The sequence below is a fragment of the Microbispora sitophila genome (assembly GCF_014892245.1).
GTDB lineage: Bacteria > Actinomycetota > Actinomycetes > Streptosporangiales > Streptosporangiaceae > Microbispora > Microbispora siamensis.
Genome location: NZ_JADBGC010000011.1, coordinates 1 through 57,671, shown reverse-complemented (window position 1 = coordinate 57,671; position 57,671 = coordinate 1). Strand labels below are relative to the sequence as shown.

The window sequence follows — 57,671 nt, the reverse complement described above, 5'->3', positions numbered from 1 at the left end:
TTGCGCCAGGGATAGGCCCCGGGCTTGATCGTGACGAACCGGTAGCGGCCCTCGTCGTCGGTCAGGCACCGGCCCGCGCCCGTGAAGTTGGGGTCGAGCGGCGCCGGGTGCCGGTCGCGCTGGTGGGCGTACCGACCGGCGGAGTTGGCCTGCCAGATCTCCACCAGCGTGTTCGGCACCGGCCGGCCCGACGCGTCGAGGATCCGCCCGGTGACGATGATGCGCTCGCCGAGCGGCTCGCCCGCGTGGCCCGCGGTCAGGTCGGCGTCGAGCGGGTCCACCTCGTCGCGGCCGAAGACCGGGCCGGTCAGCTCGGCCGCCTCCGGGTCCTCCTTCATCTCCAGCGGCGGCCGGGACGGCGCCCGCAGCACCGTGCTGGCGTAGTCCGGGTAGAGGTAGGGCGGGTGCGTCACGATGTCTCCCCTTCGTATGGCAGGCCCACGTAGTTCTCCGCCAGCGTCGTCCCGGCCGCCTCTGAGGACGTCACGTAGTCGAGGTAGGAGGTCTGCAGCCGTCGGGCGTAGGCGTCGTCGGACTCGAACGTGTGCAGCAGCGTCGTCATCCACCACGAGAAGTGCTGCGCCCGCCACACCCGGGGCAGGCAGGCCCGCGAGTAGCCGTCCAGCGCCTCCGTCGAGCCGTCGGCGAAGAAGCGGGCGAGCGCCTCGGTCAGCACCCGCACGTCGGCCACCGCCAGGTTGAGCCCCTTCGCGCCGGTCGGCGGCACGATGTGGGCCGCGTCCCCGGCCAGGAACAGCCGGCCGTGCTGCATGGGCTCGGCCACGAAGCCGCGCATCGGCGTGATCCCTTTTTCGACGATGTCGCCGGTCGCGAGGGTGAAGCCGGGCACGGTCTCCAGCCGGGCCCGCAGCTCGGCCCAGATGCGCTCGTCGGGCCACGCGGCGAGGTCCTCGTCGGGCGCCACCTGGAGGTAGAAGCGGCTGATCTCGGGGGAGCGCATGCTGTGCAGCGCGAAGCCGCGCTCGGTCCGCGCGTAGATCAGCTCTTCCGACGACGGCTTCACCCGGGCCAGGATGCCGAGCCAGGCGAAGGGGTAGTCGCGGTGATACTCGGTCAGCACGCCCTCGGGGATCGACGCCCGGGACACGCCGTGGAAGCCGTCGCACCCCGCGATCACGTCGCAGTCCAGCCGCTCGCCCCCGAAGGTGAGGTACGGCCGGTCGGTGTCGATGTCGTGCAGGGCCACGTCGTCCACCTCGAAGCGGACGTCGCCGCCGGCCGCAAGCCGGGCGGCGATCAGGTCCTTGACCACCTCCTGCTGGCCGTACACGGTTATGGACCGGCCGGGCACCAGCCGCTCGAAGGCGATCCGGTGGCCCGCTCCGCCGTACCGCAGCTCGATGCCGTGGTGGGGCAGGCCCTCCCGCTTCAGACGCTCGCCCACGCCCGCCTCGACGAGCGTGTCCACCGTGCCCTGTTCGAGCACCCCCGCCCGCACCCGCCGCTCGACGTACTCCCTGCTGCGGCGTTCGAGCACGACGGACTCGATCCCGCGCAGATGGAGCAGATGGGAGAGCAGCAGGCCGGCCGGTCCGGCCCCGATGATCCCGACCTGAGTTCGCATGGCTCAAGCATCGGGAGCATCCGCCGTCCCGCGTAGGCTTTGCTTCTACTGAGTGGAAGAAGGAGTCACATGGCCGGCGGCGCGCGCGATCTGGGGCGTTCCGTGACGTCCCGGGTGCTGGCCATCCTCGGCGCCTTCGACGCCCACCACCCGCGGCTCACGCTGACGGAGATCGCCGGGCGGACCGGCATGGCGCTGAGCACCGTCCACCGGCTCGTCGCGGAGCTGGAGGAGTGGCGCGCCCTGCGCCGCGGCGCCGACGGGCGCTACCAGATCGGCCGCCGCCTGTGGGAGCTGGGACAACTCGCCCCCGACCCGCTGCAGGAGGTGGCGCACCCCTGGCTGCAGGAGCTGTTCGGCGGCACCGGCGAGAACGTCCACCTGGCGGTGCGCGACGGGGTCGAGGTGCTCTACGTGGACAAGGTGTACGGCAAGCGGGCCGTGCCGATCGCGTCGCGGACCGGCTCGCGCCTGCCCATGCACCCGACCGGCGTCGGCAAGGCGCTGCTCGCCTTCGAGCCGGGCTGGTTCGTCACGTCCTATCTGTCCCGTCCGCTGGAGCGGCCGACTCCGCACACCATCACCGAGCCGGGCCGGCTGGCCCGCGAGCTGGCCCAGGTGCGCGCCCAGGGGTACGCCACGACCCACGAGGAGATGACGCTCGGCTCCTGCTCGGCGGCCGCGCCGGTGCTGGTCGGGGACCGGCCCGTCGCCGCCGTCGGCATCGTGGTGTCCTCGCGGCGGGTGCGCGAGCTGCCCCGCCTGGTCGATCCGCTGCTGGCGGTCGCGGCCCGCATCGCCGGCGACTACCGGGCGGCCGTGGCCGGTCCTCCGAAATCGATCAACGTTCGTTAAGATCGGCGGCGAACGTGAGAAAAGGGGATCGCGGGTGAGCCGGGATGAGGAAGCGCTGAAGGCCATCGACTTCTCCACGCCGAGTGTGGCGCGGATCTACGACTGGTGGCTGGGCGGCAAGGACAACTTCGCGGTGGACAGGGCCGCCGCCGAGAAACTGCTCGAACTGGTCGGCTCCGACGGCCGCCTGGTGATCAGGCAGAACCGTGAGTTCCTCGGCCGCGCCGTCCGCTTCCTCGGCGAGTCGGGCATCCGGCAGTTCCTCGACCTCGGCACCGGCATCCCCACGCAGGGCAACGTCCACGAGGTCGCCCACGAGGTCGATCCCGAGGCGACCGTCGTCTACGTCGACAACGACCCCGTCGTCGCCGCGCACGGCCGGGCGCTGCTCACCGGCAGCGGCCGTACGGGCGTGGTGCACGCCGACATGCGCGACCCGGACAAGATCGTCGAAAGCCCGATCACGAAGGAGCTGATCGACTTCAGCAAGCCGGTGGCCGTGCTGTTCGTCGCGGTGCTGCACTTCGTGGACGACGACGACGCCGAGCGGGTGGTGTCCTACTTCCGCGAGCGCATGGCCCCCGGCAGCTACCTCGTCATCTCCCACGGCACCCAGGGCCGCCTGAGCGAGGACACGATCACCGAGGCCCGGGCCGTGTACGACAAGTCCACGGCCGCGCTCCGCGACCGCACACCCGAGCACATCGCCCGGTTCTTCACGGGGTTCGAGCTGGTCGAGCCGGGGCTTGTCGATGTGGCCGACTGGCGCAACGACAGCGACTTCATCGAGCACAGCAAGGGCGGCTACGTCCTCGGCGGCGTCGGCCGGCTCCGCTGAGTCTCCCCCCGACGGGAGTACTGTAGGCGGGAGGGGCGAACGGGCGAGGGGGACGCCGTGGACGCCGTCGTGATCGAGTCTCTGGAACCCCTGGTCGCCGAGCTGCGGTCCCGGGGCTACGCCGTCGTGGGCCCGGTCGTGCGCGAGCGCGTCATCCGCTTCGAGGAGATCGCCTCGGCCGACCGGCTCGCCAGGGGCTGGACCGACGTCCAGGAGCCAGGCCGCTACCGCCTCGCAGAAGGCGCCGACGAGATGATCTTCTCGTTCGCGGCGAGCCCCGACTCCGCCAAGCGGTACACCCAGCCGCCCCGCCAGACGCTGTTCCGCATGCGCGGCGAACAGATCGAGGAGGCGGAGGAGGACGCCCCGCGGGTCGCCCTGCTCGGCGTGCGGGCCTGTGACCTGGCCGCGATCGCCGTGCAGGACCGGGTCTTCCTCGGCGGCAGGCACCCCGATCCCGCGTACCTGCGGCGGCGGCGGGCCCTGCTGCTGGTGGCGGTCAACTGCGCCGTGCCGGGCGGCACCTGCTTCTGCGTCTCCATGCACACAGGACCCCGGGCCACCACCGGGTTCGACCTCGCACTCACCGAGCTGGCCGCGCCGCACCGGTTCGTGGTGGAGACCGGCAGCGAGCAGGGCGAACGGATCGTCGCGGCGCTGCCGCACCGGCCCGCCTCGGCCGAGGACCTGGCGGCTTCCGCCGAGGTGTCCCGCGACGCCGCCGAGCACATGGGCCGCCACGTGGAGACCGAGGGCATCCAGGAGCGGCTGTCGGCGCACGACTCGCCCCGCTGGGCGCAGGTCGGCGCCCGCTGCCTCACCTGCACCAACTGCACGATGGTCTGCCCCACCTGCTTCTGCACCACGGTCGAGGACGCCACGTCGTTCACCGACGGCGCGGCCGAGCGGATCGAGCGCTGGGACTCCTGCTTCACGCTGGACTTCTCGGAGGTCAACGGGACGCCCGCGCGCGGCTCGAACGCCGGCCGCTACCGTCAGTGGCTCACCCACAAGTTCTCGACCTGGATCGACCAGTTCGGCATGTCGGGCTGCGTCGGCTGCGGGCGCTGCATCACCTGGTGTCCCGTCGGCATCGACGTCACCGAGGAGCTGGCGAACCTGCCATGATCGGCGGTCCGCACCCGATGACGCCGGCGCCGTACCGCGCGCGTTCCCGCCGTCCTGACCGGGTCGACACCGTGACGCTGACACTGGAGCCGCTGCGCGGAGAATGCCCGCCGTTCCACCCCGGCCAGTTCACCATGCTGTACGCCCCCGGCGTGGGGGAGATCGCCGTCTCGATCAGCGGGAGGGCCCGCTCCGGCGGCTACACGCAGACGATCAGGGCCGTGGGCGCGGTCAGCGCCGCCCTGTGCGGCAAGCGGCCCGGCGACGTCGTCGGCGTGCGCGGGCCGTACGGCCAGGGCTGGGGCCTGCGCGCCGCGGCGGGCCTCGACGTGGTGGTGGCCGCGGGCGGGCTGGGCCTCGCCCCGCTGCGGCCGCTCGTGCGGGCGCTGCTGCGCGACCGGCTCGGGTATGGCCGGATCAGCGTGATCGCCGGCAGCCGGGCGCCCGCCATGCTGATGTTTCCGCGGGACCTGGCCCGCTGGGCCCGGCAGGGCGCGGACGTCGGGGTGATCGTGGACCACCCCGACCACACCTGGCGGGGGCCGGTCGGGCTGGTCACCCGGCTGATCGACCGGATCGTTTTCGAGCCACGCCGCACGTACGCCTTCGTGTGCGGGCCTGAGGTGATGATGCGGGAGACGGCGGCGGAGCTGGTGCGGCGCGGCGTCGCCCCCGGCCGGGTGGAGCTGTCGCTGGAGCGGAACATGAAGTGCGCGGTGGCCCGCTGCGGCCACTGCCAGTTCGGCCCGCTGTTCGTGTGCGAGGACGGGCCGGTGCTGCGGTACGACCGTGCGGCGCCGATGCTCGCCGTCCCGGAGCTGTGAGGGGGGCGCGGCGGTGGACAGGGCGCCCCGGCTGGCCGTGTGGAAGTTCGCCTCGTGCGACGGGTGTCAGCTCACGTTCCTCGACTGCGAGGACGAGTTGCTCTCCGTGGCGGCCCGCGTGGAGATCGCCTACTTCCTCGAGGCGTCCAGCGCCCCCGGGCCGGGCCCGTACGACCTGTCGCTCGTGGAGGGGTCGATCACCACCCCGGAGGACCTGGAGCGCATCAGGCACGTACGGCGCGTGTCGGAACGGCTGGTCACGATCGGCGCGTGCGCCACCGCCGGGGGCATCCAGGCGCTGCGCGACTTCGCCGACGTCAAGGAGTTCGCCTCGGTCGTCTACGCCCGGCCCGACTACATCGCCACCCTGGACCGTTCGACGCCCATCGCCGCCCATGTGCCGGTCGACTTCGAGCTGCGCGGCTGCCCGCCGGACAAGCATCAACTGCTCGAAGTGATCTCGGCGTTCCTCGCCGGGCGGCGGCCGGTCGTGCCCGCGCACAGCGTGTGTGTCGAGTGCAAGGCCAGGGGCAACGCCTGCGTGATGGTCGCGCACGGCACCCCCTGCCTGGGACCGGTCACCCAGGCGGGCTGCGGGGCGCTGTGCCCGGCGTTCAACCGGGGCTGCTACGGCTGTTTCGGCCCGATGGAGAGCCCCAACCACGCCTCGCTGAACCACTGGATGCGCGATCTCGGGATGAGCACCCCCGAGCTGGTGCGGATCTACCGGACCTACCACGCCACCGCCGAGCCGTTCCGGAGGGCGGCGGAAGAGGCGCAGGAGTCCGGGAAGGTGGAGGAGTGACGCACAAGACGGTGCGGATCGGTGCCCTGACCCGGGTCGAGGGCGAGGGCGCGCTCGTGGTGCACGCCCGCGACGGCCGGATCACCGGCCTGGAGCTGCGGATCTACGAGCCGCCCCGGTTCTTCGAGGCGATGCTGCGGGGCCGGGGCCACACAGAACCGCCGGACATCACCGCCCGCATCTGCGGCATCTGTCCTGTGGCGTACCAGATGAGCGCCTGCCAGGCGATCGAGGCGGCCTGCGGGGCGGAGATCACCGGGCCGTTGCGCGACCTACGGCTGCTGCTGTACTACGGCGAGTGGATCGAGTCGCACACGCTGCACGTCTACCTGCTGCACGCGCCCGACTTCCTCGGCTACGACAGCGGCGTCGCGATGGCCGCCGACCGCCGCGACCTGGTGGAGCGCGGGCTCGAACTGAAGAAGGCGGGCAACGAGCTGATCACCGCGATCGGCGGGCGGCCCATCCACCCCGTCAACGTCAAAGTGGGCGGCTTCTACCGGGCGCCGACACGGCACGAGCTCGCCCCCGTCGCCGGACGGCTGCGCCGCGCCCGCGACCACGCCCTCGCCACCGTCGCCTGGGTCGCCGGATTCGACTTCCCCGACGTCGAGCACGACTACCGGTTCCTCGCGCTGCGCCACCCCGGCGAGTACGCCATCCTGTCCGGCACGGTCGTCACCGGCGACGGATACGGCCCGGTCTCCGGCTTCGAGGTGGCACGGTGGCCGGAGCACGTGATCGAGGAACAGGTGCCCCACTCCACCGCGCTGCACGCCCGGCTCGACGGCGAGACCGGTTACCTCACCGGCCCCCTGGCCCGCTACGCGCTCAACTCGGCGCGGCTGTCCCCGCTCGCCCGGGAGGCGGCCGCCGCCGCGGGTCTCGGCCCCGTCTGCCGCAACCCCTACCGTGGCATCGTCGTGCGGGCCGTGGAGATCGTGCACGCGTGCGACGAGGCACTGCGCCTCCTCGACGGGTACGCCGAGCCGGAGCGGCCGTGCGTGCCGGTCGAGCCCCGGCCGGGCGTCGGCCACGGCGCGTCGGAGGCCCCGCGAGGCACGCTCTACCACCGCTACCGGCTCGACGACGGCGGACTGGTCGCCGAGGCCGACATCGTGCCGCCCACCGCGCAGAACCAGGCGCGCATCGAGGCGGACCTGCGCGCCCTGCTGGCCCCGCGCCTCACCCTGCCCGAGGACGAGCTGGCCCTCCTGTGCGAGAAGGCGATACGCAACCACGACCCCTGCATCTCCTGCTCGGCCCACTTCCTCGACTTCCGGGTGAACCGTGACTCCTGGGTGAACCGTGGGTGAGAGCGTGGTCATCGGCCTCGGGAGCGATCTGCGCGGGGACGACGCGGCGGGTCTGGAGGTCGCCCGGCTGCTGCGGGGCACGCTGCCGCCGTCCGTCGCGGTCGTGGAGAGCTCCGGAGACCCGGCGGCGCTGGTGGAGGCATGGTCCGGCGCCGCTCTCGCGATCGTGGTCGACGCCGTCTCGTCCGGCGCTCCGCCCGGCACCGTGCACAGGTCCCTGCACACGCCCGTTCACCCGCCCGTGCGGGCCGGGTCTCACTCTCTCGGGCTGGCCGACGCCGTCGAGTTGGGACGCGCCCTCGGCCGCCTGCCGGACGAGCTGGTCGTCGCCGGCATCGAGGGCGGCGACTTCAGCCTTGGGGTTCCGATGACCCCGCCGGTCCTGGCCGCGGTCCGCCGTACGGCCGATGAGCTGCGGGAACGGCTGTCTCGGGGACGGCCTGGCGGACCTCGAACGTGACCTGCGGCGGCACCCGCAGCGTGGTGCAGACGGCGCAGTGCTCCAGGACCGACAGGAGCGAGGCGCGCAGCCCCGCGGGCAGGCCGGGGGCGTCCACCGACAGCTCGATGGAGTCGATCCGCCCCGGACAGACTCCCAGGCCGTACCGCGCGGTCACGCCCACCCCGGCGGGCAGCTGACGGTGGCGCAGGTAACGTTCCGCGCAGCAGGCGACGCCGGCGGCCACGCTGCCCACGAACAGCTCGGCCGGAGTGGGGCCGGTGTCGCTCCCGCCGACGTCCGCGGGCTGGTCGGCGCGGATCACGTGGCGCCCGATCCGGACGTCGAACCGGTCGGCTCCGTGCCAGGCGACCCGGATGACACCGTCACGCGGCTCATCACTCATGGCGCACCCCCGCGTCCGATTCGGCTCTATCCGAGTATGTCCGTGGCAGGCCGCGGGTGGGCGCATACGGACCGTAAGAAGCCGGTCGCGACCTGGCAAAGAGCAGGAGCCGGGAGTGCCCCGGTTTGCGACACTCCAACTGTGGGGGCCGACGGGGGAGCGGACCATGATCCCGCAGACGCACCTGGACGGGCTGCTGGCCGAGCTGCATACGAGGTTGCAGGCGGTCCTGTCGACGCGTGACCGGGTCCACGCGTTGCTTGAGGCGGTCGTCTCGGTGGGCGGGGACCTCGATCTGGAGACCGTGCTGCGCCGGATCGTCGAGACCGCCGCCACGCTGGTCGACGCCAGATACGGTGCACTCGGCGTGATCGGGGAGGACGACACCCTCGCCCGCTTCATCCCGGTGGGGCTGAGCGAGCAGGAGATCGCCGGCATCGAGCACTGGCCGCACGGCCTGGGCCTGCTCGGGCTGCTGATCAAGGAACCCCGGCCGCTGCGGCTGGCCCGCATCCGCGACCATCCCGAGTCGTACGGCTTCCCGCCCGGCCACCCCCCGATGGCAGGCTTCCTCGGCGTGCCCGTACGCGTCCGGGGTGAGCTGTTCGGCAACCTCTACCTGACCGACAAGCGCGGGGGAGGGGAGTTCGACGAGGACGACGAGGCGATCGTCGTGGCCCTCGCCAGCGCCGCCGGGGTGGCGATCGAGAACGCCCGCCTGTACGAGGACACCCGCCGCAGGGAGACCTGGCTGCAGGCGTCGGCCGAGATCACGAGAAGCCTGCTGTCCGGCGCCGAGACGCCGCGGGTGCTGACGCTGATCGCCCGCCGTGCGCGGCAGATGGCCGGCGCCGACGTGGTGGCGATCCTGCTGCCGGAGGACGGCGGCCGGACGCTGCGGGTCGCGATCGCGGACGGCGTTCCCGGTTCGGTCCGGGGGCGCCGGCTGCCCGTCGAGGGCTCGCTGGCCGGGCAGGCGTTCGTCCGCGCGGAGCCCCGCGTGGTCACCGACCTGGGCGACACCGACCTCCTCACGGCGGTCGGAGAGACGGGAGCGGTGTGCGCCGTGCCGCTGGGGGCCCCGGGGGCGGTGCGCGGCGTGCTGTCGCTGGGCAGGCGGCCCGGCCGCGTCCCGTTCAGCGGGCCGGAGGTGTGCATGGTCCACTCCTTCGCCGGGCACGCGGCCGTCGCGCTCGAACTGGACGAGGCGCGCAGGGACGCGGAGCGGCTCGGCCTGCTGGAGGACCGCGACCGCATCGCCAAGGACCTGCACGACGTGGTCATCCAGCGGCTGTTCGCGGTCGCGATGACGCTGACGGGCGCCGCGCGGCTGGTGGAGCACCCGGAGGCGGCCGCGCGGCTGCGGACCGCGATCGACGAACTCGACGGCACGATCCGGCAGATCCGCTCCACGATCTTCGCCCTGCGGGCCCCGGCCGGCGCCCCCGGGCTGCGTGCCCGGCTCGTCGAGCTGGTCGAGGGCGCGCGGGGGCCCCTTGGCTTCATGCCGTCCCTGCGCATGGACGGGCAGCTCGACACCCGGGTGCCCGCGCCGGTCCGGGAGCACCTGCTGGCCGTGGCGCGGGAGGCGATCTCCAACGTGGTGCGGCATGCCCACGCCACCCGCGCCACCGTCACCGTGTGCCTGGACAAGGACCGGCTGACCCTGCTCGTGGAGGACGACGGGGTCGGCATCCCGGCGCGGGGACGCCGTAGCGGCCTGCGCAACCTGTGCGACCGCGCGGAGAGCCTGGGCGGCACGTGCGCCGCCGAGGCCCGCGCCGCAGGGGGAACCCGCCTGTGCTGGAGCGTCCCGCTGTCGGCGGCACCGCCGACGGCGTGAGACGCCGTGAGGAGGCATCACGCCATGACCGAGCCGATCAGTGATTCCGTCGTCGATCCCGTCGTCGATCCGGTCGTCGTCGGCACCGACGGGTCCACCGGGGCGACCAGGGCGGTCGAGTGGGCGGCCGACCACGCCGGCCTGCGGGGCCTGCCCCTGCGGGTGGTCCACGCCGCCGAGCGCCTGCCGTACGACGTCCCGCGCTATCCGGTCCCCGACAGCTACGACAGGATGGCACCCTCCGGGTGGCAGATCCTCGACCACGCCGAGCGGGCCGCCCGGGACCGGCGTCCCGGCCTCGACGTGACGACGGAGCTGGTCGAGGGGCGTCCCGGCCGCGTCCTGCGCGAGCAGGCCGCCCGCGCCGCCGAAGTGGTGATGGGCAGCCACGGCGCCGGCGGTTTTCCCGGCATGCTGCTCGGGTCGGTGGGCAACCAGGTCGCCGGTCACGTCGCCGTGCCGGTCGTCGTCGTACGGCCGGCGCCCCCGGAGGCGGGGGCGGAGATCGCGGTGGGGTTCGACTGCTCGGAGGCGTCCGGGCCCGCCCTGGCGTACGCGTTCGAGGAGGCGCGGCTGCGCGGTCACCGGGTGCGGATCGTCTGCGCCTGGGAGCCGCCGGTGCCGTACGGGCCCGCGATCGCCATGGATCTGGACGAGATGCGGCAGGCCGCGGAGGACTACGCGCGCGGCGAGCTGCAGCCGTGGCAGGGCGGGTACGCCGACGTCAAGATCGAGCTGGACATGGTCCGCGCCCATCCGGTCTCCGCGCTCCTCGACGCGTCGTCCCGGGCCGCCCTGCTCGTCGTCGGCTCCCACGGCCGCAACGCCTTCACCGCGGCCGTGCTCGGCTCGGTGAGCCGCGCCGTGCTCGCCCACGCGCACTGCCCCGTGGCCGTGGTGAGGGGAGAACCGCGGCGGTGAGTCACCGGATGAGGCGGGCCGGCCGCACGCCAGGGACGGTCCGCGCCAGCAGGTCGGCCACGTGCCCGGGGCCCTGGCCCTCGGGGCCGAGCAGGTCGATCTCGCCGTCGCGCACGGTCACCTCCCAGGACGTCTCGGAGGGGTAGCGCTCGCGCAGGGCGGCCAGGACGGCCTCGCGCAGTTCGTCGTCCGACCTGGCCAGCAGCGCCATGAGGTCGCGGCGGCTGACCATGCCGACGACCCGCTCGTCGCGCAGCACGGGCACGCTCTTGATCCTTTTGGCGATCATCAGGTCCGTCAGCACCCGCGCGTCCGTGGTCTCCTCGACCGTGCTCACCTGGCGAGACATGACGTCTCCCACGGTGCGGGGCGCCGCATCGCCCGGCGCGAACGCGCCGCACAGCAGGTCGATCTCGCTGACCATCCCGACCAGTTCGCCGTGCTCCCCGAGCACGGGGGCGGCCGTGATGCCGTGGTCGTACAGCGTCCGGATCGCCCGCCGCACGGAGTCGTCGCGGCGCAATGTGATCGCCGGGCTGCTCATGACCTCACCGGCCAGCATGGCCCACCTCCCGCGTCCGTCGCCGTCGTGGTCGTCGCACGGTCATTCCACCGCCACCCGGGCCGTACGGGCAGGTGCCGGAGGTCCCCGGCCGTCGGGTCTTTGGGCCCGTGCGGCGCATGCGCCCGGGTGGTCGGATGGAACTGGCACAGTGCACGTGCGCAGTGCGGGGCGCGCCGCCCGCGGGGAGGAACGATGACCGTAGAAGCCATGACCGCCGCCGACGTGATGAGCAGGGTGCTCGTGACCGTGAAGCCGGACGAGTCTCCGCTCATGGCCTGGGAACTCATGCGCCGCGGGTCGATGCATCACCTGCCCGTGGTGGATGCGAATTCCCACATCATCGGCGTGCTCACGCGAGAGGACATCGCGGCCCACTGGTCGGGCGGACCGGCGGAGCAGTCGAGCAGCCAGGTGCGGCAGTTGTTGTCCGGGCGCAGGTGCCCGCACGTGCCGCCCGACACGTCGCTCCCCGCCGTGGCGGACGTCATGCTGGAGTCCGGGGTGGACGTCGTCCCGGTCATCGGGGCCTCCGGCACCCTGCAGGGTCTCGTCACCGTGACCGACGTGCTCGTGGCGGTCGCAGGCAGGCGGGGGGCCTCGCCCCGGCACGAGGAGGTGTCGGCCGGGATGTTCCGCCTTGAGCCGGTGCTGCCGCCCAAGCCCTCCCGCACCGCCGAGGACCAGCGGCAGGGACCGTGACCCCGGTCGTGACTCTTCGCGGACCGTGTGCAGAATAAGGGCATGTTCCGCGCGGTGGTGATCATCAAGTGAGTGCCCGTATCGACCATGCCGTCACGTCGGGCACCTTCAGCCTGGACGGCCAGACCTTCGACGTCGACAACAACGTGTGGGTGCTCGGCGACGACGCCGAGTGCGTGGTGTTCGACGCGCCCCACGACGTCAAGGCGATCACGGACGTGGTCGCGGGCCGGCGCGTCCTGGCCATCCTCGCCACCCACGCCCACGACGACCACGTGCGGGTCGCACCGGAACTGTCGGAGGCCACCGGGGCGCCCGTCCTGCTGCACCCGGCCGACCTGCCGGTCTGGCGGCTCACCCATCCCGATCGCGAGCCCGGCGGCACGCTGTCCGACGGACAGGTCATCGAGGTCGCCGGAACACGCCTCGAAGTGCTCCACACTCCCGGGCACGCTCCCGGCGCCTGCTGCTTCCACGCGCCCGACCTCGGCGTCGTGTTCACCGGCGACACCCTGTTCCAGGGCGGTCCGGGCGCCACCGGCCGCTCGTTCTCCGACTTCGGGGTGATCATCGACTCGATCCGCGACCGCCTGCTGGTCCTGCCGTCCGAGACCGTCGTCCACACCGGTCACGGCGACAGCACGACGATCGGCGCGGAGTCGCCGCACCTCGGCGAGTGGATCCGCCGGGGCCACTGACGCCGGGCCACTGACACCGGGGCCTCGCGCGAGGTCTTGACGATCAAACGCTCCGCGGTCGACACTCACGAGACCGACTCACCCGCCCCCGACCCCGCCGGGGGCGGCGTAGGTTTCCTGATGTTAGCGCTAACAATGCCGGTGGTCCCGGGTCGCCGGCCGGGAGAGACGATGTACAGCCGCACCACCCCCCCACCACGCCTCCCTCGCCTCCCTCGCCTCGCCCTCGCGGCCGTCGCCGCGCTGTCCATGGTGGCGGGCCCGCTCATGGCCCCGGCGCACGCGGACGGCCCGGCGGAGCCGTCCGGCCTGCTGCTGCGGTACACGTTCGACGAGACGGGCGGCAGCGTCGTCCACGACGCCTCGGGTCACGGCAACGACGGCAGCTACGAGCGGACGCCCGCCTTCGGCCAGGGCGTCGAGGGAGGCTCGTTCAAGATGGCCGGAGGGTCGTCCTCGTCCACGACCGCGCCGTACGTGAAGATCCCGAACGGCGTGCTGAAGGGCCGCGGCAGCGTCACCGTCGCCACGTACGTGAAGTGGAACGCCTCGACGACGGTGAACCAGTGGCTGTACGGCCTCGGCCCGGACAGCGGCAAATACCTGTTCACCTCGCCGTACAACGGCAGCAAGATCCTCTACTCGGGGATCACGGCGGGCAGCTGGCAGGCCGAGTCGAAGCTGTCCGGGGGGTCGGCCCTGCCGGGCGGCGCCTGGAAGCACGTCGCGGTGACCGTCGACGGCGACAGCAGGACGGCCGTCATGTATCTCGACGGCATCGAGGTGGCACGGGCGGCCGACGTGCCCGTCAAGCCCGCGGACCTGTACGACGCGACCAGGAACTACTCGGGATACATCGGGAAGTCGCTCTACTCGGCCGACCCCTACTTCGCCGGTGAGGTGGACGACTTCCGGATCTACGATCACGCGCTGTCGGCGGCCGAGGTGCTCCAGGTCTCCGGCAACACGGCGGCCGTCGGCGCGGCCACGCTGCCCGAGCTCAAGGTCCCGGCGATCGTGGACGGCACGAACGGCAGGGTCGTCCTGCCGGTGAAGGAGGGCACCGACCTCACCCGGCTCGCGCCCGAGTTCACCCTGGTGCCGGGGGCGAGCATCAGCCCGGCCTCCGGCACCGTGCGCGACCTGTCCGAGCCGGTCGCCTACACGGTCACCGGCTCCGACGGCGCCCGGCGCACGTGGACGGTCGAGGCGCGGGTGATGAGGAGCCCGGTGCTCCCCGGCCTGTACGCCGACCCGAACATCACGGTGTTCGGCGACACGTTCTACATGTATCCGACCACCGACGGCTTCGCCGGCTGGAGCGGCACGCAGTTTCACGCGTTCTCGTCCAAGGACCTGGTCCACTGGACCGACCACGGCGTCGTCCTCGACCTCGGCCCCGACGTGACCTGGGCCGACAACAGCGCCTGGGCGCCGACGATCGCCGAGCGGAACGGCACGTACTACTTCTACTTCAGCGGCGGCATGGCCACCGGCAACACCGCCAAGCACCTCGGCGTCGCCGTGTCCGGCTCGCCGACCGGGCCGTTCAGGGACGCCCTGGGCAAGCCGCTGGTGGCGGCGGGGACCTACGGCGGCCAGATGATCGACTCGGACGTGTTCGTCGACGACGGCCAGGCCTACCTCTACTGGGGCAACGGCAACTCCTACCAGGTGCCGCTGAACGACGACATGGTGTCGTTCGACCCCGCCAAGGTGAAGACGTACAAGCCGAGCGGCTACAACGAGGGCTCGTTCGTCTTCAAGCGCGGCGGCATCTACTACTTCATGTGGTCGGAGAACGACACGCGCGACGAGAACTACCAGGTCGCGTACGCCACCGGCGCCTCGCCGCTCGGCCCGTGGACCAAGCAGGGCGTGATCCTGCAGAAGGACCTGTCCCTCGGGATCAAGGGCACCGGCCACCACTCCGTCGTACGGGTGCCCGGCACCGACGACTGGTACATCGCCTATCACCGCTTCGCCATTCCCGGCGGTGACGGCACCCACCGGGAGACCACGATCGACCGGATGGAGTTCGACGAGAACGGCCTGATCAAGAAGGTCGTGCCGACGCTGGAGAGCGTCGATCCGGTGTCGGTGGCGAACGCCGGGCCGGACGCCTCGGGCACCGAGGGGTCCCCGATCCGGCTGACCGGGTCGGCCACCGGCGCGGCCAAGTGGAGCTACGCGCCGGGCGAGGGCGTCGACTCCGGCGCGACCTGCTCCTTCTCGGACCCCGGCGTCACCAAGACCGCCGTCACCTGCACTGACGAGGGGATCTACACGGTCACGCTGACCTCTGGTCGCAGCCGCGGCACCGCGAAGGTGACCGTCGCCAACGCCGCCCCCGAGGCCGGGGACGTCGTCACGCCCGCCGGCCCGGTCGAGGCAGGCACGCGTGTGACCCTCTCGGTCCCGGTCGGCGACCCGGGCGCGAACGACGAACTCACCTGCACGGTGGACTGGAAGGACGGGACGACCTCGCCCGGCGCGGTCGCCGCTGGGACGTGCACGGCTCGGCACACCTATGCGAATCCGGGCGTCCACGAGCCTGTCGTCACCGTCGCCGACGACGACGGCGCGACCACTACGGCGACCGGCCGTCCGGTGGTCGTGTACGACCGGGACGCGGGCTTCGTCACCGGCGGCGGCTGGATCGACTCGCCCGCGGGCGCCTACCGCGCCAACCCCGCGCTGACCGGCACGGCCGCCTTCGGGTTCGTGGTCAAGTACGTGAAGAACACCGCCGTTCCGATCGGGAGCACGACGTTCTCGTTCCAGGCCGGGCGCCTGAGCTTTCAGTCCACGGCGTATGACTGGCTCGTCGTGTCGGGCGGGGAGGTCCGCTACCGGGGCTCCGGTACGGTCGGCGGCACCGGGCGGTACGGCTTCGAGGTCGTCGCCCGCGACGGCGACACCGGCGACGGGGACGGCGTCGACCGCTTCGCCGTCCGGATCTGGGACGAGAAGACCGGCGACGTGATCTACCAGAACGGAGCCGGTGACGCGGCCCACGGCAGCGTCGCCGTCCACGCCGGGTAGACCTGCCGTGTGAACCTACTGCGCGACCCGGACGCCGGTGACGGTGAAGCGCTCGACCTCCGCCACGTGGCCGCCGGTGCTGGCGACGAGGGTCAGCGTCCGGCCCGGGGCCGCGCGGAAGGTCACGGTGGCGGACCAGGGGGCGTCATCCCCTCCGGCCGAGACACAGCAGCGCTCGCCGAGGGGGCCGGCGCTCCCGGTCGCGCGCACCCGCACCCGGATGCTCTCGTCCACTCCGGTGATCCTGCCGCCCACCTTGACGGGCGAGGACACGACGGCGCCGTACCGGGGGGTGGTGAGGGAGAAGGTGGTGTCGTCGGTGCCCACCACCTCCCACGGCGCGTCCGGCCCGGTGCCGAACCTGACCAGGTGGATGACGGCGGCGATGCCGGGCCGTCCGCCGCCCTCACCGCGGATGCCGACGGAGACGCGGGCGTCCGCGCCGGTCACCGTACGCTTGACCACCCGGTCGACGTCGGTGAAGCCCAGGAACCCCTGGGTGAAGGAGAGCGCGGTCCTTTCCGCGTCCAGGTGCCAGGGCTGGTGGCCGCCCGAGCGGTAGCTCTCCTGCCACTCCCGCACCTGCTCCTCGTCGGCGAACGGCCACAGCGGCTGGTAGCGGCCCGCCACGAGGGAACCCGCGGAGGAGGTTGAGGTGGTGGCCGCCGGGCTGCTCTGCCGGACGGTCACCGCGCCGGTCCCTGGGCCGCTCTGCTGGACGGTCTCCGGGCCGCTTCCGCACGCGCCCGCCAGCAGGCCGAGCGCGGCCAGCACGGCGGGCGCCCACCGGGCCCGGCCCGCCCGGCCGTTTGTCACGCCGCCAGTCACGATGCTCGCTCCCGCCCCGAGAGGTTCACTTGACTGAGAGCATGCCCGGCGGGATGTCGGACACTCCCTAGCGGCACTTGCCCCGCAGCCAGGCGCGGTATTCCTTGGGGTAGTTCGTCATGACGCTGCCCGGGGACTGGTTGAGCACGGCCTGCCACTGGGACACGTTGCCCTTCCACGAGGGCGCCGGCTCGGTCCAGTGGACGCTGTCGGTCCACCGGCCGGCCGATCCCTTCAGCAGGGTGGGATGGCGCTTGGCCAGCTCGCTCTGGATCCCGGGGTCGTTGGAGTAGACCATGATCCGCTGCTTTCCCTGGCGTTCCCTGATCGGGTCGGAGATCTCCTTCCACCCCTGCGCGGCGAACTTGGGATTCGTGAGGACGGGCCTGGTCTCGGGCTTGATCTCCAACAGCGCGACCAGTCCCAGGGACCGCGCGCGGTCCAGCCACTGCCGCAGCGAGTAGACGCGCTCGCCCTGGTACGGGCCGCGGATGATGCGGCGGCCGGCCAGGTTCCCCTGGCCGTACGTCCACCAGATGTCGGTGAGTTTCTGCTGCGTGCCGGTGAGCCCGTGAGTGGTGCTGTTGTGCCACATCACGGCCTTGGTCCCCTCCTTGGTGAGCTGGACGTCGGCCTCGACGCCGTCGGCTCCCCAGGACTTCTGGTCGTCGAGCCCCCGCATGGTGTTGGGCTGGCGCATCTGGTCCTTCGCCCAGCCGTTCGCACCCTCGGGATAACCCCCGTGCCCGAACACCAGCGGGCAGCGCGGCAGCGCGCTCACGCCGGACGCCGCGGCGGGCGCGGCGCCCACCGTCGCGCCCGTGGCGAACACGACACCCGCCGCGCACAGAGCAGTCGTGATCCTCATCGTCCAACCCCCGAGATCGCCTGTGTCGTCAGCGCGGCATCGTATTGGCATGGTCATCGGGAGATCAAGAAACGGCCGTACCGCGGTCAGCGGAGCGATCCGAGCGTGAGACCTCCCCTCCAGTAGCGCGCGCCGCCTGCTTGAGCTTCTCCACGACCTGCCGGTACTCGTCCCGGGTCGTGGGGATCGGCGGCGTGTATTCGTCGAAGACGCGGTACAGCACGGCCATCGGGCCGCCGGCCTTGAGCGCCGTCTTGAATTCACTGTACTGGTTCTGTTAGCGGTAACAGCAGGTGTGTCAACAGTCGAGTTTCCGGAGCGAGACCTTGACCGGAGACGATGCGAGCGCTAACAATCGGCGCGCGAGACCCGACGCCCGGTGAAGGAGATCCCCTCGTGCTCCAGGCACAGCTGACCATCGACCCCGCCCACCGGGTGGCCCCCGTTCGGCGCCGCACTTTCGGCACGTTCGTCGAGCACCTCGGCCGCTGCGTCTACACGGGCATCTACGAGCCTGGCCACCCCACCGCCGACGAGGAGGGGTTCCGCGGTGACGTGCTCGCGCTCACCCGCGAGCTCGGCGTGACCACCGTGCGCTACCCCGGCGGCAACTTCGTCTCCGGCTACCGCTGGGAGGACGGCGTCGGCCCGCGCGAGCGGCGCCCTCGGCGGCTCGACCTCGCCTGGCACAGCACCGAGACCAACGAGATCGGGCTCGACGAGTTCGTCCGGTGGAGCCGCCTGGCGGGCCTGGAGCCGATGATGGCGGTCAACCTCGGCACGCGCGGCGTCCAGGAGGCCGTGGACCTGCTCGAATACTGCAACATCCCGTCCGGCACCGCGCTGTCGGACCTGCGGGTCGCCAACGGCGCCAAGGAGCCGCACGACATCCGCATGTGGTGCCTGGGCAACGAGATGGACGGCCCCTGGCAGATCGGGCACAAGACCGCCCGTGAGTACGGCAGGCTCGCCGCCGAGACCGCCCGGGCCATGCGCATGGTCGACCCCGGTCTCGAACTGGTGGCCTGCGGCAGCTCCGGCTCCTCCATGCCGACCTTCGGCACCTGGGAGGCGACCGTCCTGGAGGAGACCTACGACCTGGTCGACCACATCTCCTGCCACGCCTACTACGAGGAGAAGGACGGCGACCTCGGCGGCTTCCTGGCCTGCGCCACCGACATGGAGCACTTCATCTCCACGGTCGTGTCCACCGCCGACCAGGTGGGGGCCAGGCTCGGCTCCCGCAGGAAGATCTCCGTCTCCTTCGACGAGTGGAACGTCTGGTACATGAGCCGCGTCCAGGCGGCGGCGCCCCGGCAGGACTGGCCGGTCGCGCCGCCGCTCCTGGAGGACCACTACCACCTCGCCGACGCCGTGGCCTTCGGCAGCCTGCTCATCACGCTGCTGCGGCACAGCGACCGGGTCGCGGCGGCCTGCCTGGCCCAGCTCGTGAACGTGATCGCGCCCATCATGACCGAGCCCGGCGGCCGGGCCTGGCGGCAGACCACCTTCCACCCGTTCGCGCAGGCGGCGCGGCACGCCAGGGGCGACGTCGTACGGGTCGAGCCCGTCTGCCCGACGTACGGGACGGCCGAGTTCGGCGCGGTGCCCGTGCTCCACGCGGTCGCCACCCAGGACGAGACGGACACGACGTTGTTCGTGGTGAACAGGTCGATGCGCGAACCCGTGGAGCTGGAGCTCGACGCGGGGCCGCTGGGCGCGGGTGGAGGCGCGGTGCGGATCGCCGAGGCGACCACGCTCACCCATGAGGACGTGTACGCCCGCAACACCGCCGACGATCCCGATCGGGTGGTGCCCCGCCCCAACACCGACCACCGGAGCGATCCGCTCCGGATCGTGCTGCCGCCGGTCTCCTGGAACGTGATCAGGCTGTCGAGGGCCTGATCGGCGACCGCCCTCCACTCGTTGGCTGTCCTGCGAGCTTCTACGGGGGTGGGGGCAGTGGTGCGGTTCCGGGTTCTCGGCCCCGTCGAGGTGCGCGGCGACGACGGATACCTCCTCGACCTGGCGGGACAGCGCCCCGCGCCGTCCTGGCCCGGCACCTGGCCGCGCGAGCCCCCCGGTCCCGGCCGCCCACGCCTTCGGGACCGCGCCGTGCACGCCTTCGGGACCGCGCCGTGCACGCCTTCGGGACCGCGCCGTGCACGTAGCTCCGCGCGCCGAACCGCTCGCGTCACGTGTTCACCCGCCGCTCCACGTGGGGGTGTCGTCCTCCTTCCACTGCAGTTCGTCCACGACGTCGACGACGCCGCTGACCCGGCGCGTCATCCGTACGGCGACCCGCGTGGCGCTGTGCCGGTCCATCTCACCGGTGAGCGTCACCACTCCCTGGTGGACGTGGACGCGCACTCTGGAGGTGTCGACCCACAGGCTCCGGCCGAGGATCTCCACGCGCACCTCGCGCTCGATCTCGCGGTCGGCGCGTACGAACGTCTTGAGCAGGTCGTGGCGGCTGACGATGCCCCGCAGCCGGCCCTCGGCGTCCACGACGGGCAGTCGCTTGACCCCGTGCTCGTCCATCAGGCGGGCCGCCGCGACCGTGGTCGTGCCTGCGGTGACCGTGACGGCGGGGGAGGTCATCAGGTCGGCGGCCGTCTCCCCGGCCGCCTTGGTCCGCGCCCCGCCCGCCTGTCCGAGGCGGGCGCGCAATCGCGCGCGAAGCGGCGGCCGGTAGCCCTCGTGGTAGTACTGCTCCCTGAACTCCTCCTTGCGCAGCAGGTCGGCCTCGGACACGACGCCGAGCACACGGCCGTCCCCGTCCACGACGGGGACGGCGCCCACGGCGCGGGCGATCAGCACTTCGGCGATGTCCCTGAACGGCGTGCCGGCGTGGACGGACGCGACGTCCGTGGTCATGACGTCCTGCACCTTCATGTGCATGACGGCCTCCCTTCAGGTCGCGGGGCGCCGCTTTTCCGCTGGGGGAGTGGCCCGATTTCCATCCCATCCCCGAGCCGGGCCCACGGGCAGGGCCGAAGGTCCTGCCGCCGTTCCGTCGTTAAGGGCCGGGCGGGCGGAAGTCCCTCCGCTTGAGGACTTTCGTCTGCTGTGCCGTGGGCAGCGGACACGGTGCGATGGTGGCCGGGAGCACCAACCCCCGCGCGTCCGCGAACCACTTCAGCACAGGAGGAGAAGTACATGGCCGGACAGATCGTCGTCGCCGTCGACGGATCGAAGCCAGCGACGGCGGCGCTGGAGTGGGCGGCGGATGACGCGCGGCGCCGGGGGGCCTCCCTGAGGATCGTCCACGTGCGAGAGCCGTGGGCGCACGAGTACCCGTTCCACGCCGTGGAGGGCTTCACCCAGTCCTACAGCGAGTTCTGCGAGGGCGTGCTCGCGGCGGCCGCCGCTCGCGCCCGCGAGATCGCCCCCGGACTGGAGGTGACCACGGAGCTCGCCGAGGGGACGGTCGTCGAGACCCTGCGCGCCGGGTCTGCCGGCGCCGACGCCCTCGTGGTCGGCAGCCGGGGGGTGGGCGGCTTCTCCGGCCTGGTCCTCGGGTCCGTCGGCCTCGGCCTTGCCGGTCATGCGGAAGTCCCGGTCGTGGTGGTGCGCAAACCGCACCGGGACGATTACCACGAGGTCGTCGTCGGCTTCGACGGGTCACCTCATTCGGAGGCGGCCCTGGAGTTCGCCTTCGAGGAGGCCCGGACGCGGCGTGGGCGGGTGCACGCCGTGTACGCCTGGGAGATGCCGATGTTCTCGCCCTTCGCCCTCGGCTACGGAACGGCGATCGAGGACATATTCGACAACGAGTGCCGGGCGGCGCGGCTGCGGCTCGCGCCGTGGCGCGACAAGCACCCGGACGTCCCGCTCGTCGAGTCGGCGGTCTGCGGCCACCCGGTCCCGGCGCTGGCCGACGCCTCGCTCGTCGCCGACCTCGTGGTCGTCGGGTCCCGGGGACTGGGCGGCGTGCGCGGTGCGCTGATCGGCTCGGTCAGTCACGCCGTGCTGCACCGCGCGCACTGCCCCGTCGCGGTCGTACGGCCCCGCGCCGGCGAGGGCTGAGGGCCCGGGCGGGGCCTTCAGCGATCGATTTCGGGCACGCGCCCGGCGGATCGGCGTTGCTCTACTGAGCATGGGAAAGACGCGGAGCCGGCCGGAGGAGAGCGCAACGGCGACGGTCTCGGTTGTATAACCGCAGCACAGGGCCGATGCATGAATATCCATTGTCTCCGCTATCGGGCGCCTGAAGTCCTGAATCTACAAAGTAAAGGCGCCTGGTCGGTCTTACCTCTGCGGCAGCACGCGAGCCAGGACACCGGCGGCGGCGCGCCCGGTGCCGCGAGCGGCGACCGTGTCAGTGATTGTGGGGCCGGTTCCGCTCGGGACAAGGCCCGGTCGTCGTGGGTGTTGGTGGGTTGTCCGCATAAGTCGGCGCAGGCGTTGGCGCTGACACCTTGCCGGAGGATGTGGACGCCTGTCTGGCTGAGGCTGAGGAGTTGATGTTCGCGCGGGATCGGATCACGTGTGCTCTTACTGATCGGGTGGGGCGGGTGCATCGTGCGGGGCGGGCCAAGGAGCATGGGCATGCCTCGACCCGCAGTCGGTTGCGCACCGTCGGGGGGATGACCGTGGCGGGGGCGGGCCGCCTGCTCACCCTGGGCGTGGAGTTGGCGCGTTTGCCGGGGGTGCGGGAGAGGTTCGCCGCCGGCGCCAGGAGCATCCCCTGGTGCGTCGCCGGGCGTGTCACTAGGGGTGTCACCAGGGTTGTTGCTGGCGACCGGGCAGATGCTGCCCGTCTCCGGCGTGCACCGCCTTGCCCGCACCAGCACTTTGGTGCGGCTGGTGATGGACGCCGACGGGCAGGTGCTCGACATGGGCCGCAAGGTCCGCCTGGCCACCCCCGCCCAACGCCGAGCCGTCTTCGCCCGCTACGCCACCTGCTGGATCGACGGCTGCCCCGTCCCGGCCACCATGTGCCAGATCGACCACGCCGACAACTGGAGCACCGGCGGCCTGACCGACCTGAAGCTGCTGGGACCGGCCTGCCAGTTCCACAACCGCGACCGCTACCGCCACCCCGACCGCTACACCCGACGCAAACTCGGCACCGAGCGCTGGGCCTTCACCTACCACCACCCCACCAAAGCCCGGCGACCACAGACCTACGGCCTGTCTGAAGTTGTGGTCATATGGCGGCGAAACGGGCTGGCCGGGACGACGATCGGGCTGGTAGCTTCCAGTCGACCGCGACACCGTCCGAGGGGGTGAGACCCATGAACGCTGTATCGATGTGGGTGCTCCCCCTTTCGTCACGGTCGGGCGATTGACGTAGGTGTCGCCGGGAGCGCCTCGACAACAAGGCACTCCCGAAAGGCAACACCCTTGCACTCTCTGCAGTTCACCGCCGAGTCGTCGTCGAACGACGTGATCGAACGTGACTTCACCGTGGGCGGCGTCCCCGGCGTCCTTTGGTCGCCAGCCTCGAACGCGGCCGATAGCGCACCCTTGATCCTGATGGCCCACGGCGGCGGCAACCACAAGAAGCACCCGGCGATGTCCGGCCGCGCCCGCCTGCTCGTTACCGGCTGCGGCTTCCACGTCGCCTGCATCGACGCGCCCGGTCACGGCGACAGGCCGCGCACAGCGCACGACGAGGCGGAAATCGCCGAGCTGTTTCGGGCGAGGTCGGCGGGCGAGCCGGAAGGCCCGATCGTCGTTCGCTACAACGAGCACCTGGCCAAGCTCGCCGTGCCCGAGTACCAGGCGACCCTGGACGCACTCCAGGAACTTCCCGAGATCGGCGCCAGCGGGCCGGTCGGCTTCTGGGGCATCAACATGGGCACCGCGATCGGCGTGCCGTTCGTGGCGATCGAACCCAGAATCACGGCCGCGGTCTTCGGTCAGCACTGGCCCGATGTCCTGGTCGAGAAGGCGAAGCGGATCACCATCCCGATCGAGTTCGACCTGCAGTGGGACGACGAGCACATCTCGCGCGAGGAGGGTCTCGCGCTGTTCGACGCCTTCGCCTCGAAGGAGAAGTCATTGCACGTGAACTCAGGCAAGCACAAGGAGCTGCCCCGCTTCGAGGCCGACAGCGCTGTCCGGTTCTTTGCCCGGCACTACGGCCGAGCGGTCACCTCGCCGGCCTGACGTGAGCGGTCGCGGTGTCCGGCGGACCGGCCGGGCGCCACTGCCGCGGGCCCGGGTTGAGGCTGCGCATCCAGATGATGGATCCGCGTAGTTGGAGCCCCGCCATGGAGCTCGCGGACGTCTTGTCGTAGCGTCCGGTCGGGGCCCTAGTGTCTGTTTCCAAGTCTGAAGGGCCCGTGAGAACGGTCAGGAGCCGCCGGTCAACGGAAATCCGCGCCCCCGCGCTCGTTCGAGGGCGATGCGGGTGAGCCAACCGAGGGCGGTGGTGAACAGCGGCGGCCACACGAGGTGTAGGCGACCAGCACCATGAGCGGGATCCATACGCGGTGCACAGCTTGGTAGAGCGCGCCAGGCGGACGAATCCCGACAACCCTGGGATTGAAGATCAGAGCGTGGCCGTCCCTGGATCTTTCGCGCGGCGACGAGACCCTTTCTCGTCGCCGATCGACGATCTCTCGGCTCCCCGGCCGCCCCATGTCACGGGGGCTCGGAGCATCAAAATCTACATCGTAAAGGCGTCTGGAAGATTGTCACCGCTCGACCGCGTCCAGCACAGGCTTGATATCGAGGACAGGAGTGCCGTCGATGGCCTCCAGCGGGTGCACGCGCAGGCCCCGGGCCGGGTCGGACTCCAGGACCGTGACCCGGTGCAGGCCGATCGGGTTGGGGCGGTCCGGGGAGCGGGTCGCGAACACGCCGGTCAACGGGTTGCTCGTCTCCCCGCGCGGGTGGACCCGCAGGGTTTCGCGGTCGGCCTGATGGAACCAGGTGAGGACGAGCACCTCGTCACCCGCCGTCATGCCGTCGAGGGCCTCCGCGACGGCCGGGTCGACCTCCAGCCAGGCGTCCGGCGCACCTTCGCGTCCCTGTCGGGGCGCCTCGGCGCGATCGGTCAGCACGGACCGTACGACGCCGACGGGCCGCACGGTGAACGTGGTGGGCTCACTCATGATCCTTCTCCTTTCGAGGGAATTGGATCACCACGATGTCATCTGGTGCCGACATCTCCGGCCCGTTCCGCGGGAATGCCCACGAAATGGACGTCGAGGCGGGCACGTACGCGTTGGGGCCGAGGTCCGGCCGGCTCCTGGTCCTCACCGGCCGCGCCGGGTTGGGCGCCAAGGCCGGGCACGATCTGACGATCGAGGTCACCCGGTGGCGGGGCGAGGCGGTGGTGACGCCGGACGACCCGGCGGGCTGCCGGGTGACGCTGGAGGCCGAGGTGGCCTCGATGCGGGTCAGGGAGGGCACGGGCGGGGTCAAGCCGCTCACCGACTCCGACCGCGTCGAGATCGAGAAGAACATGCGCGACAAGGTCCTCAAGGCGGATCAGCACCCTCTGGTCATGTTCCGGTCGACCCGGGTCGAGGGCGATCCCGAGGCGTTCCACGTCGAGGGCGACCTGACGATCGCGGGCGTCACACGGCCGGTCACGGTGGACGGCGCGATCGCGGACGGGCGGGCGCGCGGCCGGGCGACCGTCGTGCAGTCCCAGTGGGGCATTCGCCCCTACTCCGCGTTCTTCGGCGCGCTCAAACTGCGCGACGAGGTCGAGGTCATCTTCGACGTACGGCTGGGGGAGGGGCGGGGCTGACATGTGTGCTGCGTGGGGCACCATGGATGCGTGACTGTGGTGCGCGACGCGGGGACCGCCGAGCGGTGGGGCATGCTGGCCGATCTCCTGGCCGACGGCGAGGTGGTGATCCTCAGCGGGGCCGGCCTGTCGACCGAATCCGGGATCCCGGACTACCGAGGGGAGACCGGCCGCAGGCGCAAAGCCGAGCCGATGACCTACCACACCTTCGTGAGCAACGCCGCCGCCCGCAGGCGCTACTGGGCGCGCAGCCACCTGGGGTGGCGTCACATCGTGGACGCAGCGCCCAACGCCGGGCACCGCGCGGTCGCCGAACTGCAACGCCGTGGTCTGGTCGCCGGGATCATCACCCAGAACGTGGACGGCCTGCACCAGGCGGCGGGCGCGCACGGGGTCGTCGAACTGCACGGCAGCCTGCACCGGGTGCGTTGCCTCGCCTGCGGCCACCGCACCTCGCGGCACGCGCTCGACCGGCGCCTGCGCGCGGCCAATCCCGGCTGGCAGGCCCGCTCGGAGATGATCAACCCGGACGGTGACGCCGTCCTGGCCGTGGACGAGATCGAGACGTTCCGCACGGTGGACTGTGAGGGCTGCGGCGGCGTGCTCAAGCCCGACGTGGTGTTCTTCGGCGAGAACGTGCCGCCGTCACGGGTCGAGGAGTGCTACGCGCTGACCGAGCGGGCCGGTCTGCTGCTTGTGCTGGGGTCCTCACTGACCGTCATGTCCGGATACCGGTTCGTCCGGCGCGCCGCCGCCCGCTCGATCCCCGTCGCGATCATCAACCAGGGGCCGACCCGGGGCGACGGCGAGGCGCTGATGACCTTCGACGCCCCGCTCGGCGCGACCCTCACCGCGCTTGTGGACAGCATTCCCTAAACGTGCACGTGCGCCGGGTCGTCCGGATGGTGGTGCGGGTGCTGGGCGGCGCCCACCCGGTGCTCGTGGCCCGGCAGCGGCACCCGGTAGAGGCAGGTGTCGCAGTTCATGCGGATGTCGCCGCGCAGCGCCTCGTGGTAGCGCTCCAGCACCAGGCCGGCCAGGGCGGGCGCGGGTCCGATGACGTCGGCGCAGCGCACCTCGACCTCCGGATGCGCCGCGGCCCACGCACGCGCCTGCTCGGCCGTGCGGTCCGGTAGCACGCCGCTGAACAGGAAGTAGGGCAGGACGACGATCCGGCGGGCGCCGAGCAGCCGGGCCCGGTCCAGCGCGGCGGGCACGCCGGGGGCGGCCAGGCTGATGAACGCGGGCTCGACGGCGGCCAGGCCGCGTCCCTCCCACAGCAGCCGGGCCACCTTGACGTGCTCGGCGTTCGCGTCGGGGTCGGAGGAGCCGCGGCCGACGAGCACGACGGTCGTCTCCGGGCGCTCGGACGGGTCGAGCACCGCGTCCAGCCGCTCGTCGAGCAGTTGGAGCAGGGTGGGGTGCGGCCCGAGCGGCCTGCCGTACGCGTAGCCGAGGCCGGGGTGGCGCAGCGCCTCCCGGTGCAGCGCCGCGGGCACGTCGCCCTTGGCGTGCCCGGCCGCGACCAGCACGAGCGGGACCACGCCGAGCCTGGTGTGCCCGGCCCCGGTCAGCGTCGCCACCGCCTCACGCAGGGGCGGGCGGGACAGTTCGATGAACCCGCCGGCGACCGCGACGGGGGTCCGGGCGGCCACCTCCTCGACCAGAAGGTGGAAGTCGCGGACTCCGGCCGCGTCCCGCGTGCCGTGGCCGACGAGGAGCAGCGCCGGCGAGCCGGTCATGATGATGCCTCCTTGTTTTCCGGAGCGCCGTAAAGCAGCGCGTTGACGGCGGCGGCGGCGACCGCCGAGCCGCCCTTCTCGCCGCGGTTGCTGACCGCGGGCAGTCCCGACGCGCGCAGGGCCGCCTTGCTCTCCGCGGCGCCGACGAATCCGACCGGCAAACCGACGACGAGCGCGGGACGGACGCCGAGGCGCAGGATCTCCTCGAGTGCGGTGGGGGCGTTGCCCACGACCCACACCGCCCCCGGGCCCACCTCGTCGTACGCCAGGCGGACGGCGGCGGCGCTGCGGGTCAGGCCGTCCCGCGCGACGGCCCGGCGGACGTGGCAGACGGGAGTGACGGCGGTGATGCCCGCCGCGACCATCTCGACGTCGGTGACCACGGGGGTGCCCGCGCGCAGGGCGTCCGCGGCCCGACGCAGGTCCTCCTCCGCCGAGACCACCAGGTCGGTCAGGTAGTCGAGGTCGGCGCTCGCGTGGATCACCCGCTCGGTCACGGCCCGGGTCAGCGGCGGCAGCCCGGAGGTGTCCGCCCGGGAGCGCAGGATCTCGTACGACCGGGCCTCGATGGGATGGACCGCCCTTCTCACTCGGCGTACCTCCTGCCGAGCCCGGACAGCCGCCACACGACGGCGGCGCCCGCCCAGACGGCGGCGAACGCGCCGACGATGGCGTAGCCGAGCACCTCGAAGTGCTCGGAAAGCGACCCGTACGCCGCGAGCGGCCCGCCGAGAAGCCCGGCGAGATAGACGCTCGCGATGAAGGCGGCCACGACGACGGTCATCCCGGTCGTCGCCGCGTTGTAGTACAGCCGCCGGGCGGGGCTGCGGTGCGCCCAGGAGTAGGCGCGCGACATCAGCAGGCTGTCGGCGGTGTCGCAGGCGGTCATCCCGGCCGCGAACAGCAGGGGCAGCGTCAGCACGGCGAGGGCGGGCAGTCCGCCCTGCGCCGCCGTCCCGGCCGACAGCGCGAGCAGCGTGACCTCGCTGGCGGTCTCCAGGCCGAGCCCGAACAGGATGCCGACCGGGTACATGTGCCACGACGACCGGATCAGCCCGCGCGCCCTGTGCCCGAGCACCCGGTTGAGCAGGCCGCGGTTGAGCAGCAGCACCTCCAGCTCGTCCCGGTCGAGCGTGCCGCGCGCCATCCGCCGCCACAGGCCGATCACCCCGGCCAGGACAAGGGCGTTGAGCACGGCGACGAGCAGCAGGAACGACATGGCGACCACCTGGGACACCACGCCGCCGACGTGCCGGAACTCCTCGACGCCCTCCCCGGAGACCGTCGCTCCCGCGGCGGCCGCGACGACCATGGCGAGCACCAAGACGACCGTCGAGTGGCCCAGGGCGAAGAAGAAGCCGACGCCGACCGGGCGGCGGCCCCGCTGCATCATCAGCCGGGTCGTGTCGTCGATGGCGGCGATGTGGTCGGCGTCGAAGGCATGGCGGATGCCGAGGCTGTAGGCGAGCGTCCCGGCGCCCGCGAACGCCCCGGCCCCGGCCAGGCCGTCGGCGTAGTACAGGTAGAGGGCCCAGCCCGCGATGTGCAGGGCGGCGACGACGGCGACGATGCCGCCGATCCTGGCCCGTTCACGGGGCGTCCAGGCTCCGTACGTGTCGACACTCACGCCCGCACCTCCACTACGGCGTCGACGGGGCACACTTCGGCGCACTCGCCGCAGCGCGTGCACCGTTGGTCGAGCACGATGAGCGAAACCCGGGGTCCGGGCCGGATGGCGTGCTCGGGACAGGTCAGCAGGCAGGCGCCGCAGCCGGCGCAGGCCGAGGTCACTACGTAGGCGGTCACGTGGGCGAGGGCTGCCACGCGTACCCCCTCGGCGTCACGAAGCGGCCCGCCACGACCCTGCTGGACGTGGCGCCGACGATCACCAGGCTGCGCATGGTCACGGCGGACACGTCGAGCCCGCCGAGCGTGGTCAGCGCGATGCTCTCCCCGGGCCGGCTGGCGTCGGTCACCACGCCGACCGGGGTGCCGGGCCCGCGCCGCTCGGCGAGGATCTCCAGCGCCCGGGGAAGCTGCCAGTCGCGGCCGCGCGAGCGGGGGTTGTAGAAGGCCACCACGAGATCGGCGTCGGCCGCCGCCCGCACCCGCCGGTCGATCGCCTCCCACGGCGTGTGCAGGTCGGACAGGCTGATCGCGCAGTGGTCGTGGCCGAGCGGCGCGCCGAGCAGCGCACCGGCGGCGAGCATGGCCGTCACCCCCGGCACGCCGACCACGTCGAAGGTGTCGTCGGCGAACTCCAGAGCGGGCGCGGCCATCGCGTAGACGCCCGCGTCGCCGCTGCCGACGAGCGCGACCGCGTGGCCTTCGCGGGCCAGCCGTACGGCGGTGCGGGCGCGTTCCTCCTCCGCTCCGAGGCCCGACTCGATGACCCGCGTGCCGGGGCGCAGCAGGTCGCGGATCTGGTCGACGTACTGGTCGAGGCCGACCAGACAGCCGCAGCGGCGCACCTCGGCGACGGCGCGCGGGGTCATCAGGTCGCGGGAGCCGGGGCCGAGGCCGACGATCGCGAGCCTGCCGCGGGGCCGCAGCCGGGCGACGGCCGCGGTCGCCATGGCCGACCTGCGCTTGGGCACGAGAAGCTCGCCGCCGTCCGCGAGCGCGGCGGCCTCGGCCACGCTGGGGGTGCCGACCGCCCGGCGGACGACCTCGCTGGGGTGCGGCACCTCGACCCCGGCGAGCCGTTCGGCGGGGTGGGTGACGAGCGGCACGCCGAGCGCGCGGGCGGCCGCCACGATCCCGCCCTCGTCCGCCTTCACATCGGCGGTGGCCAGGCGGACGACCGAGCGGGGCGACAGCCCGGCCTCGGCCAGCGCGTCACGGATCAGCGCGAGGATCTCCTCGGCGGCGGCGCCCCGGCTCGCGCCGACGCCGACGACGAGGCTCGGCGGCCGGACGACGACGGCCGGGCGCGGCAGGTCCACGATCCGGTCCGTCACCACCACACAAGGGGGACGCGGCGTGTCGGACGCGGTGACGGGCAGCGGCGGCAGCGGCCAGGTGGCGTCGGCGGTGAGCGTCACCTCCTCGCCGTCGAGCATGGCCCGGGTCACGGCCGCCACGTCGCCCTCGACCGGTAGACCGAGCGCGTCGAGGGCGCCCGTCCCGGTGACGTCGGTCGCGGTGGTGACGACCGGTGTCGCGCCGAGCGCGCCGGCGACCTCGTGGGCGAGCCGGTTGGCGCCGCCGTCGTGGCCGCCGGTCAGGGCCACCGCGAAGCGGCCCGCCTCGTCCACGCAGACCACCCCCGGGTCGTCGTGCTTGTCCCGCAGCAGCGGCGCGAGCAGCCGTACGGCCGCGCCGACCGCGAGGAAGCACACGATGCGGTCGCACTCGCGCCAGGCCCGCACCAGGTCGGCCACCGGATACCACCTGGTGGCCGGCCACGCCTGCTCCAGACGCGCGGCGGCGGCCCGGCCGGCCTTGGTCGCGGTCACCAGACCTGTCACGCTCATCGATGCCCCCATACGAGGAAGACGGGATTGGCCGCGGCCAGCCGGGTGGCGCCGCCGGGCAGATCGGCGAACCTGCTCGCCGCCAGGGAAACCCCGCCCACGTCGTACGCCGCGGCGCGCAGCGTGTCGCGTACGGCGGGCACCCGGTCGACGGCGGCGAGCGCGGCGACGACGGTCCGCGCGCCGAGACGGACGACATGGCTCACCACGCCGGCGCCGCCCCCGCCCACGAACACGGAGTCCGGCCCGGGAAGCCCGGCGAGGCACCCGGGGGCCTCGCCGTGCACCACGCGCACCTCGACGCCGTACGCCGCGGCGTTGCGGCGCGTCCGGTCGCACTGGCCGGGGTCGCGGTCGACGGCGACGACGGCGGCGCCGAACCGGGCGGCCTCGACCGCCACGGAGCCGCTGCCGCAGCCCAGGTCCCAGACCAGGTCGCCCAGGCCGGGACCGAGGTGCGCGAGGGCGAGCGCCCGCACCTCCGCCTTGGTGATCATGCCGTCGCGGTGCTCGAAGCACTCCTCTGGCAGGCCCCACCGCTCCGGGGCCTGCCGGGGCGGCGCGGCCCAGCCGCGCGGAGACGGGCCGTCGACCAGCGACAGCACCACGTTCGGGTCGGCCCACCCCCGCCCGGCGGCCTCCTCGGGCGTGCACTCGGTGATCCGCTGGTCGGCGGAGCCGAGGCGTTCCGCGACCAGAAGCCGGCGTGGCCAGCCGCGCAGCGCCGCGCCGATCTCGGCCGGCCCCGCGCCGGGGGCGGTGAGCACGGCGACCTTCGCCAGCGCCCGGCAGGCGTTGACGGCCCGCCGCGGGTCGCGCCCGTGCGCGCTCACCACGACGGCGTCGTCCCAGTTCAGCCCGGCCAGGCCGAAGGCCGCCGCGACCGAGGAGACGGCCGGCGCGACCTCGACGTCCAGGTCGTGCTCGCGCAGCAGGCGGACGAGGCCGAAGAACCCGGGGTCTCCCGAGGCGAGCACCGTGGCGGTGCCGTCGTGGGCCTTCAGGGCCCGCACGCCCGCCGTCACGTCTCCCAGCACCACGCGCTCGGCCCGCTCGGGGACGGGAAGCGTGTCCAGGTGGCGGGCGGCGCCCACGACCAGCGTCGACTCGGCGAGCCGCGCGGCCGCCCAGGGGGCGAGTGGGCGTCCGTCGACGCCGATGACCGTCACCATCCGGCGGCCTTCCCACTGGAGGCGACCGGGGCGTGGCCGTCCGGATCGACCATGATCACCGAGGCGGTGAGCGCGCCGTCGCAGAACCGCTCCAGCACGTCCTTGACCCGCGCGCACAGCACGCGTCCGGCGGGTTCGAGCAGCCCGGCGGCCTCCCACAGCTCGTACGCGTGCCGGGCGGTGTTGGCCTCGGCGACCCGCCCGGCCAGGGCCTCGTCGCCGCCGGCCTCGCGGGTCACCCGGGCCAGCAGGTCCTTGTCGATCTTCGAGCGGGTGTAGTGGGTCATGAGCACGCCCGCCGCGAGCTTGGTCAGCTTCCCGGCCATGCCGACGAACAGCACGTCGGTCAGCCCCGCGTCGGCGGCCCGGCGCAGCGCGGCCCCGGTGAAGTCGCCGACCTCGACGAAGCACACGGCGGGCAGGTCGGGCCGCAGCCGCATGGCGGCCCTGTCGGTACGCCCGCCCGTGGACAGCACGAGCGTGCGCTCGCCCTGCGCCGCCATCACGTCGATCGCCTGGACGACTGAGGAGCGCCACGACTCGGTGGAGAACGGCCGCACGATCCCGGTCGTGCCGAGGATCGAGATGCCGCCGAGGATGCCGAGCCTGGCGTTGGTGGTCTTGCGGGCCATCCGCTCGCCCTCGGGCACGCTGATGATCACGCGGACGCCGCGCCGTCCCAGGTCCACCACCTCGCCGACGGCCTGGGTGATCTGCGCCCGGGGGACCGGGTTGATGGCCGGGCCGCCGACCTCCAAGCCGAGGCCCGGCCGGGTGACCACGCCCACGCCGACGCCGCCGTCCAGTTCGATCCCGGCCTCCGGCCGCCAGGACACGGTCGCGGTCAGGTGCGCGCCGTGGGTCACGTCGGGGTCGTCGCCCGCGTCCTTGACGACGACGGCGGTGGCCTTGGCGTCCGCCACCTCGTAGGAGTCGACCGGCAGCGTCACCCGGCCGCCGCCCGGCAGCGGCGTGTCCACCGTGGACGGGGTGTCGCCGTGCGCGAGCGCGATGCTGGCGGCCTTGGCGGCGGCGGCGCCGCAGGTGCCCGTCGTCCATCCGGTGCGCAGCGCCCGCTTGCGCACCCGCATCGTGCGCGGCAGGTCCGGCTCGCGCAGCTCCGGGCCCTCGCTCACCGGGATCCCTTCAGCTCGCGGCGGGCAGCGGGGTCGGAGCGGCGATGCCCGTGGAAATGGCCCGGGTGGTAGAGATGCGAGCGCGTCCCGTGGGCCTCCAGCGCGGGCCCGACCAGCACCAGCGTGTGCTTCCACAGCCGGTGGGCGCGCACCGACGCCGCCAGTTCGTCCAGGCGGCAGCGCAGCACCAGCTCGTCCTCCCACGTGACCCGGTAGCCGACCACGCAGGGCGTCTCGGGCGGGTATCCGCCCGCCAGCAGCTCCTCCTGCAACCGGCCCGCGCGGGCCGCCGACAGGAACAGCGCCATCGTCGTGCCGTGCGCCGCGAACTCCCGCACGGTCTCGCCCTCGGGCATCGGCGTCTTGCCGCCCTCCAGCCGGGTGAGCACGACCGACTGCGCGATCTCGGGCACGGTCAGCTCCCGCCGTACGGCGGCGGCGACGGCCGTGAAGCTGGAGACTCCCGGTATGACCTCGGTCTCCAGCCCGAGCGCGGCGCACCGGTCGAGCTGTTCCTGGACCGCCCCCCACAGGGCCGGGTCGCCGGAGTGCACGCGGGCCACGCCCAGGCCGTCGCGGGCCGCCTCCTCATACAGGGCGACGACCTCCTCCAGGGGCGCCGCGGCGGAGTCGACCACCCGGGCGTCGCCGCGGGCGTGGTCGAGCACGCCGGGATGGACCAAGCTGGAGGCCCAGATCACGACGTCGGCCTCGGCGATGGCCGCCGCGCCGCGCAGCGTGAGCAGGTCGGGCGCGCCCGGCCCCGCCCCCACGAAGGTCACCTTGCCGCTGCTCACAGCCTGCCTCCCCGGCCCGTACGCTCGCGGGTCACCAGCAGCGCGGACAGGTACGGCCCGGCCTCGGCCGGGTCGAGCCCGGCGGCGGGCCGCACATCCTCCCCCGGCAGCCCGAGCGACGCCCCGTACACCGCGCCGGCGAGGCGGCCGGAGTCGCGGACGGCGGCCAGCACCTGGGGCAGCATGCGTCCTCCCTTGTAGGCGACGACGGTGTCGTGGACGTCGAGCGCCCTGTGCAGGGCGTCCAGCCCCGCCGTCAACGGCATCAGCGCGAGCGACTCGCGGCCCTCGACCAGGACGGTCCCGCTGCTCGCGGCGAGCGCCTGCATGGCGGTGACGCCCGGAACCGTGCGGACCTCCACCTCCGGCACCAGCCCCCGCACGGTCTCGGCAAGGTAGGTGAAGGTGCTGTAGACGTTGGGGTCGCCGATGGTCGCGAACGCGACCGTCCGCGCGCCGGCGTCATAGGCGGCGGCGACGGACGCGCCCGCCGCGTCCCACGCGTCGTCGCGGCGCGGCCCGCTGCCCGGCGGGTCGCTCAGCGCGAACACCAGCCGGGTCACCTCGCGGCCGGTATGGGCGCGGACGATGCGCTCGGCGCGGCCCTCCTCGCCGGTGTCGGCCACCGGCACCACCACGACGTCGGCCTCGCGCAGCACGCGCACGGCCTTCACCGTCACCAGGTCGGGGTCGCCGGGGCCGACGCCCACCCCGGTCAGCACGGGCCTCACGCGGCAGCCGCCTTCACGAGGTCGCGAGCCAGGCGCGGCGCTCCCGCCCAGTGCGGGTGGAGGTAGGAGGCGTGCACCCCGCCCCGGACGAACCCCTCCCGCCTCGGCAGCACGTACGCCGGGGACTCCCCGGCGGGCGGGGAGCAGGCCGTGCGGTGGAACTCGTGGGCGCGCACGACGGTGCCGTCGGGCCGTACGGCCTCGCGGTAGCCGAGCGTCAGCTTCCCGGTCATCCGCGCCTCCACCGGCAGCACGCCGCACATCGGCGCGCCGTCGAGCGAGGCGGCCAGGTAGAGCAGGCCCGCGCACTCGGCCGCGATCGGCAGGCCACGGGTGGCCAGCCCGGCGACCTGCTCCCGCAGCGGCGTGTTGGCGGCCAGGTCGGCGGCGTGGACCTCGGGGAAGCCGCCGCCGATCACCAGCCCGCGGGTCCCGGACGGCAGCGCCTCGTCGCGCAGCGGATCGACATGGGCCACCTCGGCCCCCGCGGCGGTCAGGAGTTCGGCCGTCTCGGCGTAGGAGAACGTGAACGCCGCGCCGGCGGCCACCGCGACCACGGGCCTGCCGGGGAAGGGTTCTCCGACGGCGTCGGCGGCCGACCAGGGCGTGGCGGAGAGCGGAGACGCGGCCGACGCCAGGCGCAGCACGAGACCGAGGTCGCAGTGGCGCTCCACCAACGTCCCGAGGGCGGCCACGGCCCGCCGCGCCTGCGGGTGGCGCTCGGCGGCGGGCACCAGGCCGAGGTGCCGCGACGGCACGTGGACGGCCGCGTCGCGCGGCAGGGCCCCGGCCACCGGAATGCCCAGGGGGCGCAGCGCTTCCCGGAGGATCTCCTCGTGGCGGGCCGAGCCCACCCGGTTGAGCACCACCCCGGCGATCCGTACGGACCGGTCGAAGGTGGCGAAGCCGTGCACGAGGGCCGCGACGGACGCGGCCTGGGACGACGCGTCCACCACGAGCAGCACCGGCGCGTCCAGCAGCCGGGCGACGTGCGCGGTGGACGCCTCGGACGTGGGACCACGCCCATCGAACAGGCCCATGACGCCCTCGACCACGGCGATGTCCGCGCCGCGCGCACTGTGCGCGAACAGCGGGGCGATCAGGTCCTCCCCGACGAGGAACGGGTCGAGGTTGCGGCCGGGGCGTCCGGTGGCGAGCGCGTGGTAGCCGGGGTCGATGTAGTCGGGGCCCGCCTTGTGCGGCGAGACGGCCAGGCCGCGCGCGGTCAGCGCCGCCATCAGCCCGGTGGCCACGGTGGTCTTGCCCGCGCCCGAGGCGGGGGCGGCCACGACCAGGCGAGGGATCGTCACCATTCGAGCGTCACCATTCGATGCCCCTCTGGCCCTTCTGCCCCGCGTCCATCGGGTGCTTGATTTTGGTCATCTCCACGACGAGGTCGGCGGCCTCGACCAGGCGGGGATCGGCGTCCCGGCCGGTGATCACCACGTGCTGGCGGCCGGGCCGGGCGCGCAGGGTCTCGACCACGTCGTCCACGTCGACCCAGCCCCACTTCATGGGATAGGTGAACTCGTCCAGGACGTACAGGCCGTAGGCCTCGGCGGCGAGGTCGCGCTTGATCTGCGCCCAGCCCTCGCGGGCGTCGGCGGCGTGGTCGGCCTCGGTGCCGGGGCGCTGGATCCACGACCAGCCCTCGCCCATCTTGTGCCAGGTCACCGGGCCGCCCTCGCCGGTCTGCTCGTGGAGCCTGCCGAGGGCGCGCAGCGCGGCCTCCTCGCCGACCCGCCACTTGGCGCTCTTGACGAACTGGAACACCCCGACGGGCCAGCCCTGGTTCCAGGCGCGCAGCGCCAGGCCGAAGGCGGCCGTCGACTTCCCCTTCATCTCCCCGGTGTGGACGATGACCAGCGGGCGGTTGCGCCGCTCGCGCGTGGTCAGCCCGTCGTCCGGCACGCTCGCCGGCCTGCCCTGCGGCATCTACGCCACCTTCCTGACGTCACGCACGACCGCGGCCAGGTGATCGGCCGCCAGCTCTTCGATCCGGATCGGGGTCCCGCCGAGGGCGGCGGCGAGCCGTCCGGCCAGGCCGAGCCGTACGGGGCCGTGCTCGCAGTCGACGACCACGCTCGCGACCCCGGCGAGGCGGGCGGCCGCGGCCACGGGATCGGGGCCGGAGGTGTGCCGCCCGTCGGTGACGACCACGAGCAGCGGGCGGCGGCGGGGGTCGCGCAGCCGCTCGGCGGCCAGCACCCGCTCAGCCCGGCGCAGCCCGGCGGCCAGCGGGGTGCGCCCGCCGGTGGCGAGCCGGGCCAGCCGGTCGGAGGCCAGTTCGACGCTGGAGGTCGGCGGCAGCGCGACCGTCGCGTCCTCGCCCCGGAAGGTCACCAGCCCGACCTTGTCGCGGCGCTGGTAGGCGTCAAGCAGCAGGGACAGCACGGCGCCCTTCACCGCCCGCATCCGCGCCCGCGCGGCCATCGAACCGCTCGCGTCCACGCAGAACAGCACGAGGTTCGACTCGCGCCCCTCGCGTATGGCCTCGCGCAGGTCCTCGCGGCGCAGCACCAGGCCGGAGCCGGAGCGGCCGCGCCCGCGCTGGTGCGGTGCGGCGGCGGCCAGCGTCGCCGTCAGGTGGAGCCGGCGCAGCCGCCCGTCCGGTCTGCGGGCGCCGGCGGTGCGCCCGGACTCGCCCGTCGTGCGTCCGCGCCGTCCGGCGGGCCCGCCCCGGCCGACCGCCTCCGGCGCGAGGAGCCGGGTCCGGTAGGGGGCTGTCGGAGACACGGGCGCTCGGCCTCCGGTCCCGCCGCCCTCGTTGGGTGGCGCGTCCGCCGGGTCTGCGCCGGAGGCACCCCCACCACCCGGTCCATCGTCATCGGGGCCGTCGTCGTCCGGCCCGCCGTCATCGGATCCGCCGTCCGCTTCCGACAGCGCCTGTTCCAGCCGTTCCTCGTCGAGGCCGTGGCCGGGGTCGTCGAACGGGTCGCGGCGGCGCCGGTGGGGGAGCGCCAGGCGGGCGGCCGTCCGGACGTCGCCGGAGGTGACCTCGTCCCGGCCCTCCCAGGCGGCCAGGGCGACGGCCGTACGCGCCATCACGAGGTCGGCCCGCATCCCCTCGACGTCGAAGGCCGCGCACACCGCCGTGATCCCCCGCAGCGCGGCGTCGGGAAGCGCCACCCCGGGCAGCCGCTCGCGCGCCGCCGCGATCCGCCGGGCGAGGTCGCGCTCGCCGCCGGTGTACGCGGCGGCGAAGCCGCCCGGGTCGGCGTCGAAGGCGAGGCGGCGGCGCACCACCTCCGCCCGCTCGGCCGGGTCTCGGGACGCGCGCACCTCGACGGCCAGGCCGAAGCGGTCGAGCAGCTGCGGGCGGAGCTCGCCCTCCTCGGGGTTCATCGTGCCGACCAGCAGGAAGCGGGCGGCGTGGCGGACCGACACGCCCTCGCGCTCCACGTGAGCCACGCCCATCGCCGCCGCGTCGAGCAGCAGGTCCACCAGGTGGTCGTGGAGCAGGTTGACCTCGTCCACGTACAGCACGCCCCGATGGGCCGCCGCCAGCAGGCCCGGCTCGAACGCCTTGACGCCCTCGGTCAGCGCCCGCTCCAGGTCGAGCGACCCGGCCACGCGGTCCTCCGACGCGCCCACCGGCAGTTCGACCAGCCGGGCCGGGCGCGTCTGCGGGGAAAGCCCGCCCTCGTGCGGGCCGTCGGGACACGACGGGTCGGGCGCGGCGGGGTCGCAGGAGAACCGGCAGCCCGCGACCACCGCCACCCGCGGCAGCAGGGCCGCGAGCGACCGCACCACGGTCGACTTCGCCGTGCCCTTCTCGCCCCGCACGAGCACGCCGCCGATCGCGGGCGACACCGCGTTGAGCAGCAGCGCCAGCTTGAGGTCGTCGTGCCCGACGACCGCGCTGAACGGATACCGGGTGATCACTTGCCCGCCTCCAGGTCGCCTTCCGTCTCCAGGTAGGCCGCGCGCAGCCCGTCGAGCGTCTCCGGCCGCGGGCTCGCCCACAGCCCCCGCTCGGCCGCCTCCAGCAGCCGTTCCGCGATGCCGCGCAGCGCCCAGGGGTTGGACGCGCGCATGAACTCCCGCACCTCGGGGTCGAAGACGTAGGAGGAGGCGAGCGACTCGTACATCCATTCGTCCACCACCCCGGCGGTGGCGTCGAACCCGAACAGGTAGTCGACCGTGGCCGCCATCTCGAACGCGCCCTTGTAGCCGTGCCGCCGCATCGCCGCGATCCAGCGCGGGTTGACCACCCGCGACCGGAACACCCGCCGCGTCTCCTCGCCCAGCGTCCGGGTGCGCACCGCGTCGGGGACGTGCGAGTCGCCCACGTACGCCGCGGGGGACCTGCCGGTCAGGTGGCGGACCATGGCCACCATCCCGCCGTGATACTGGAAGTAGTCGTCGGAGTCGGCGATGTCGTGCTCGCGGTTGTCCTGGTTCTTGGCCGCCACGTCGATGCGCCGGAACGCCGCCTCCATGTCCGAGCGGGCCTCCCGGCCGTCGAGGCCCCTGCCGTACGCGTAGCCGCCCCACACCGCGTACACCTCGGCGAGGTCGGCGTCGTCGCGCCAGTTGCGGGCGTCGATGAGCGGCAGCAGGCCCGCGCCGTACGCGCCGGGCTTGGAGCCGAAGACACGGCTGGTGGCGCGGCGCTCGTCGCCGTGCCGGGCGAGGTCGGCGCGCACGTGCGCGCGCAGCGGGTTGACCTCGGCGGGCTCGTCCAGCGCCGCGACCGTGCGGACGGCCTCGTCGAGCAGCGCCACGACGTGGGGGAACGCGTCACGGAAGAAGCCGCTGATGCGCACCACCACGTCCACCCGGGGGCGGCCCAGCTCCTCGGCCGGCACGACCTCGAAGCCGGTCACCCGGCGGGAGGCGTCGTCCCACTCGGGCCGCACGCCGAGCAGCGCCATGATCTCGGCGATGTCGTCGCCCTGGGTGCGCATCGCGCTGGTGCCCCAGACCGTGAGCCCGACCGTGCGCGGCCACTCCCCGGTGTCGGCGCGGTAGCGCTCGACCAGCGAGGCCGCGAGCGCCGAGCCGGTCTCCCAGGCCAGCCGCGACGGGATGGCCTTGGGATCCACGGAGTAGAAGTTGCGCCCGGTCGGCAGCACGTTGACCAGCCCGCGCGTGGGCGACCCGGACGGCCCGGCCGGGACGTAGCCGCCGTCGAGCGCGTGCAGCACGTGTGCCACCTCGTCCGTCGTCCGGTCGAGCCGGGGCACGACCTCGGTCGCGGCGAAGCGCAGCACCCGGGCGACCTCTGGCAGGTCCGTGACCGCGCCGGCCGCCGCGGGGTCCCAGCCGTGGTCCTCCATGGCCTGGACCAGCCGCCGAGCCTCGGCCTCGAACGCGTCCACCTCGGCCGTACCGGGGAGGCTCGTGCCGTCGTCGTGGAGCCCCAGGGCCTCGCGCAGGCCGGGCAGGGCCCCGGCGGCCCCGGCCCAGACCTGGCGGGCGCGCAGCACGGCGAGCACCAGGTTGACTCGGGCCTCCCCGGTGTGGACTTGGCCCAGCACGTGGAGGCCGTCGCGGATCTGCGCGTCCTTGATCTCGCAGAGGTAGCCGTCCACGTGCAGCAGGAAGTCGTCGAACTCCGCATCCCGCGGCCGCTCGTCCACGTGCAGGTCGTGGTGGAGCTGGGCGGCCTGAACGAGGGTCCAGATCCGCGCCCGTACGGCCGGCAGCTTGGCCGGGTCGAGGGCGGCGACCGTGGCGTGCTCGTCCAGCAACTGCTCGAGCCGGGCGAGGTCGCCGTAGGAGTCGGCCCTGGCCATCGGCGGGATCAGGTGGTCCACGACGGTCGCGTGCGCCCGGCGCTTGGCCTGGGTGCCCTCGCCGGGGTCGTTGACGATGAACGGGTAGACCAGCGGCAGCGCGCCGAGCGCGGCGTCGGGCGCGCAGGACGCCGACAGCCCGAGCCCCTTGCCCGGCAGCCACTCCAGCGTGCCGTGCTTGCCGAGGTGGACGACCGCGTGCGCGCCGAACTCGCGGGCCAGCCACCAGTACGCCGCGAGGTAGTGGTGGCTCGGCGGCAGGTCGGGGTCGTGATAGATGGCGACCGGGTTCTCGCCGAACCCCCGGGGCGGCTGGATGGCGAGCATGACGTTGCCGAACCGCAGCGCGGCGAGCACGATGTCGGTCCCGTCGACGTAGAGCGCGCCCGGCGGCGGCCCCCAGTGCCCGGTCACCGCCTCGCGCAGGTCGGCGGGCAGCCCGGCGAACCACTCCTGGTAGGCGCGCAGCGGCACGCGGGCCGGGGCGGCCTCGATCTGTTCCTCGGTGAGCCACTCCACGTCGTGCCCGCCGGCTGCGATCAGGGCGTGGATCAGCGCGTCGCCGTCGTCCGGCGCGTCGCCCACGTCGTAGCCGGCCGCGCGCAGGGCACGCAGCAGGACGACGGCGGAGGCGGGGGTGTCGAGCCCGACGGCGTTGCCGACCCGGGAGTGCCGGGTGGGATAGGACGACAGCACGATCGCCAGGCGCTTGCGGGCGTTGGGCACGTGGCGCAGCCGGGCGTGCGCGACCGCGAGCGCGGCCACGCGGGCGCAGCGCTCGGGGTCGGCGACGTAGACCGGCACGCCGTCGGGCCCGTCCTCCTTGAACGAGAACGGCACGGTGACGAGGCGGCCGTCGAACTCGGGCACCGCGACCTGCATCGCGGCGTCCATCGGGGACAGCCCGGCGTCGGAGTCCGCCCACACGGCGCGGGAGGTGGTCAGGCACAGGGCCTGCAGCACCGGCACGTCGAGGGAGGCCAGTGCCCCGGCGTCCCAGGCGTCCTCGTCGCCCCCGGCGCTCGCGGCGGCGGCGACCGCCCCGCCCGCGGCCAGCACGGTGACGACGAGAGCGTCCACCGGCCGGAGAAGTCCGAGCAGGTCGTCACCGGCCCCGCGCAGCGACCCGCAGAAGACCGGCAGCACGTCGGCGCCCGCCGCCTCGACCGCGTCGCACAGCGCGTCGAGGAACGCCGTGTTGCCCGACAGCTCGTGCGCCCGGTAGTAGACCACCCCGACCAGCGGGCGGCCCTCCCGGCGGACCCGGCCGGGCCGCACGCCGAACTCGGGGGTGGGCCGGGGCGGCGCGAAGCCCTCGCCGGTCAGCAGGAGCGTGTCGGACAGGAAGCGGCGCAGCTCCGTCAGGTTGTCCGGGCCGCCCTCGGCGAGATAGGCGAGCGCCTGCGCGGCGACCCCCGACGGCACGGTGGACAGGGCCATCAGCGCGGCGTCCGGGGCCTGCTCGCCGCCGAGCACGACCGTGGGCCGCCCGGCCGCCAGCACGGCGTCGAGTCCCTCGGGCCACGAGCGCCTGCCCCCGAGCAGCCGGACGACGACGGCGTCCACGCCGTCCACCAGGGCGGGCACGTCCTCGGCGGCCGTACGCGCGGGGTTGGCGACCCGCCAGCCCGCCCCGCTGCGGGTCGCGGCGAGCAGCTCGGTGTCGGCGGTGGACAGCAGCAGTATCGTCATGGGCGCGCCTCCCGCAAGGTGATCTCGGCAGTGGGCAGGCCGGGGGGCGCGCCGCGCTCGATCAGCCGCCACACCGCCTCGGTGTCCAGGTGCTCCTCCACCAGGCCGCCCAGGGCGTCGAGGCGGGACTCCCGGTGCGCGGCGAACGTGCCGGTCCCCGGCAGCCAGGCCCGGCCGGCGGCGGCGGCGACCTCGGCGAGGAAGGCCCGGCGGAAACCGTCGCGCTCGAACAGGCCGTGCCAGGTCGTGCCCCACACCGGCCCCACCCGGCAGCCGTCGAGGAAGGGCTCGCCGCCCTCGGCGGTGACCCGGCCGTGGTGGATCTGGTAGCCCGCGACCGCGTGGCCGCGCCACTCGCCCTCCGCGAGCGCGAGCACCTTGTCCGGCGCGTACGCCGTGCGGGCCGGCAGCAGCCCCAGACCGGGCACCCGGCCCGCGCGGCTCTCCACGTCGTCGTCGATGACCGTGCCGAGCATCTGGTAGCCGCCGCAGATCCCGAGCACCGGGCGCCCGTCGGCGGCGCGGCGGCGCAGCGCCTCGTCCAGGCCCCGCTCACGCAGCCAGGCGAGGTCGCCGACGGTGGCGCGGGTGCCGGGCAGCACGACGAGGTCGGCGTCGGCGAGTTCGGCGGGGGTGGTGACCAGGCGCACGCTCACCCCCGCCTCGGCGGCCAGCGCGTCGGCGTCGGTCACGTTGGACATGCGCGGCAGCCGCACCAGCGCCACGCGCAGCACGTCACGTCCGACCGGCGGGGTGAGCAAACCGGGACGGCTGTCGAGGTCGAGGGAGTCCTCCACGTCGAGCCACAGGCCGGAGCGCCACGGCAGCACGCCGAGGCACGGCCGCCCGGTCGCCTTCGTCAGCCAGTCGAGGCCCGGCCGCAGCAGCGCGAGGTCGCCGCGGAACTTGTTGACCACGAACCCGGCGATGTGCCGCTGGTCGTGCCGGTCCAGCACGGCGAGGGTGCCGGCGAAGTGCGCGAGCACGCCGCCCCTGTCGATGTCGCCGACGACGAGCGCGGGCAGGCCGGCCGCTCGGGCGAGGCCCATGTTGGCGATGTCGCGGTCGCGCAGGTTGACCTCGGCGGGGCTGCCGGCGCCCTCGCAGATCACCACGTCGTAGCGGCGGCGCAGGCCGTCCAACGCGTCGAGGGCGACGTCGAGCAGGCGCATCTTGTGGTCGCGGTAGGACAGGGCGTCCACGTCGGCGTGCGCGCGGCCGAGCACGACCACGTGGGAGTGCCGCTCCCCGGCGGGTTTGATCAGCACCGGGTTCATCGCGGCCTCGGGCTCGACCCGGGCCGCCGCGGCCTGCATCGCCTGGGCCCGTCCGATCTCGCCGCCGTCGGCGGTGACCATCGAGTTGAGCGCCATGTTCTGCGCCTTGAACGGCGCGACCCGTACGCCGCGCCGGGCCAGCCATCGGCACAGGCCGGCCACCAGCACGCTCTTTCCCGCGTCGGAGGTCGTGCCCGCCACGAGCAGGCCGCCGCCGGGCGCCACGTCAGGAGGTGGAGCGCGATACCGGCAGTGAGGCGCGTCTGCGCAGGCCTGTCCGGGCCATGGCATGTCCCCCCTGGGGGTGTCCGCGCCCCCGGTAGAAGGTCCGACGGCCGGAGTATCCTGGCTCCCGGATCGGCGCTCGCCTCAGCCTTCCCGCCCGTGCTGGGCAGTGGCGTGGGTGAGGGTCGCTCCCCGGTGACAGTGGCGGGACCGCGCCGGATTCACACCGGCTTCCTCCGCGTCCGTCGCTTGCGGTGGTCAACATACACCTTTGTGCCGGATGTCCCGCAAGTGTGGTCTGTCTGATATAGCGGAAACGCTACGTGTGCTTCGGTTACCTGCGCGTGAGTGTGGCGATCATGTAGAACGGCTCGTTCTTCGTCACCGCGTTCTCGCCGTGCCCGTTGTAGTCGAAGGTCATCGTCCCGTTGTCGTGGACGGTGAGGTAGATCGTGCCGTTGCGCACGCAGTTGCCCCGCATCGACACCCGCTTCAGCCGCACCGTCGTCCCGCTGACCACCTGGAGCCTGGACCTGCCCGTGCAGTGGTAGTCGACGAACCGCTCGGTGACGGTGTCGCCGCCCTTCGGCACGGTCAGCACGAGCGTGTCGTACGCGCCGGGGTCGTAGTCCACCCTGCCGCGCCAGACGCCGGCGAAGCGTGCGGAGAAGCGCAGCGGCACCCGCGTGGCGGGCGCCGGAGTGGACGTCCGTGTGGGCGTGGTGGTGGGCGCCGGAGTGGGCGAGGGGGTCGGCGCGACGGTGGCCGCCGCGTGCCGCGTGTCACCGTCGGCGACGCCTTCGGACGGCGGCACGGACAGCAGCACGGCCCCGGTCGCCGCGGCCGCGAGGGTGACCGCGGCCCCCGCGAGCAGCCCCCGGCGGCGGCCGGAGCCCCGCCGCGAGGGGACGGTGTCCGGCTCCGGATAGATGGGATGCGGTGCGGCGGTGAGCACGGCCGGGACGTCCCCGGCGGTCCCCTCCGGCACCGCGGCGAGCAGCCGCATCGTGATGTCGAGGATGTCCGGGCGCTGCGCGGGGTCCTTGCGCAGGGCCAGCGCGACGATGGAGCGCAACGGCTCTTCCAGGTCGCCGAGGTCGGGCTCCTTCGTGAGCACGCGGTTCAGCACGGCGGGCAGCGCGTCGTCGCCGAACGGCGGCCTGCCGGTGGCGGCGAACACCATCACGCAGCCCCACGCGAACACGTCCCAGGCCGGCGTGGGCGGCTCGCCGGCGATCTGCTCGGGCGCCATGTAGGCGGGCGTGCCGACGATACCGCCGCTCGCCGTGGTCGCGCCGAGATGGCGGGCGACCCCGAAGTCGACGACCCTCGGACCGTCGGGACCCAGCAGCACGTTGGCGGGCTTGAAATCGCGGTGGACGATCCCGGCCTGGTGCACGGCGGCGAGCGCGGTCGCGGTCGCCACGGCCAGCCGGTGCAGGGCGGGCCCGGACCGCCGTCCCGCCCGCTGCAGCGTGGGGCCCTCCACGTACTCGCTCACCACGTAGGGCCGTGGGCCGTCCAGGTCGAAGTCGAGCACTCGAGCCACGCAGAACGGCGCGACCCGCCGCGCGGCGGCGATCTCCCGCGCGAAGCGGCGGCGCGCGTCCTCGTCCCCCGACCAGCCCTCATGCAGCAGCTTGACCGCCACGGGCGTGCCCTCGGCCGTACGGCCGAGGTAGACCACTCCCTGGCCGCCCGCGCCGAGGCGGCCCTCCAGCCGGCAGCCGCCGATCTCGGCCGGATCTCCCGTGAGTAACGGCCCCACCGCAGGCATGCAGCCCTCCTCGGCCCGGTTTCCCCTCACCTTAGATGAACGGAACGCTGGTGCTTCTCGATCATGCTTGTCATGATGCCGTGATGAACGTGGTGAGGCCCGGATGGTGAGGCCTGGATGGTGAGGATGGTGCGCGTGCGGCTGCCGCTGGTGGTCCGGCGTGCGCTGGCCGAGCCTCTGCTGCTGGCCGCCGCGTTCGGCTCCATCCTGCTCGCGACCACGGCGATCTCGGCTCTCCTGCTGCACGCGGGGTCGGCGACCCAGGCCGGCGTGCGGCGGGCCCTGGACACGGCTCCGCTCGCCGCCACCGCCACCGTCGTCACCTCCTCGGTCACGGCCGGGGACTTCGCCGAGATCGACCGGGCCGTCCGCGTGGGGATCGCCCACGCCCACCGGGAGGTGCCCGTACGGGTCGCCGTGCGCGTCGAGTCCGCCTCCTACGCGTGGAAGGGACAGGACCGCGGTGATCAGCCCGTCCTGACCCGGTTCGCCACGTACGAAGGACTGGACGGCCAGACGGACCTGGTGAGCGGGCGCTGGCCCGCCGAGACGAAGACGGCGATGGTGGAGGTGGCGTTGTCCGAGCCGGCCGCGCGGGCGATCGGCGTGTCCACCGGCGACGAGTTCACCGTCGTCGGACGCCTGGACGGCGAACCGGCCCGTGTGCGCGTCGCCGGCGTCTTCCGGCTGCGCGACCCCGACGACCCGCGCTGGAAGGGGGAGGAACTGCTGCGCTACGGCACGCAAACCGGCGACTTCACCTCCCGCGGACCCCTGGTCGTGCCGGCCGGCGCCTTCCTCGGCCGGTTCGCGACCGGTCTGTCGGCCCGCTGGCTCGCCGAACCCGACCTGCGCCGGCTTTCCCCCGACCGGCTCCGGCCGTTCTCGGCGTCGGTCGCCGGGGCCTCCGCCGCCGTGCGGGCCGGCTGTCCCCGGTGCACGGTCACCGAGACGCTCTCCGGCACGCTGCTGCGGCTCGATCGCGGGGCCCTGGTCGCCCGCTCGACCATGCTGGTGCCGGTGCTGCAACTGCTGGTGCTGGGCGCGTACGCGCTGGCGCTGACCGCGCGGCTGCTCGCCGAGCACCGCCGGATGGAGACGGCCCTGCTGCGGTCGAGGGGCGGCGGATCGCCGCGGCTCGCCGCCATGGCGGCCGGGGAGTCGCTGCTGATCGCGCTGCCCTGCGCGCCCGCGGCGCCGTTCCTCGCGCCCCTTCTCCTGCGGCTGGTGAGCGCGTTCCCCTGGATCGAGGCCACCGGCGTGGAACCGCCCCGCACGCCCGACGGAGCCACGTTCGCGGTCGCGGCGGCGGTCGCGCTCGCCTGCGCCGCCATGCTGGCCGCCCCGCCCCTGCTCGCCGCCCGCCGCACGTACGTCGAGGAGCAGGCGGCGCGCGGGCGCGCCGACCGGCCGGGCCTGGTCCAGCGGGCCGGGGCCGACCTGGCGCTGCTCGTCCTGGCGGCGCTCGCCGTCTGGCGCCTGCGCGGCCAGGACGCGGCGGAGACGACGCGCCTCGGCGGCGAGCTCGGGCTCGACCCGCTCGTCGGGGCGGGCCCGGCGCTCGCCCTGCTCTGCGGCGGGATGGCCGCCCTGCGGCTGGTGCCCGCCGTCGCCAGGGTCGCCGAGCGGGCGACGCGGCGGCGCCCCGGGTTCGGGCCGGCCCTGGCCGCCCGGCAGGTGAGCCGGCGTCCGGCCCGCTACTCGGGTCCGGCGCTGCTGCTGACGATGGCGATGGCGATCGGCGTGCTGTCTTTGACCACCGCCGCGACCTGGCGCGGCGCCCAGGAGGACCGGGCCCGGCATCTCGCCGGCGCCGGCCTGCGCGTCCCGGCCCTCCCGGGGGACGACGCGCGAACCTTCACCACGCTGCCGGGAGTCACGGCGGCCGTGCCCGCGCACCGCGCCACGGTCGTCGCGGACGGCGCGGACGCCACCCTGATCGCCGCGGACGCGGCGCACCTGGGCCGCGTCCTGCTGCTGCGCCCCGACCTGTCGGAGCTGTCGCCGGCCACCCTGGCGTCCCGGATCGCCGGGTCCGCCGGACAGCCGCTTCCGGTCGTGGTGACCCCCGGCCTTTCGGACGCCGTACGGATCACGGCCGGCACGGCGACGATACCGATCACAGTGGTGGGTGTCGTCGCGGCGATGCCCGGCACGCCGGAGGGCACCCCGGCCCTGCTCGCCGACCTTGCGGCGCTGCGGGCGGCGGGCGCGAAGGGCGCGCAGTGGCCGGTGACGGAGTGGTGGCTGGCCGCCGACGGGCACGACACCGCGCGGGCCGCCGCCGTACGAGCCGCCCTACTGGCCGCCTCCGGGCGAGGCCGCGGGGACGTCGTCGACGTGGCCGCGCTCACCGCCGGCTTCAGGGACGACCCCACGGCGGCCGGTCTGCAGGGTGCGCTGCTGCTCGGCTTCGCGGCGGCGCTGGCGTTCGCCGTGCTGGGATTCTTGGTCAACGCGGCGGTCGCGGCGCGCGAGCGCAGGGGTGAGTTCGCCGTGCTCGGCGCGCTCGGCGTGAGCTCCCGGCAGACGTTCGGCCTGCTGGCGGCCGAGCAGTCGTTCGTCATCGGGCTGTCGCTGGCGGGTGGAGTGGCGCTCGCCGTGGCCGTCTCCGCCGCGGTGGTGCCGCCGATGGTGACCGCCGGATACGCGACCGCGGGCGGGCTGCCCGTGGTGCTCCACGTTCCGTGGCCTCAGGTGGCGGCGCTGGCCGCCGCGGTCCTCGCGGTGCTCCTCGTGATCGTCGCCGGGCTCGCGCGGTCGCTGCACCGCCGCGAGCCGGCCGCCGCGCTGCGTGCGGGGGAAGCGTCGTGATCCGGCTTCTGGGTGTGCACAAAGGTGTGGCGGCGCTGCTGGCCGCGCTGGTGTTCGGCGCCGCCCTGGTCGTCTCGGCCCTGCCCCGGATGGTCGAGTCCTCCCTCGACGCGGGGGCCAGGTCGGTCATCGGCTCCGCCCCGCCCGCCACGGCGTCGCTGGGGGTCCAGTTCACCCGGCGCTTCGACCTGACGCCGATGCGGACGACGGCCGAGGTGGCCCAGGCGGACACCGCCTGGCGCGCGTTGTTCCCCCCGGCGCTGCGGGAGGTCGCCGACCCCGCCCCGCACTTCGACGTCACAGCCCCGCCGATGCTGATCAACGAGCAGACACACCGGTATCTCACGTTGAAGTGGGTGTCCGGGGCGGACCGGCGGGTGCGGTACGTCGAGGGCGGCCCCCCGGGCCCCGGCTCGGGCACGGGTCTCGAGGTGGCCGTCCCCGCCGTCGCCGCCACGGAGATGTCGATCAAGACGGGCGACACGCTCCGCCTCGGCGCGGTGAACGCGAAGGTCACCGGCCTGTTCGAGCCGGTGCGTCCCGCCGACCGGTTCTGGGCCGTCGAGCCGGAACTCACCTACGTCATCCACCAGCGCGTGCCGCTCGCCACGGAGGACGACCTGATCGTCACCGCGCTCACCGACGGCGACAGCCTCGCGGGCGCCGACCTGCCGATGGTCTACCGATGGGTCGTCACTCCGGCACCGGACCGGATCACCGCGGGAAACGCGGAGGACGTGCTGGCCGCCACGGAGGAGTTCGGCCGCCGCCTGGGCAGGCAGGACCTCGAACTCGTCCTGTCGACCGGGTTCGACCGCATCCTGAAGGAGTACCTGGACCGGCTGGCCCTCACCCGCGCGCTGATCACGGTGTTCCTGAGCGGGCTGGCCGTCGTGTGCCTGGGCACCACGGCCCTGGCCGTGCTGCTGCTCGTCCGGCGGGTGCACGGCGACCTGCTGCTGATGCGCGCCCGCGGCGCGTCCCTGGCCCAGGTCGTGCTCGCCTGCGGGGGAGCGGTCGCGCTCGCGGCGGTGCCGGCGGCGGTGGCGGGCCAGGTGGCCGCGGGCTTCGTGCCGGGCGCTCCGACGGCGGCCGCGCGGCTGGGACCGGCCGTGCCGGCGGCGGGGACCGTCGCGATCGCCTGCGTCGCCGTCGCGCTGCGCCAGTCCTCACGACGGCGGTCCCCGAGAGGGCGGGCCCAAGGACGGCTGACCGGGAGCGCGGCCCGCCGGATCGTGATGGAGATCCTGGTGCTCGTGGTCGCCGTGGCGAGCCTTCATCTCCTGCGCACCCGCGGCCTCGGCACCGGCGACGTGTTCCTCGCGCTGGCGCCCGTGCTGCTGGCACTGGCCGCCGCGCTGGCGGTGCTGCGCGCCGGCCCCGCCGTGATCCACCTGGCCTTCCGGGCCGCCGCCCGGCGCACCGCCGCCGTTCCGTTCCTCGGGCTCGCCGCCGCCCGAGCCGTGCCGGGCGCCGCGCTGCCGGTGTTGACGCTGCTGCCGGCCGTCGCGCTGGCGGCGTACGGCATGGCCACCGTCGGAGGTCTGGAGTCGGCGCAGCGGCAGACGGCGTGGGAGCGGACCGGCGCCGAGATCAGGGTGGAGCGCGCCCAGGGCATTCCCCCGGAGACGGTGGAACAGATCGTCCACGCGCCGGGCGTCAGGGCCGTCGTCCCGGCCGCGGTCGGGACGACGGTCGCCGAGGTGGGCTTCGAGGGGCGGCCGGCCACGGTCGTCGCGGTCGATCTCGACGCCTACCGCCGGCTGGTCGCGGGCAGCCCCCTGCGCCTGCCCGACCGCCCGGCGCGGGCGACGGGCGCGCTGGTGTCGCACGACCTGTCCGCCATGCGGAGCTTCGAGATCGGCTGGCCCGCGCGGATGACGGTCACCCCTGCGGGGACGGTCGACGCGATGCCGGGGGTGCAGGCGGGCGACGGCGCCCTCATCGTCCTCCCCGCGGCCCCCGAGCACGTCAACACGCTGCTGATCGCGGGAGACGCCGGTGCGGTCAGGCCGCTGCTGCCGTCCGGCGCGCGCATGACCACCGTGGCGGGCGCGCTCGCCGAGATCACCGGGACGCCGCTGACGGCGGCGCTGACCGCCGCGCTGCGGGTCGCCGCCGCGGCGCTGGCCGCGTACGCGCTGGCGGCCGTCGCGATCGCCCTGACCGGAGGGGCGGCCCGGCGGGCGGAAGATCTCGGGCTGCTGCGGGCTCTCGGCCTCACTCGCAGGCAGGCCGGACTGATCACCGTCCTGGAGGCGGCCCCGCTGCTCGTACTGACGGCCGTCGCCGGGCTGGCGGCCGGTCTGGCCATGCCCGCGCTGCTCGGGGCCGGAATCGACCTGTCGGCGTACGCGGGCGGGCGCCCCGGCGCCCTGGCGGCAGGCGCGGCCCTGCCCGTCCTGCCCGCTGCCCTGGCCGCCGCTCTGGCCGCCGGGGTCGCCGCCGTCGCCCTCGCGGGCGCTTATCTGGGAGGAAGCCGTGGACACGCTGGCTGACCTGGAGGCCCGGGCCACGCGGGGCGGTCCCGCGTTCGGCGCGGACGCCCACGTCCTGTGCGACAACCTCGTGCGGATCTACAAGACCGAGGGCTCCGCCGCGGTCGAGGTGGTCGCCCTGCAGGGCCTCGACCTGCTCATCGGCAGGGGTGAGCTGGTGGCGATCGTCGGGGCCTCGGGCTCGGGCAAGTCGACGCTGCTCAACATCCTTTCGGGGCTCGACGTGCCGACGGCCGGGCTGGCCCGGGTCGCCGGGATCGACCTGCTGTCCATGACCCCGCGCGACCGCCTCCGCTACCGGCGCTCGGTCGTGGGCTTCGTCTGGCAGCAGACCGCCCGCAACCTGCTGCCCTACCTCACCGCGCGGGAGAACGTCATGCTCCCCATGCGGCTGGCGGGCGGCACGTCCCGGCGGGCCAGGTCGTCCCGTACGGACGAGCTGCTGGAGCTGACCGGGATGGCCGACCGCGCCGACCGGCGGCCCGGCGAGATGTCCGGTGGCGAGCAGCAGCGGGTGGCGGTGGCCGTGGCACTGGCCAACGCGCCCGAGGTGGTGCTCGCCGACGAGCCCACCGGGGAGCTGGACAGCGAGAACGCCGAGACGGTCTTCGGCGTGCTGCGCCACGCCAACCGCGAGCTCGGCGTCACGACCGTCGTCGTGACGCACGACCCGATGGTGTCGGAGCAGGTCGACCGGACCATCGGCATCCGGGACGGCCGCACCTCCAGCGAGACGTTCCGCCGCACCTCCTCCGACGGGAGGGTGGTCGCCGAGGAGTACGCGGTGCTGGACCGGGCCGGGCGCCTGCAACTGCCGAGGGAGTTCATCAACGCCCTGTCCATGGAGCACCGGGTGCGCCTGGAGCTCGAACGCGACCACATCGGGGTCTGGCCCTCGGGGGTGGAGGAAGAGACGAATGAGTGAGCCCCTGGTCGTCGTCGAGGACCTGCGCAAGACCTACCCCAAGGGCGTGCGAGCCCTGAGAGGGGTCTCCTTCGAGGCTCATCCCGGCGAGCTGGTCGCGATCCGCGGGCGTTCCGGCGCGGGCAAGACGACGCTGCTCAACCTGGTCGGCGGCCTGGACCGGCCCGACGAGGGGCGGGTGCGGGTGGCCGGGCAGCCGGTGCCGGAGCTGCCCGAGGAGGGCCTGCTGCGGCTGCGCCGCGACGTCGTCGGGTTCGTCTTCCAGTCGTTCCGGCTGATCCCGGTGCTGTCGGCCGCCGAGAACGTGGGCGTGCCGCTGCGGCTGGCGCGGGTTCCCGCCAGGGACAGGGAGGATCGGGTCAAGGTGCTGCTGTCCCTGGTCGGGCTGTCCGACCAGGCCGAGCAGCGGCCGTACGAGCTGTCGGGCGGCCAGCAGCAGCGCGTGGCCATCGCCAGGGCCCTGGCCAACCGGCCCCGCCTGCTGCTCGCCGACGAGCCGACCGGTCAGCTCGACTCCCAGACCGCCCGCCAGATCATGGAGCTGCTCCGGGTGCTCGTCCGCGGCGAGGGCGTCACCGCGCTGGTGGCCACGCACGACGCGGCCCTCGTCGGCCTGGCCGACCGCGTTCTGGAGCTCAAGGACGGCGAGTTCCTCACCTGACAGGAGTGGGATCTTCCAGCCCACGTTCGACTGACCAAAAGAACCAATTTGGTCAGTTTGTCTCTAGGATGGGCTGGAACCCCAATGAGAGGAGCCGTCATGTCGAACGTCGGCAGGCCCGGCGGCCGGGCGCTGGTGGTCGGACTGGGGATCGCCGGCATCGCCACCGCGTTGCGGCTGCGCCAGGTCGGGTGGGAGCCGGTGGTGGTGGAACGGGCGCCCGCGCGCCGCTCCGGCGGATACTTCATCATGTTGTTCGGCACCGGCATCGCCTCGGCCCGGCGGCTGGGCGTGCTGGAGGCCATCGGCGACCGCAGCGGGCCCCATGTCACCAGCTACGAGGTGGACCGCGCGGGGCGCCGCCGTCCCGGCATGAACCCCTTCGCCATGGCCGGGGGCCCCCGGCCGCTGCTGCGCGGCGATGTGGAGCAGGGCTTGTTCGCGGCGTTGCCGGACGACGTGGAGATCCGCTACTCCACCGTGCCCACCCGCATCGCGCAGGACGACGCCGCGGCGGAGGTGACGCTGCACGACACGGCCGCGGACACCACCGTGACCGAACGCTTCGACCTGGTGATCGGCACCGACGGCATGCGTTCGACGGTGCGCAGGCTCGTCTTCGGTCCCGAGGAGTACCTTCACCCGCTGAACTACATGGTCGGCGCCACCGTGCTGGACGGCCCGATCGACGGCTTCGGCCTGCACGAGGGCCTGGTTCTCGCCGAGCCGGGCCGTTCAGTGTGGGCCTTCCCGTTCGCCGACCACGCCCCGAGCCTGCTGTTCTCCTACCGCACCGACGACATCGACGCCGAGTTCCGCCGCCCGCCCATCGAATCCATCCGCGCCGCCTACGGTCCCGAACCGACCGGACCCCTGCTGGAAGGGCTGCTGAAGCGCTACGAGCAGGCACCCGACGCGCTGTTCGACTCAGTGCAGCAGGTCAAAATGCCCCGCTGGCACCGCGGCCGGGTCGTCCTGATAGGCGACTCCGCCTGGTGCGTCACCCTGTACGCGGGCATGGGCGCCTCCAGCGGCATGGCCGGCGGCGAACTGCTGGGCACCATGGTGCAGCGCCATCCCGGTGACGTGCCCGGGGCGTTGCGGGCCTGGGAGGCGCGGATGAGGCCGTTCATCCACCTGCAGCAGGAAAGCGCTTTGCCCGGACGGCGCATCTTCACCCCGCATGACCGCAAGGAGCAGCTCTTGCGAAGCGGGATGATGCGTCTGATGCGGATGCCGGGCGTCGGAAAGGTCATGGGCAGGAAAATGTTCAACAACAAGGACATGCGTGCCAAGAACATCGACGTCGCGCTCCCCTGACCGGTACCGAACCTGACAGCAGCACCCCCGACAGCACGGCCATGGAGGACAGCACGGTGAGCCAGTTGGTCGGACACCACTCGCACAAAGCCGCCCGCATCCTGGACAGTGCGCGCCAGCTGGTGGCCGATCACGGCGTGCGCAAGGTCACCGTCAGCGAGATCGCCACAGCGGCCGGGGTCGGCAAGGGCACCGTTTACCTGTACTGGCCCACCAAGGAGGGCCTCATCCTCGGGTTGTTCGCCCGCGAACTGCTGGCCTTCCTGGAGGAGGTCATCGCCCGCATCACCGCCGACCCAGCCGCCGTTCTGCCGCGCAACCTGGCCCCGCTGCTGATCCGCACCGGGCTGCGATCTCCGCTGGCGCGCCGCCTCACCACCAAGGACACCGACCTGCTGCGGCTGCTCACCGAGCAGGCAGGCGACCGCGACCTGTTCGACCGCGCGCAGCCCAGTGCCATGTGCCAGGCGGTCATGCCTATCCTGCGCCGGCACGGACTACTCCGTGAGGACCGCCCGCTGGCCGACCAGTCCTACGCCATGCACGCCGTACTCGCCGGCTTCGGTCTCGCCATGTCCGACCCGGACTCCGCCCCGCCCAGCGCCGGCGACCCCGGCGACGTCCTCGCCGACACTGTGGCCCTGCTTCTCGAACCCGCGGCCGTGCCCGCCGAGCAGGCCGTCACCGCGGCCGCCGACGACACCGTCGCCGTCTTCTGCCAGATCAGGGACGCCGTTCTGGACATCATCGATCGCAGCCAGACCACCCAGCAGTGAACTCGTGAGGCAAGGCCGACCGTACCGGGGTGCGGCGCTGCATCACTCGAGCTCTGTCAGGTCCAGGGGAGGGCGGTGCGGCGGGCCCAGTAGGTCTCGGCGTCCTCCACCAGATCGGCGAGCGCCTCCTCGGCCTTGTCGTCCCAGGTGACGGCGAGCGCCGCCAGGTTCTCGGCGAGCTGGGTGGTCGTGGCCGCGCCGCTCAGCACGACGCCCGCCCACGGGCGGGCGAGCACGGCGGCGAGCGCCAGGGCGTCGGGGGTGACGCCGCGTTCGCGTGCGGCGAGAGCCAGGGCCGGTGGCGCGCCACGGGCGGTCAGCCTGCCGTTGGCCACGCCCTCCTTGACGATCACGCCCAGGCCGGCCGCGTGAGCCCGGGCCAGGGCCTCGCCCGCCGAGCGCTCCAGCAGGTTCCAGGTGGACTGCACGGTGTCGAAGAGCCCGGTCGCGACCGCCCTGTCGATCGTCGCGGCCTGGCCTGGCCCGGTGGTGGACAGGCCGACGGCGACGCCCTCGGCGCGCAGGGCGCGCAGCTCGCCGAGGACCTCCTCGTCGTCGAGCACTCCGCTCTCGACCGTGGCGGAATGGATCTGGTAGAGCGACAAGTGGTCGCCGAGCAGCTCCCGGGTCTCGCCGAGCTGGCGGCGCAGCCGCGCGGCCGACAGGTCCTTCTCCTCGTGGCGGTCGGCCTCCATCCGCCAGCCGCCGACGTACTCGTACCCCCACTTCGACCCGATCTCGACCTCGCCGGGCCGGATGCCCCGGTCGGCCAGCCAGCCCGCGAGGAACTCCTCCGCCAGGCCGTAGGAGCGGGCCGCGTCGAAGTAGCGAACGCCCGCCGCCCTGGCGGCGTCCAGCACCTCCCAGGTGCGCGCCCGCAGCGCCGCCACGTCGCGGTCGCCGCCGAAGTCCTCGTCCCGGCCGAGCGTGATGTACGCGGGACGGCCGAGCGCGGCGAGCCCTAGACCTATCGGGGTGACCTGAAGGCGGCCGCCCAAGGGCCGCGCGACCATCTCCTGCATGAGGCACAACGTTAGTGACGCCCGAGAGCACCGCCGAGAGCGGGTGCGAGCGGTCGCGTCGTGACAGCGCTCGCGCCCTGCCCGCATCGCGCCCGCCCGTCCGTGCCCCCAAGATATGAAGGACTTCTTACGGTTGCCCGTCATCCAGTGACCCGGGTCCGGCGGGAATGTCTAATCGCGTTCGCGGGCCACCCTCCCGCTCGCGAACGGAGACAAAGTCATGAACCGAAGGCACCACGCCCTGCCGCCCGATCACCAGCCCGCGGGCCGGCGCCGCCGGCTCGCGGTCCTGCTGGCCGTGATGACCGCGGCGGTCCTCGCGCCCGCCGTGTCCGTCGAGGCCGCCAGCCGGACCAACGCGTCGATCGCCATGTCACCCGCCTCGTACGGGTACTCGGAGACCTCCCCGGACCCGGCGTATCAGCCGCCCGGCAGAGCGACCAACAAGCGGCCGGGCAAGCCGACCCCGACCCCCACGCCGACCCCCACGCCGACCCCGACCCCCACGCCGACGCCCGCGGATTCGCCGGCACCGCATCCGCCGGCAGGCCTGTACGTGGTGACCTCTCCTGAGCTGGCCCCGCAGTTCTGCCAGGACACGACGACGCCACTTGTGCGGAGCACCCGCCCTGTCTTCGGCGTCAGCAGCGGTGCCCCCGCCTACAACACGGATCGGCCGAACCTGCGGGCGGTCTTCGAGCTGTCGCGATCGAGCGGTGAGACGGTCCTCACCCAGAGCGTGGCCTTCGCCGGCTCGGGCGCGACCTTCCAAGCGCCCGACGGAGTGTTGACCGACGGCGCCTACCGGGTGCGGGCGCGGGCCGAGGACGGGGCGGCGGTGTCGGACTGGCTGCCCTGGTGTGCGTTCACCGTCGACACCTCCGGCACGGCGTCTGCCCCGGGCGTCCCCGACTCGCTGCGCATCTCCACCGGCCCCTACTCCGGATTCCAGGCCTGCCGCGCCGTGAGCGGCGCGCCCGTCGCGCGAACCGGTGACATGCTGAGCTTCGCCGCCTCCCCGACTCCCGCCATCATCGGCGTCACCTATCCGAACCTGAGCGCGACCTTCGAGATCGGCCACCCGGGACAGGAGCCGCTGATCCGGAAGACGACACCCATCTGGCCCAGCGGCACGGTGTTCAGCGCCGGCGTCGCGCCGGGGACGTTCACTTCCGGCTCCTACCAGTTCCGCGTCCGCGCCGAAGACGGCGGCCTCGTCTCCGCCTGGTCTCCCTGGTGCGCCTTCACCGTCACCGAATAGCGGGCGGGGATCGGGTGAGCGGGGGCACGTGTGGTGAGGAGGCGGCCGGGGTATGGCGACAAGTCCAGCCGGCCTGTGGGTCCACTCGAGCCCGAGGTGGTGGGAGCGTGACGGAACCGGTTGCAGAGGGAGTGCGGACAGCGGAGGACGTGCTCGCCCGGACGCGCGACCTGGTGGAGCCCGCCCTGCGCCGCGCGGTCGACACCCTGCCTCCGTCGATGTGCCGGATGGCGGGATACCACTTCGGATGGTGGGACGCGCGGGAGCGGCCGGTGCGGGCGGGCGGAGGCAAGGCCCTGCGGCCCGCGTTCACGCTGCTGGCGGCGGAGGGCGCCGGGGGAGACGTGGACGCGGCACTGCCGGCCGCCGTCGCGGTCGAGCTGGTGCACAACTTCTCCCTCGTCCACGACGACGTGATGGACGGCGACGCGGTCCGCCGCCACCGCCCCACCGTGTGGAACGTCTTCGGGCGCTCCGAGGCGATCCTGGCCGGCGACTCCCTGCTCGCGCTGGCCTTCGCCGTGCTCTCCGCGGGTGGCAGGCCCGCCGACAGCGCGCGCATGCTGGCCCGGTGCGTCCAGTCGCTGCTGGACGGCCAGAGCGCCGACCTCGGCTTCGAGAAGCGCGCGGACGTGAGCCTGGGGGAGTGCGTGCGCATGGCCGAGGGCAAGACAGGCGCGCTGTTCGGATGCGCCTGCGCCCTCGGCGCGCTGCATGGTGGCGCCACCACCGAGCAGGTGGCCTTCCTGCGCGTGTTCGGCGAGCGCGTGGGGCTGGCGTTCCAGATAGTCGACGACCTGCTGGGCATCTGGGGCGACCCGGCCGTCACCGGCAAGCCGGTCCACTCCGACCTGCGCAACCGGAAGAAGTCCCTGCCGGTCGTCGCCGCGCTGACGTCGGGCACACCGGCCGGCGGCGCGCTCGCCGCACTGTACCGCCGCCCGCTCGCGCAGGCCGACCTCGCACGGGCGGCGCGGCTGGTGGAGGAGGCACGCGGGCGGGCGTGGAGCCTCGCCCGGGTGGACGATCTGCTGTCCGAGGCGCTGGAGGCGCTGCGCTCGGCGGAGCTGGCGCCAGGGCCGGCGGCGGGTCTGGAGGGCCTGGCCCGCCTGGCCGCCGACCGCGACCGCTAGGCCGTGTCTTCAATGTGATCTAGGTGTTGGATCATGACTTGGCGTGATTCGCCGGTACGAGTTGACCGATGAAGAGTGGGAGAAGCTGCAGGTTCTTCTCCCCTCCGGGCGGATGGGCCGT

General features: G+C 73.7%; 50 protein-coding genes and 1 riboswitch (1 of these 51 running past the window's edge). Of the genes, 26 read left to right on the top strand and 24 right to left on the bottom strand.

All coding sequences use genetic code 11. The annotated features are described in order from the left end of the window. Both pcaH and pobA read right to left on the bottom strand, forming a co-directional pair. Positions 1-413: the 5' portion of a protocatechuate 3,4-dioxygenase subunit beta gene (gene pcaH / locus IL992_RS21115; RefSeq protein WP_319018706.1), read on the bottom strand. It extends 256 nt beyond the left edge of the window; 413 of the gene's 669 nt are visible here — the first part of the coding sequence; the start codon lies at positions 411-413; its stop codon lies off the left edge, out of view. Continuing rightward, positions 410-1,585, bottom strand: coding sequence for a 4-hydroxybenzoate 3-monooxygenase (gene pobA, locus IL992_RS21110; protein ID WP_193205092.1), 1,176 nt, complete (start codon positions 1,583-1,585; stop codon positions 410-412). Before pobA ends, pcaH begins: the two co-directional genes overlap by 4 nt. 69 nt (positions 1,586-1,654) lie before the next feature. Here pobA and IL992_RS21105 point away from each other — a divergent pair, with 69 nt between their 5' ends. Genes IL992_RS21105 through IL992_RS21075 form a run of 7 tightly spaced genes read left to right on the top strand, consistent with a single transcriptional unit; the run spans position 1,655 to position 7,811 of the window. Continuing rightward, positions 1,655-2,440: an IclR family transcriptional regulator gene (locus IL992_RS21105; RefSeq protein WP_193205091.1), complete on the top strand. Its 786-nt coding sequence runs from the start codon at positions 1,655-1,657 to the stop codon at positions 2,438-2,440. Between the two features lie 34 nt (positions 2,441-2,474). Beyond that, positions 2,475-3,278 (top strand): SAM-dependent methyltransferase, encoded by an 804-nt coding sequence (locus IL992_RS21100; protein WP_193205090.1) that lies wholly within the window; start codon positions 2,475-2,477, stop codon positions 3,276-3,278. Positions 3,279-3,335: 57 nt separating this feature from the next. Next, a complete protein-coding gene (locus IL992_RS21095) occupies positions 3,336-4,406 on the top strand; it encodes a 4Fe-4S dicluster domain-containing protein (RefSeq protein WP_193205089.1) in 1,071 nt (356 codons plus the stop codon). Beyond that, the gene (locus tag IL992_RS21090) at positions 4,403-5,230 is read left to right on the top strand and encodes an FAD/NAD(P)-binding protein (RefSeq protein WP_226873500.1); all 828 of its coding nucleotides are present in this window, start codon (positions 4,403-4,405) and stop codon (positions 5,228-5,230) included. The genes IL992_RS21095 and IL992_RS21090 overlap by 4 nt, the downstream gene beginning before the upstream one ends. Positions 5,231-5,243: 13 nt before the next feature. Then, entirely contained in the window at positions 5,244-6,035 is a 792-nt protein-coding gene (locus IL992_RS21085) for an NADH-quinone oxidoreductase subunit B family protein (protein WP_193205088.1), read from the top strand. Further along, positions 6,032-7,351 carry a Ni/Fe hydrogenase subunit alpha gene (locus tag IL992_RS21080; RefSeq protein WP_193205087.1) on the top strand — a complete coding sequence of 440 codons (1,320 nt, stop codon included), beginning with the start codon at positions 6,032-6,034 and terminating at the stop codon, positions 7,349-7,351. The genes IL992_RS21085 and IL992_RS21080 overlap by 4 nt, the downstream gene beginning before the upstream one ends. Continuing rightward, positions 7,344-7,811 (top strand): hydrogenase maturation protease, encoded by a 468-nt coding sequence (locus tag IL992_RS21075; protein WP_193205086.1) that lies wholly within the window; start codon positions 7,344-7,346, stop codon positions 7,809-7,811. The genes IL992_RS21080 and IL992_RS21075 overlap by 8 nt, the downstream gene beginning before the upstream one ends. On the opposite strand, the gene IL992_RS21070 is transcribed toward IL992_RS21075, so the two are convergent. After that, complete coding sequence (locus IL992_RS21070; protein ID WP_193205085.1) at positions 7,702-8,196, bottom strand: OsmC family protein; 495 nt, start codon at positions 8,194-8,196, stop codon at positions 7,702-7,704. The genes IL992_RS21075 and IL992_RS21070 overlap by 110 nt on opposite strands. Positions 8,197-8,362: 166 nt before the next feature. Between IL992_RS21070 and IL992_RS21065 the strand changes: the two genes are divergently transcribed. Together IL992_RS21065 and IL992_RS21060 are read left to right on the top strand one after the other, a co-directional pair. Then, positions 8,363-10,039: a sensor histidine kinase gene (locus tag IL992_RS21065; protein ID WP_193205084.1), complete on the top strand. Its 1,677-nt coding sequence runs from the start codon at positions 8,363-8,365 to the stop codon at positions 10,037-10,039. Positions 10,040-10,063: 24 nt separating this feature from the next. After that, a complete protein-coding gene (locus tag IL992_RS21060; RefSeq protein WP_193205083.1) occupies positions 10,064-10,960 on the top strand; it encodes a universal stress protein in 897 nt (298 codons plus the stop codon). A 1-nt stretch (position 10,961) separates the two neighbouring features. On the opposite strand, the gene IL992_RS21055 is transcribed toward IL992_RS21060, so the two are convergent. Beyond that, positions 10,962-11,522, bottom strand: a complete 561-nt coding sequence (locus IL992_RS21055; RefSeq protein WP_193205082.1) for a CBS domain-containing protein — start codon at positions 11,520-11,522, stop codon at positions 10,962-10,964. 195 nt (positions 11,523-11,717) lie between these two features. On the opposite strand from IL992_RS21055, the gene IL992_RS21050 reads away from it, so the two are divergent. The 3 genes from IL992_RS21050 (at position 11,718) to IL992_RS21040 (ending at position 15,967) form a co-directional block, all read left to right on the top strand. After that, positions 11,718-12,224 carry a CBS domain-containing protein gene (locus IL992_RS21050; protein WP_193205081.1) on the top strand — a complete coding sequence of 169 codons (507 nt, stop codon included), beginning with the start codon at positions 11,718-11,720 and terminating at the stop codon, positions 12,222-12,224. 68 nt (positions 12,225-12,292) lie between these two features. Continuing rightward, positions 12,293-12,922: an MBL fold metallo-hydrolase gene (locus tag IL992_RS21045; RefSeq protein WP_193205080.1), complete on the top strand. Its 630-nt coding sequence runs from the start codon at positions 12,293-12,295 to the stop codon at positions 12,920-12,922. Between the two features lie 171 nt (positions 12,923-13,093). Continuing rightward, complete coding sequence (locus tag IL992_RS21040; RefSeq protein ID WP_226873499.1) at positions 13,094-15,967, top strand: family 43 glycosylhydrolase; 2,874 nt, start codon at positions 13,094-13,096, stop codon at positions 15,965-15,967. A 15-nt stretch (positions 15,968-15,982) separates the two neighbouring features. Here IL992_RS21040 and IL992_RS21035 read toward each other — a convergent pair whose 3' ends face one another. Continuing rightward, the gene (locus tag IL992_RS21035) at positions 15,983-16,795 is read right to left on the bottom strand and encodes a Gmad2 immunoglobulin-like domain-containing protein (protein WP_226873498.1); all 813 of its coding nucleotides are present in this window, start codon (positions 16,793-16,795) and stop codon (positions 15,983-15,985) included. A 67-nt stretch (positions 16,796-16,862) separates the two neighbouring features. Further along, complete coding sequence (locus IL992_RS21030) at positions 16,863-17,663, bottom strand: glycerophosphodiester phosphodiesterase (protein ID WP_193205078.1); 801 nt, start codon at positions 17,661-17,663, stop codon at positions 16,863-16,865. A gap of 396 nt (positions 17,664-18,059) precedes the next feature. On the opposite strand from IL992_RS21030, the gene arfA reads away from it, so the two are divergent. Then, positions 18,060-19,568 (top strand): arabinosylfuranosidase ArfA, encoded by a 1,509-nt coding sequence (arfA, locus tag IL992_RS21025; RefSeq protein ID WP_193205077.1) that lies wholly within the window; start codon positions 18,060-18,062, stop codon positions 19,566-19,568. A gap of 297 nt (positions 19,569-19,865) precedes the next feature. On the opposite strand, the gene IL992_RS21020 is transcribed toward arfA, so the two are convergent. Next, positions 19,866-20,564: a CBS domain-containing protein gene (locus tag IL992_RS21020; RefSeq protein ID WP_193205076.1), complete on the bottom strand. Its 699-nt coding sequence runs from the start codon at positions 20,562-20,564 to the stop codon at positions 19,866-19,868. Between the two features lie 258 nt (positions 20,565-20,822). On the opposite strand from IL992_RS21020, the gene IL992_RS21015 reads away from it, so the two are divergent. The 3 genes from IL992_RS21015 to IL992_RS21005 all read left to right on the top strand — a co-directional run bounded on the left by IL992_RS21015 (position 20,823) and on the right by IL992_RS21005 (position 23,780). Next, the gene (locus IL992_RS21015; RefSeq protein WP_193205075.1) at positions 20,823-21,692 is read left to right on the top strand and encodes a universal stress protein; all 870 of its coding nucleotides are present in this window, start codon (positions 20,823-20,825) and stop codon (positions 21,690-21,692) included. A 702-nt stretch (positions 21,693-22,394) separates the two neighbouring features. Then, positions 22,395-22,898: an HNH endonuclease signature motif containing protein gene (locus tag IL992_RS21010; protein WP_193205074.1), complete on the top strand. Its 504-nt coding sequence runs from the start codon at positions 22,395-22,397 to the stop codon at positions 22,896-22,898. A gap of 156 nt (positions 22,899-23,054) precedes the next feature. Further along, positions 23,055-23,780, top strand: coding sequence for an alpha/beta hydrolase family protein (locus IL992_RS21005; protein WP_319018705.1), 726 nt, complete (start codon positions 23,055-23,057; stop codon positions 23,778-23,780). 530 nt (positions 23,781-24,310) lie between these two features. On the opposite strand, the gene tsaA is transcribed toward IL992_RS21005, so the two are convergent. Beyond that, on the bottom strand, positions 24,311-24,730 hold the full coding sequence (gene tsaA, locus IL992_RS21000; protein WP_193205072.1) for a tRNA (N6-threonylcarbamoyladenosine(37)-N6)-methyltransferase TrmO: 420 nt from the start codon (positions 24,728-24,730) through the stop codon (positions 24,311-24,313). A 35-nt stretch (positions 24,731-24,765) separates the two neighbouring features. Between tsaA and IL992_RS20995 the strand changes: the two genes are divergently transcribed. Next, complete coding sequence (locus IL992_RS20995) at positions 24,766-25,374, top strand: YceI family protein (RefSeq protein WP_226873496.1); 609 nt, start codon at positions 24,766-24,768, stop codon at positions 25,372-25,374. A gap of 30 nt (positions 25,375-25,404) precedes the next feature. Then, the gene (locus tag IL992_RS20990; RefSeq protein WP_319018704.1) at positions 25,405-26,250 is read left to right on the top strand and encodes an NAD-dependent protein deacetylase; all 846 of its coding nucleotides are present in this window, start codon (positions 25,405-25,407) and stop codon (positions 26,248-26,250) included. Here IL992_RS20990 and IL992_RS20985 read toward each other — a convergent pair. The 15 genes from IL992_RS20985 to IL992_RS46330 all read right to left on the bottom strand — a co-directional run bounded on the left by IL992_RS20985 (position 26,247) and on the right by IL992_RS46330 (position 45,140). After that, the gene (locus IL992_RS20985; protein ID WP_193205071.1) at positions 26,247-27,116 is read right to left on the bottom strand and encodes a sirohydrochlorin chelatase; all 870 of its coding nucleotides are present in this window, start codon (positions 27,114-27,116) and stop codon (positions 26,247-26,249) included. The genes IL992_RS20990 and IL992_RS20985 overlap by 4 nt on opposite strands. Next, positions 27,113-27,706, bottom strand: coding sequence for a precorrin-8X methylmutase (locus IL992_RS20980; protein WP_193205070.1), 594 nt, complete (start codon positions 27,704-27,706; stop codon positions 27,113-27,115). Before IL992_RS20980 ends, IL992_RS20985 begins: the two co-directional genes overlap by 4 nt. After that, entirely contained in the window at positions 27,703-28,743 is a 1,041-nt protein-coding gene (locus IL992_RS20975; protein WP_193205069.1) for a HoxN/HupN/NixA family nickel/cobalt transporter, read from the bottom strand. Before IL992_RS20975 ends, IL992_RS20980 begins: the two co-directional genes overlap by 4 nt. Continuing rightward, positions 28,740-28,922: a 4Fe-4S binding protein gene (locus tag IL992_RS20970; RefSeq protein ID WP_193205068.1), complete on the bottom strand. Its 183-nt coding sequence runs from the start codon at positions 28,920-28,922 to the stop codon at positions 28,740-28,742. The genes IL992_RS20975 and IL992_RS20970 overlap by 4 nt, the downstream gene beginning before the upstream one ends. Continuing rightward, a complete protein-coding gene (gene cobJ, locus IL992_RS20965) occupies positions 28,919-30,592 on the bottom strand; it encodes a precorrin-3B C(17)-methyltransferase (RefSeq protein WP_226873495.1) in 1,674 nt (557 codons plus the stop codon). Before cobJ ends, IL992_RS20970 begins: the two co-directional genes overlap by 4 nt. After that, positions 30,589-31,764, bottom strand: coding sequence for a precorrin-6y C5,15-methyltransferase (decarboxylating) subunit CbiE (cbiE, locus tag IL992_RS46340; RefSeq protein ID WP_226873494.1), 1,176 nt, complete (start codon positions 31,762-31,764; stop codon positions 30,589-30,591). Before cbiE ends, cobJ begins: the two co-directional genes overlap by 4 nt. Then, a complete protein-coding gene (locus IL992_RS46335; RefSeq protein WP_319018703.1) occupies positions 31,758-32,900 on the bottom strand; it encodes a cobalt-precorrin-5B (C(1))-methyltransferase in 1,143 nt (380 codons plus the stop codon). The genes cbiE and IL992_RS46335 overlap by 7 nt, the downstream gene beginning before the upstream one ends. Beyond that, positions 32,897-33,697, bottom strand: coding sequence for a precorrin-4 C(11)-methyltransferase (gene cobM, locus IL992_RS20955; protein WP_193205067.1), 801 nt, complete (start codon positions 33,695-33,697; stop codon positions 32,897-32,899). Before cobM ends, IL992_RS46335 begins: the two co-directional genes overlap by 4 nt. Then, positions 33,694-34,428 carry a precorrin-2 C(20)-methyltransferase gene (gene cobI, locus IL992_RS20950; RefSeq protein ID WP_193205066.1) on the bottom strand — a complete coding sequence of 245 codons (735 nt, stop codon included), beginning with the start codon at positions 34,426-34,428 and terminating at the stop codon, positions 33,694-33,696. The genes cobM and cobI overlap by 4 nt, the downstream gene beginning before the upstream one ends. Further along, entirely contained in the window at positions 34,425-35,741 is a 1,317-nt protein-coding gene (locus IL992_RS20945) for a cobyrinate a,c-diamide synthase (protein WP_193205065.1), read from the bottom strand. The genes cobI and IL992_RS20945 overlap by 4 nt, the downstream gene beginning before the upstream one ends. Positions 35,742-35,748: 7 nt before the next feature. Continuing rightward, entirely contained in the window at positions 35,749-36,363 is a 615-nt protein-coding gene (gene cobO / locus IL992_RS20940) for a cob(I)yrinic acid a,c-diamide adenosyltransferase (RefSeq protein WP_193205064.1), read from the bottom strand. Next, positions 36,364-38,313, bottom strand: a complete 1,950-nt coding sequence (locus tag IL992_RS20935; protein ID WP_193205063.1) for a putative cobaltochelatase — start codon at positions 38,311-38,313, stop codon at positions 36,364-36,366. Then, positions 38,310-41,861, bottom strand: coding sequence for a cobaltochelatase subunit CobN (gene cobN / locus IL992_RS20930; RefSeq protein WP_226873493.1), 3,552 nt, complete (start codon positions 41,859-41,861; stop codon positions 38,310-38,312). The genes IL992_RS20935 and cobN overlap by 4 nt, the downstream gene beginning before the upstream one ends. Next, positions 41,858-43,363, bottom strand: coding sequence for a cobyric acid synthase (locus IL992_RS20925; protein WP_319018702.1), 1,506 nt, complete (start codon positions 43,361-43,363; stop codon positions 41,858-41,860). The genes cobN and IL992_RS20925 overlap by 4 nt, the downstream gene beginning before the upstream one ends. 113 nt (positions 43,364-43,476) lie before the next feature. After that, positions 43,477-43,600, bottom strand: a riboswitch (cobalamin riboswitch). Positions 43,601-43,697: 97 nt separating this feature from the next. Next, positions 43,698-45,140, bottom strand: a complete 1,443-nt coding sequence (locus tag IL992_RS46330) for a serine/threonine-protein kinase (protein ID WP_226873492.1) — start codon at positions 45,138-45,140, stop codon at positions 43,698-43,700. A 117-nt stretch (positions 45,141-45,257) separates the two neighbouring features. Here IL992_RS46330 and IL992_RS20915 point away from each other — a divergent pair, with 117 nt between their 5' ends. The 6 genes from IL992_RS20915 to IL992_RS20890 all read left to right on the top strand — a co-directional run bounded on the left by IL992_RS20915 (position 45,258) and on the right by IL992_RS20890 (position 54,134). Continuing rightward, positions 45,258-47,954 carry an FtsX-like permease family protein gene (locus tag IL992_RS20915; protein WP_193205061.1) on the top strand — a complete coding sequence of 899 codons (2,697 nt, stop codon included), beginning with the start codon at positions 45,258-45,260 and terminating at the stop codon, positions 47,952-47,954. Next, positions 47,951-50,452 (top strand): FtsX-like permease family protein, encoded by a 2,502-nt coding sequence (locus IL992_RS20910; protein ID WP_193205060.1) that lies wholly within the window; start codon positions 47,951-47,953, stop codon positions 50,450-50,452. The genes IL992_RS20915 and IL992_RS20910 overlap by 4 nt, the downstream gene beginning before the upstream one ends. Further along, the gene (locus tag IL992_RS20905) at positions 50,436-51,377 is read left to right on the top strand and encodes an ABC transporter ATP-binding protein (RefSeq protein WP_319018701.1); all 942 of its coding nucleotides are present in this window, start codon (positions 50,436-50,438) and stop codon (positions 51,375-51,377) included. The genes IL992_RS20910 and IL992_RS20905 overlap by 17 nt, the downstream gene beginning before the upstream one ends. After that, the gene (locus IL992_RS20900) at positions 51,370-52,038 is read left to right on the top strand and encodes an ABC transporter ATP-binding protein (RefSeq protein WP_193205059.1); all 669 of its coding nucleotides are present in this window, start codon (positions 51,370-51,372) and stop codon (positions 52,036-52,038) included. The genes IL992_RS20905 and IL992_RS20900 overlap by 8 nt, the downstream gene beginning before the upstream one ends. Before the next feature lie 99 nt (positions 52,039-52,137). After that, a complete protein-coding gene (locus IL992_RS20895; RefSeq protein ID WP_193205058.1) occupies positions 52,138-53,358 on the top strand; it encodes an FAD-dependent monooxygenase in 1,221 nt (406 codons plus the stop codon). Positions 53,359-53,414: 56 nt separating this feature from the next. Next, a complete protein-coding gene (locus IL992_RS20890; RefSeq protein WP_193205057.1) occupies positions 53,415-54,134 on the top strand; it encodes a TetR/AcrR family transcriptional regulator in 720 nt (239 codons plus the stop codon). A 56-nt stretch (positions 54,135-54,190) separates the two neighbouring features. Here IL992_RS20890 and IL992_RS20885 read toward each other — a convergent pair whose 3' ends face one another. Next, entirely contained in the window at positions 54,191-55,156 is a 966-nt protein-coding gene (locus IL992_RS20885; protein WP_226873491.1) for an aldo/keto reductase, read from the bottom strand. 220 nt (positions 55,157-55,376) lie between these two features. Here IL992_RS20885 and IL992_RS20880 point away from each other — a divergent pair, with 220 nt between their 5' ends. After that, positions 55,377-56,417, top strand: coding sequence for a hypothetical protein (locus IL992_RS20880; RefSeq protein ID WP_193205056.1), 1,041 nt, complete (start codon positions 55,377-55,379; stop codon positions 56,415-56,417). 107 nt (positions 56,418-56,524) lie between these two features. After that, positions 56,525-57,550, top strand: a complete 1,026-nt coding sequence (locus IL992_RS20875) for a family 2 encapsulin nanocompartment cargo protein polyprenyl transferase (protein ID WP_319018700.1) — start codon at positions 56,525-56,527, stop codon at positions 57,548-57,550. The last annotated feature ends 121 nt before the right edge of the window (positions 57,551-57,671 follow it).

Bases quoted from the DNA above. Each gene is read 5' to 3' on its own strand.
- cbiE (WP_226873494.1), bottom strand. From the start codon at position 31,764: ATGGTGACGGTCATCGGCGTCGACGGACGCCCACTCGCCCCCTGGGCG.
- IL992_RS21040 (WP_226873499.1), top strand. From the start codon at position 13,094: ATGTACAGCCGCACCACCCCCCCACCACGCCTCCCTCGCCTCCCTCGC.
- IL992_RS20995 (WP_226873496.1), top strand. From the start codon at position 24,766: ATGTCATCTGGTGCCGACATCTCCGGCCCGTTCCGCGGGAATGCCCAC.
- IL992_RS20945 (WP_193205065.1), bottom strand. From the start codon at position 35,741: ATGGTGACGATCCCTCGCCTGGTCGTGGCCGCCCCCGCCTCGGGCGCG.
- IL992_RS20880 (WP_193205056.1), top strand. From the start codon at position 55,377: ATGAACCGAAGGCACCACGCCCTGCCGCCCGATCACCAGCCCGCGGGC.
- IL992_RS21030 (WP_193205078.1), bottom strand. From the start codon at position 17,663: ATGAGGATCACGACTGCTCTGTGCGCGGCGGGTGTCGTGTTCGCCACG.
- cobN (WP_226873493.1), bottom strand. From the start codon at position 41,861: ATGACGATACTGCTGCTGTCCACCGCCGACACCGAGCTGCTCGCCGCG.
- IL992_RS20895 (WP_193205058.1), top strand. From the start codon at position 52,138: ATGTCGAACGTCGGCAGGCCCGGCGGCCGGGCGCTGGTGGTCGGACTG.
- IL992_RS21070 (WP_193205085.1), bottom strand. From the start codon at position 8,196: ATGAGTGATGAGCCGCGTGACGGTGTCATCCGGGTCGCCTGGCACGGA.
- pobA (WP_193205092.1), bottom strand. From the start codon at position 1,585: ATGCGAACTCAGGTCGGGATCATCGGGGCCGGACCGGCCGGCCTGCTG.
- cobO (WP_193205064.1), bottom strand. From the start codon at position 36,363: ATGCCGCAGGGCAGGCCGGCGAGCGTGCCGGACGACGGGCTGACCACG.
- IL992_RS20985 (WP_193205071.1), bottom strand. From the start codon at position 27,116: ATGACCGGCTCGCCGGCGCTGCTCCTCGTCGGCCACGGCACGCGGGAC.
- cobJ (WP_226873495.1), bottom strand. From the start codon at position 30,592: ATGAGCGTGACAGGTCTGGTGACCGCGACCAAGGCCGGCCGGGCCGCC.
- IL992_RS21060 (WP_193205083.1), top strand. From the start codon at position 10,064: ATGACCGAGCCGATCAGTGATTCCGTCGTCGATCCCGTCGTCGATCCG.
- IL992_RS21015 (WP_193205075.1), top strand. From the start codon at position 20,823: ATGGCCGGACAGATCGTCGTCGCCGTCGACGGATCGAAGCCAGCGACG.
- IL992_RS21050 (WP_193205081.1), top strand. From the start codon at position 11,718: ATGACCGTAGAAGCCATGACCGCCGCCGACGTGATGAGCAGGGTGCTC.
- IL992_RS46330 (WP_226873492.1), bottom strand. From the start codon at position 45,140: ATGCCTGCGGTGGGGCCGTTACTCACGGGAGATCCGGCCGAGATCGGC.
- IL992_RS21065 (WP_193205084.1), top strand. From the start codon at position 8,363: ATGATCCCGCAGACGCACCTGGACGGGCTGCTGGCCGAGCTGCATACG.
- IL992_RS20885 (WP_226873491.1), bottom strand. From the start codon at position 55,156: ATGCAGGAGATGGTCGCGCGGCCCTTGGGCGGCCGCCTTCAGGTCACC.
- IL992_RS21020 (WP_193205076.1), bottom strand. From the start codon at position 20,564: ATGCACATGAAGGTGCAGGACGTCATGACCACGGACGTCGCGTCCGTC.
- IL992_RS21055 (WP_193205082.1), bottom strand. From the start codon at position 11,522: ATGCTGGCCGGTGAGGTCATGAGCAGCCCGGCGATCACATTGCGCCGC.
- IL992_RS21105 (WP_193205091.1), top strand. From the start codon at position 1,655: ATGGCCGGCGGCGCGCGCGATCTGGGGCGTTCCGTGACGTCCCGGGTG.
- IL992_RS20915 (WP_193205061.1), top strand. From the start codon at position 45,258: ATGGTGAGGATGGTGCGCGTGCGGCTGCCGCTGGTGGTCCGGCGTGCG.
- IL992_RS21090 (WP_226873500.1), top strand. From the start codon at position 4,403: ATGATCGGCGGTCCGCACCCGATGACGCCGGCGCCGTACCGCGCGCGT.
- IL992_RS20900 (WP_193205059.1), top strand. From the start codon at position 51,370: ATGAGTGAGCCCCTGGTCGTCGTCGAGGACCTGCGCAAGACCTACCCC.
- tsaA (WP_193205072.1), bottom strand. From the start codon at position 24,730: ATGAGTGAGCCCACCACGTTCACCGTGCGGCCCGTCGGCGTCGTACGG.